Origin of the sequence: Variovorax sp. DXTD-1 (assembly GCF_003984625.1) — a bacterium.
GTDB lineage: Bacteria > Pseudomonadota > Gammaproteobacteria > Burkholderiales > Burkholderiaceae_C > Variovorax.
This window is the reverse complement of the sequence record NZ_RWKH01000030.1, coordinates 1-56,957: the sequence shown is the minus strand read 5'-3', so window position 1 is coordinate 56,957 and position 56,957 is coordinate 1. Positions and strand designations below refer to the sequence as shown.

Genomic DNA, 56,957 nt, shown 5'->3' with positions numbered 1-56,957 from the left:
ACAATCGACGGATGTTGTTTAACGAACCTGCGGCTGATGCCAACCCCTCGGAACTGCCATTGCTGCAGAACCTGAACCCGGAGCAGCGCGCCGCGGTCACCTTGCCTGCGGGCAATGCTCTCATTCTTGCCGGCGCCGGCTCGGGCAAGACGCGGGTGCTGACCACCCGCATCGCCTGGCTGCTGCAGACGGGCCAGGTTTCCGCCGGCGGCATCCTGGCCGTGACCTTCACCAACAAGGCCGCCAAGGAAATGATGACGCGGCTGACGGCCATACTGCCCGTCAACGTGCGCGGCATGTGGATCGGCACCTTCCACGGCCTGTGCAATCGCTTGCTGCGCGCGCATTGGAAACTGGCCAACCTGCCTTCCACCTTCCAGATTCTCGACACGCAAGACCAGCTTTCGGCCATCAAGCGGCTGATGAAGCAGTTCAACGTCGACGACGAGCGCTTTCCGGCCAAGCAGACGCAATGGTTCATCGCGGGTGCCAAGGAAGACGGCCTGCGCCCGCGCGATGTCGAGATCCGCAGCGACGACGACCGCAAGAAGGTCGAGCTGTACCAGCTCTACGAAGAACAGTGCCAGCGCGAAGGCGTGGTCGACTTCGGCGAGCTCATGCTGCGCAGCTACGAGTTGCTGCGCGACAACGACCCGGTGCGCGAGCACTACCAGCGGCGCTTCCGCCACATCCTGATCGACGAGTTCCAGGACACCAACCGCCTGCAGTACGCGTGGATCAAGATGCTCTCGGGCACCACCGCGGCGGGCCAGTTCACGCCGGGCCAGAGCAGCGTGATTGCCGTGGGCGACGACGACCAGAGCATTTACGCCTTTCGCGGCGCGCGCGTGGGCAACATGGCCGACTTCGTGCGCGAGTTCGATGTGCAGCACCAGATCAAGCTGGAGCAGAACTACCGCAGCTACAGCAATATTCTCGATTCGGCCAACGAGCTCATCAGCCACAACAAGAAGCGGCTCGGCAAGAACCTGCGCACCGACCAGGGCCCGGGCGAACCCGTGCGCGTGTACGAGTCGCCCACCGACTTGGCCGAGGCGCAGTGGATGGTCGAGGAAATGCGCCAGCTCGTGCGCGACGGCTTCGACCGTAAGGAAATGGCCGTGCTCTACCGCAGCAATGCGCAGAGCCGGGTGATCGAAACGGCGCTTTTCAATGCCTCGGTGCCGTACCGCGTGTACGGCGGGCTGCGCTTCTTCGAGCGGGCCGAAATCAAGCACGCGCTGGCCTATCTGCGCCTGCTCGAAAACAAGGACGACGACACCAGCTTCCTGCGCGTGGTCAACTTTCCGCCGCGCGGCATCGGCGCGCGCACGCTCGAGCAGCTGCAGGACGCGGCGCGCACGGCCGGCCGCTCGCTGCACGATGCGGTTCATGCCGTGGGCGGCAAGGCGGGCTCGAACCTCACGGCCTTCGTCGCCAAGATCGACGTGCTGCGCGAGCAGACGCAGGGCGTCAGCTTGCGCGAGATCATCGAGCAGGTGCTCGACCACAGCGGCCTTATCGAACACTACAAGGCCGACCGCGAAGGCGCCGACCGCATCGAGAATCTGGAAGAACTGGTGAACGCGGCCGAAAGCTTTGTCACGCAGGAAGGCTTCGGCCGCGACGCGGTGGCGCTGCCCATCGACGAACTGCGCCAGTCGCCTGCGAGCCAGGGCATCGATGCGAGCCGGCCGCTCATCGACGAGCCGCTCGCGCCCGACGCCGAAACGGGCGAAACGCTGAGCCCGCTGGCCGCGTTCCTCACGCATGCCGCGCTCGAGTCGGGCGACAACCAGGCGCAGGCCGGACAGGACGCGGTTCAGCTGATGACCGTTCACGCGGCCAAGGGCCTGGAGTTCGACTGCGTGTTCATCACCGGCATGGAAGAGGGCCTGTTCCCGCACGAGAACTCGATGAGCGATTTCGAAAGCCTCGAGGAAGAGCGCCGCCTGATGTACGTGGCAATTACCCGCGCACGCAAGCGCCTGTACTTGAGCCATTCGCAAACCCGCATGCTGCACGGCCAGACGCGCTACAACGTGAAGAGCCGTTTCTTCGAAGAGCTGCCCGAAGGTGCGCTCAAATGGCTCACGCCGAAGAACCAGGCGTTCACGCCGTCGGCCTTCGGCTACGGCGGGGGCTATGCGAGCACGCGTGGCGGCGGTGGCAGTTACAGCAGCGGTAGCGGCTACGGCGGCGGCAGCAAGGACACCTTTGCAAGCCCGCCGGTGCCGCCGCAGAAAACCGCACCCTCGCACGGCCTGCGCTCGGGCATGCAGGTGTTCCACAACAAGTTCGGCGAAGGCACGGTGCTGTCGCTCGAAGGCACGGGCGACGACGCGCGCGCGCAGGTCAAGTTCACGCGGCATGGCGTGAAGTGGCTCGCGCTGTCGGTGGCCAAGCTCACGCCGGTGTAACGCTGCCGCAGTGCTATTAAACAAATAGCTGAGATTGCAATAGCCACGGGCGTTTCGGGCGGTTTCTAGAGAAGCAATCGCCGTACACTCCATGCTCGCCAAAACAAGGGGAGCTGAGGATGTGGTTCATTGGCATGATTGCCGGCCTTTTCATAGGGGCCCTGACCGAGTCTGTTCCGGCCGCGCTGATACTGGCGGTTGTCGGCGCGTTCGCGCTGCCGAAAATCATCGGGAAGAAGAGCGCCGCCGAACCTGAGCGCACCGAGGCTGAACGCGCGCAGCCTTCCGGCACCGCATCGGCGTCTGGCGCCGGCGCGGGCGCGTCGACTGCCCCCGCAGGCGGCATGCTGAAGCTGCAGCAGCGCGTGGCCGAACTCGAACAGCGCGTGAGCATGCTTGAACGTCGGCTGACGCAGGACGCTGGCGACGCGGCGCGCGCCGATGAGCAACCCGTCTCGACAGCAAGCGTCCCCGCAACATTGGCGGTGCAGCCAGTCCCCCAAGCCCCCCAAGTCGCACCGGCCGCCCCCATCACGCCGGTGCCCGTCGCACGGCCCGCACAGGCGGCCGCTGCCGCAGCCGCCGCAGCGCGTGCCTCGATGCCGGGCACATCGCCCGGAACTGCGGAGCCGGCTCCAGCGCCCGTGGCCCCCGCAGCCGCCAAATTGCCCGCAGCCGTGCCGCCGCCGGTCCGGCGCTTGCCTCCACCTCCGCCGCCTCCGGCAATTCCGCTGCGCGACCGCCTGCCCGCACCCATCGCCAACCTGATCTTCGGCGGCAACATGCTGGTGAAGCTCGGCGTGCTGATCCTGTTCCTGGGGCTCGCCTTTTTGCTGCGCTACACGGCCGAACGCGTCACGGTGCCTGTCGAACTGCGCTATGCGGCCGTGGCATTGGTGGGCGCCGGCCTGCTGGCGCTGGGCTGGTTCCTACGCCGCAAGCGCACCAGCTATGCGTTGATTCTGCAGGGTGCCGGCATCGGCGTCTTCTATCTGACGACGCTCGCGGCCATGAAGGTTCACGAGCTGCTGCCGCCGACGGCCGGCTTCGCTTTCCTGTTCGGCGTGGCCGCATTGAGCGCGGTGCTGGCGGTGCTGCAGAACGCGCCGCTGCTGGCCATCGTCGCCGTGCTCGAGGGCTTTGCGGCGCCGGTGCTTGCATCCACCGGGCAGAACCGGCCCGTGGGGCTCTTCACGTACCTGCTGGTGCTCGATGTCGGCATCGTGCTGATCGCCTGGTTCAAGGCGTGGCGCGTGCTGAACCTGATCGGCTTCGTCGGCACCTTCACGCTGGCCGCCGGCTGGGCTCAGAAGTACTACACCGACGACCAGTACGGCATCGTGCAGCCCTTCCTGATCGTGTTCTTCCTGCTTTTCGTTGCCATCGGCCTGCTGTTTGCGCGCCGCACGCTGTTCGATGCACCCGTGCAGCCTGCGCAGCCGCTGGCCGCACGCGCGCTGGACACGCTGCGCCGCGCGGGCCGAGTCGACAGCTCGCTCGTCTTCGGCGCGCCCATGGTCGCGTTCGGCATGCAGGTTCTGCTGATGCGGCCATGGGAATACGGCGCCGCCTTCTCGGCCATGGCGCTCGCGGCGTTCTATCTGGTGCTGGGCCGCCTGGTGTTCGCCACACAACCGAAGGGGTTGGCGCTGCTCGCGGAGGCCTACGCCATCGTGGGCGTGATCTTCGGCACGCTCGCCATTCCGCTAGGCCTCGAAGGCCGGTGGACGGGCGCGGCCTGGGCTGTCGAGGCGGCCGGCATGTACTGGCTGGGTGCGCGGCAAGGGCGCGTGTATGCGCGTGCCTTCTCGTTCCTGGTGTTCGCCGGTGCGGTGTGGAAGCTGCTCGAGGCCACGCAGCTCGATGCGGCGGCGGGGCATCCGCTGCTGCAGGGCTCGGTGATCGGGCCGATGCTGGTGGCGGTGAGCGCGTTCGCGATGTGGACCATCCACCGTCGCGCCAGGCTCGACGAGGGCAACGGCTGGGAGGCGCTGGTCGGCACCGCGTTGCCGTGGTTCGGCATGGGTGCGCTCACGCTGCTGCTGTGGCAATGGTTCACGCCGCCGTGGGCGGCGGCGGCAACGGCCGTGCTGGCTTCCGCCGCCTTTGCCGTGGCGGTGCGCTTCAAGCTCAGGCCGCTGGCATTCGTGACCTTCGGCATGCAGGCGCTGGCAGTGGCCGGCTTCATCGCCACCTTGCATCGCGCGGCCGATGATGCGCGCGGCAGCGCCGAGCAGGTGCTTGCAAGCGGCTGGCAGGGCGCGGTGGCTGCGAGCCTCATTGCACTGAGCCTGCTCGGCAGCGCCGCGTGGTCGATGCTGCAGGCGCACCGCGCCGCATTGGCGCGCGGCATTCAGCCGGTGTGGTCGCCGGGCAATGCCATCGGGGTGATCGCCGGCGTGAGCCTGCTGCATCTCGCGATGCTGTTCCAGGTGAGCCTTGCGCAGGCCGCGCTGCTGTGGCCGCTGACCGCGACTGTCGTGCTCTGGGTGGCGCTGCGCATTGCGCACAAGCCGCTCGCGGCGCTGGCGGGCGTATTGCAGGTCGTTTCGGCGCTGCTGCACGTCTTCGGTCAGATCTGGATCTTCTACGGCAATACCCCGCCGGCGGCTTTCGCGCACCTGGGGTTCTGGACGTCGGTGGTGCTGGGGCTCGCCGCCTTGCTGGCGGGCAGCTGGATGAGCGACGAGGCACGGCGGCGCGCCACCGACGGCATCACAACGGCCAAGCGCACGCGCTGGATCAACGACTGGTGCGCGAATCCGGCCGTGCTGTGGGCGCCGGTGATCTGGGGGCTGGGCTGGTGGCTCTTCGGGTGGCTTGCCGAAACCGCCGCGGTGCTGCACCGCAACGCAATGGCCGGCCATGTAGCCGCGGCTGCTCTCGCCATCGTGCTCGTTACCTCGGCTCTGTCGGCCGTGGTGGCGCACCGGCGCGGCTGGCCGCAGCTGGGCCGGGCCACGCTGGCCACTTTGCCGGGCTTGGTGCTGATCGCGGCCTACGGTGTTGCCTTGGCTGCGCCGCTGGTCTACGTGCCTTCGAGCGCGCTGGGCTGGGCTGCCTGGCCGTTGGCGCTGCTGTGGCACCTGCGGCTGCTGCATGCGCAAAAGCGCTGGCTTGCTCAGGCTGCGTTGGCGCCTTTGCACGTGGCCGGTTTCTGGTTCTTCTTGCTGCTTGCGGCGCGCGAGTGCCAATGGCAGCTCGGGCGCATCGGCGCGGAGTGGTCGAGCTGGCAATTGCTGGGCTGGGCCATCGTGCCCGCCGCCATGCTGTGGCTGCTGCGCTCGCGCGTGCTGCTGCAACGCTGGCCGGTCGCCGAGTACCGCGCCGCGTACCTCGAATTCGCGGCGATGCCGGTGGCCGCCTACCTGCTCGCATGGGTGTGGGTCACCAACGGCACGAGCCCGGGCGATGCGGCGCCGTTGCCCTACGTGCCGTTGCTGAACCCGTTGGAACTGGCGCAGTGGCTGGTGCTGTTTGCGCTGGTGCTCTGGTGGCGCGCCTTGCCGCAGGGTTCGTTCGCGCGCGTGCAGCCGATGGTCGCAAAGGGCGTGCTTGGCCTTACAGGCCTTGCGCTGCTGACCGGCGCGGTGCTGCGCAGTTGCCACCACTACGCGGGCGTCGAATGGCGCTTCGATGCGCTTTACGCATCGTGGCTCACGCAGGCGGCACTCTCGATCACGTGGGCCATTTGCGGCGTGATCGCGATGGTGCTCGGCCACTCTCGCGGCGTGCGCACGCTCTGGGTCGGCGGCGCCGCGCTGCTGGGCGTTGTGGTGCTGAAGCTGTTCTTCGTCGAACTGGCGGACAGGGGCGGCTTGTTCCGTATCGTGTCGTTCATCGCGGTCGGAGCATTGCTGTTGCTTGTGGGTTATTTCGCACCCGTGCCGCCGAAGAAGAACGAATTGGAGAAAGATGTGTTGGCCGAAGGAGGTGCAGCATGAAGCAGGGTGCGAAGCCATCGCGCCATGAGGTCCGTGGGGTGTGCGTTCGTTTGGCCGTGGCTTTGGCAACGGCCTGGTTCGGCGCGGCCTGGGCGCAGCCGGCCACCACCGGGCCCATTGCCTTGCAAGGCAACGGGCCGTACCACCAGCTCACGCTGCCGCTCGGCATCTACGCCCATGCCGCACACGGCGATCTGCGCGACCTGCGGGTGCGCAATACCGCCGGCACAGCGGTGCCCTACGCATGGCTGCGCAACGAGGCCGCGGCACCGCGCTTCACGTCGAAGGATGTGCCGATCTTTGCGCTGCCCGCGAGTGCCGCAGGCGCTGCCGACACGTCCGAAGACGCATCGTTGAACTTCAGGGTGCGGCCCGACGGCTCGCTGGCGCTGGCCCGCAAACCAGCGCGCAAGCAAGCCGAAGCGGCGCAGTGGCTCATCGATGCCAGCCAGCTCAAGGGCAGCCTGCTGCAGGCGCGCTTCGAAGTGGCGCCGGACGCGCGCGGCCTGTTCGCCTTCAGGCTCGAAGCCAGCGACGACCTGCGGCATTGGCGGCCGGTAGGCGGCGAAGAGCAACTGGTGCGGCTGGCCCATGGCGGCCAGACCATCGAACGTCTGGCGGTCGAGTTGGGCAACGTGCAAGCGCGTTTTCTGCGCCTGCGCTGGAGCGATCCGCAGAACGGAGCACCGCTGGTCAGCGTGGCGATCGACAGCGTGCAGGAGGTCGAACCCGTCGCGCCGCTCGAATGGTCGGGCGCGCTGAGGCCGGAGCGCTGCGGCGCCGACCATTGCGACTATGCGTTGCCGCGCGGGCTGCCGGTGGAAAGCCTGCGCATCGACCTGGCCGACGTCAACACGCTGGCACAGGTCGGAATTTCGGGCTTGCTCGCGGCCGTTCCCACGGTTGCCGCCGAGCCGGCGCGGGTGCCGCGCAATCCGCTGTACGCCTTGCGGCATCAGCAGCGCCGGCCGGCGCCGTCTTCTTCGGGCACTCCGGGCGAGGTGCCGCTGCTCGACGCCGTGGTGTATCGCCTCGCGCAAGCGGGCGGCGAAGCGCGCTCGCCGCTGCTGGCGCTCGACGGCACGAGCTATTCGCACCTGCGGCTTCGCACCTCGGGCCCGGTGAGCCTGCTGGGCGCGACGCCGCCGACGATTTCAGTGGGCGCCGCGCCGCGCACGCTGGTGTTCCTGGCGCAAGGTGCCGCGCCGTTTTCGCTGGTGTGGAGCGCGGTACCGGAAAAGAACGCAGTGCAGGGCGGTGCGCCGGGTGCGGCCCTGACGCTGGCCACGCTGATGCCGGGCTACACCGCGAACAAGCCTGTCGCGGCGGACCAGGCCAGCGTCACGTTGCCGACGCCGCCGGTTGCAGCGGTCGATGCCGCGGTGGCCGCTGCAGTGCAATTGCCGGTGCCCACGCAGCCTGACCCGTCGCGCAAGTGGTGGCTGTGGGGAGCGCTGGGTGTCGGCCTGCTGTTGCTGGCTGGCATGGCGTGGTCGCTTTTCGCGAGCCTGCGCAAGGACCGGGCAGCGGCCGATTGACGAAGAAAGCTTCGGGCGAAACCCGGAACTCCACCCGGGAGGTCGTCAGTTCGGATCGAAGCTGTCGCGGAAGGTGAACCAGGTCGAGCTCATCGACATGGCCGCAAGCACCAGCGCCGAGCCCACGATCAGCACATTGCCGATGGCCGCGGCGGCGCCGCCTCCGCCCACCGACCCGACACCGATCAGCACGGTGGCGACCAGGCCCATGGCGATGCCGGCGAGCAGGAACACGCCGAGCCATGCCAGGCCGAACAGCGCATAGGCGCCGAAGTTGCGAAACACCGCAACCACGCTGAAGAAAATGCTCTTCACCGGCTCCACGCCGTGCCAGTGCACGAGCGCGGGCGCATGCCACATGGCCAGCGAAAGCGGCAGGTTCAGGCACATCAGGAACATGCGCGCCACCTGGAAGTCGCTGCTCGCCATGGTCTCGGGCGTCAGCGCTTCGTCGAGCAGGTAGGCCTTCGCCAGCTGGCCGCCGTCGATGAACGTCGTCAGCAGCACGGCGAGCACGAAGTACACCGCGGAGATCACCCCCAGCTTGACCAGCGAGCGCCACTCGGTGCGCATGGCGGCAACCACCGCCACGAACATGGCGGAGCCGGTGGGGCGCTGCGCGTGGCCGGCGGTGCCGAGACCCTCGGCGTTGTCGGTGTAGGCCACCGACGTCGCCACCATCAGCCCCAGCGTCATGAAGGGCAGCAGCACCGGCGCCAGCACGCTGCCGAGCAGCGGCAGCAGCGACGCCGTCGAGATCAGCGCCATCATCAGAAAGAACAGCGAGATGAAGGCGAGCGGCTGCCGCCAGAAGGTCTTGAGTCCGAGGCGGACCCATGTAGCGCCGGTTCGCGCCGGCACGAGGTTGAGTTTCATTTTTTAAGGGTCAGGCGGCCAGCGGCTCGAGCGACTGCGCCATGGCGTGCGGGTGGGTGGCGCGCTCGCGCAGCACGCGCTCGAAGTGCGTCGGGTCGTGCGGCTTCAGCATGCTGGCTTCGCGCGGAAGATGGAAGTCCCAGAGCCGCGAAATCCAGAAACGCAGCGCCGCGGCGCGCAGCATGGCGGGCAGCAGGGCGCGCTCGGACGCATTCAGCGGTCGCACGGTTTCGTAGGCAGACAGCAGCGAGTCCGCGCGTTCGGCGTCGTGTTCGCCGGTCGGCAGGTCGATGGCCCAGTCGTTCAGGCACACGGCCAAGTCGAACAGCCAGGTGTCGGTGCCTGCGAAATAGAAGTCGAACACGCCGGTCAGGCGCGGAGCCGCGCCGGCGTCTTCGCCGGTCGCGAACATCACGTTGTCGCGAAACATGTCGGCATGCACGGGGCCGCGCGGCAGCGCCGCGTAGGCGGACGACTCGGCAATGTGGTTCTGGTAGGCGAGTTCGGCGCGCAGCAGCGCCGCCTGCGATTCGTCGACGTAGGGAACGACCACCGGTACGGTTTCGTTCCACCACGCAAGGCCGCGCAAGTTCGGCTGAATGCGCGGAAAGTCGCGCGCCGCCAGGTGCATGTGCGCCAACATTGCACCCAGTTCGGCGCAATGCGCGGCGTCCGGTGCCAGTTCGCTCCGGCCCGAGAGCCGCTGCACCAGTGCGGCCGGCTTGCCCGCCACCTTGAGCAGCAGTTCGCAAGGGGCGTTCGCGGGAATCGTCAGCGCATGGCCCGAGGGCGGCGCGATGGCCGGGTCTGCCACGGGCTCCGGCACCGGCAGGCCGCGGCCCGCCAAGTGCTTCATGAGACAAAGGTAGTAGGGGAGCTGCTCGGCGCTGAGGCGCTCGAACAGCGTCAGCACGGCCTCACCGGTTTCGGTGGTCGCGAAGTAGTTGGTGTTCTCGATGCCGCCCTCGATGCCGCGCAACTCGCGCAGGGGGCCCAGACCCAGACGCTGCACGAGCGCGTCTGCCTCGCCGAATTCGACTTCGGTAAAAACTGCCATGGCGGTGCTCAGCGTTGCGCTGCCGATTGAAGGCGCAGCACGGTCAGAATTTCATCACGTTCCAGACGCGCGGGCCGTTCCCGTTCGAGTCGGCCGAGCTCGGGCGTGCGCTGCCTGCGTCGTTGGGCAGCACTTCATAGCCGGGCACGTTGGCCTTCGGCTTCACGTTGATGCTTTGCGTGCGGCCGCCGTAGCGGACTTCGTCGACCGAAGCGCCGCTGTCTTCGGTGTGGATGTGCTCGACCTTCTGGTTGCGTCGGCCGTCGGGTTGCTCCTGATTTTGTAGCGGCTCGGCCGGCGCAGGCGGCCGGGCGGGTGCGGACTGCGCCTGAACGGCGGCAAAAGGAGCGGCAAAGGCCAGCGCCAGCAGAATGCGGCGGGCGACCAGGAGTGTGGGGCTAGGCATGCAAGGATTGTAGGCTTGGCGCCGCTTTCGAGGTGTCGGTCGCCAGCGTACGCCGCCGTGGTTCAGGGCGCCGCGCCGGGCACGGCAAAATGGCCTGATGACCGACAAGAAAACGCTGCTGCTCGTCGATGGCTCGAGCTATCTTTACCGCGCCTTCCACGCCATGCCCGACCTGCGGGCTGTGCCCGGCGATTCGAAGAGCCCCGCGACCGGCGCCATCCGCGGAATGATCAACATGATGACGGCGCTGCGCCGCGAGGTTCGTGCAGACTACGCGGCCTGCATCTTCGACGCGCCCGGCAAGACATTTCGCGACGACCTGTACCCCGAGTACAAGGCCAACCGCTCGCCGATGCCCGACGACCTGCGCAGCCAGATCGACCCCATCCACGAGGTGGTGAAGCTCATGGGCTGGCCCGTGCTCTGCGTGCCCGACATCGAGGCCGACGACGTGATCGGCACGCTCGCAAAAACCGCGGCGGGGCAGGGCATCGAGGTCATCGTGTCCAGCGGGGACAAGGACCTGAGCCAGCTGGTGGACGAGCACATCACCATCATCGATACGATGAACGGCAAGAAGCGCGACGTGGCCGGCGTCACAGCCGAGTTCGGCGTGCCGCCCAACCTGATGATCGACTACCAGACGCTCGTCGGCGATGCGGTCGACAACGTGCCCGGCGTCGAGAAGGTCGGCCCCAAGACTGCTGCCAAATGGCTGCTCGAATACGGTTCGCTCGACACGCTGGTCGAGCGCGCCGCCGACGTGAAAGGCCAGGCCGGCGAGAACCTGCGCAAGGCGCTCGACAAGCTGCCGCTGAGCCGCCAGCTCGTGACCATCCGCACCGATTGCGACCTGGCCGCGCATGTCGTCGGCCTGCCTTCGCTCGAAGGCCTTCCGGTGGGCGCGCCGCAAACCGCCGAGCTCAAGCCTTTCTACGAGAAGTTCGGCTTCAAGAGCCTGGTCAAGTCGCTCGAAGCGCTGGAAGTGCCGCCCGAGCTGATCGAGGAAAACATCAAGAAGCAGGCGGCCCGCGGCGGTGCTGCGAGCGCCGACCAGGGCGGGCTGTTCGACGAATCGGCCGAGCTCGGCGCGCTAGCGGCCGCATCGCCAGCGAGCAACCTGAAGTACGAGACGATCACGACCTGGGCCCAGTTCGACACCTGGCTCGCAAAGCTGGAAGCCGCGGACCTGGCCGCCATCGACACCGAGACCACGTCGCTCGATGAAATGGTCGCGCAGATCGTGGGCGTGAGCTTCAGCGTCGAGCCCGGCGAGGCGGCCTACATTCCGCTTGCGCACAACTACCCCGATGCGCCCGCGCAATTGCCGTTCGACGAAGTGCTCGCCAGGCTCAAGCCCTGGCTCGAAAACCCCGCGAAGAAAAAGCTCGGCCAGCACATCAAGTACGACCGCCACGTGCTTGCCAACCACGGCATCGAGGTGCAGGGCTATGCCCACGACACCATGCTGCAAAGCTATGTGCTCGAAGCGCACCGGCCGCACGGGCTTGCGAGCCTGGCCGAGCGCCACCTGGGCCGCAGCGGCATTTCGTACGAAGACCTGTGCGGCAAGGGCGCGCACCAGATTCCGTTCAGCCAGGTCGACGTTGCCAAGGCCGCCGAATATTCGTGCGAAGACAGCGACCAGACGCTCGACGTTCACCTGGCGCTGTGGCCCCAGATCGAGTGCGACGAAAAGCTGCGCTTCATCTATCAGCTCGAGATGGATTCGAGCGAGGCGCTCTACCGCGTCGAGCGCAACGGCGTGCTGATCGATGCGCCGACGCTCGCCGCGCAAAGCCATGAGCTCGGCACGCGCATCATGGCGCTCGAACAAGAAGCCTACGAGATCGCGGGCCAGCCCTTCAACCTGGGTTCGCCCAAGCAGATCGGCGAGATCTTCTTCACCAAGCTGGGCTTGCCGGTCGTCAAGAAAACGCCGAGCGGCGCGCCGAGCACGGATGAAGAAGTGCTCGAGAAGCTGGCTGAGGACTATCCGCTGCCCGCAAAGATCCTCGAGCACCGCGGCCTGTCCAAGCTCAAGGGTACGTACACCGACAAGCTCGGCCAGCTGGCCAACCCGCGCACCGGCCGCGTCCACACGCACTATGCGCAGGCGGTGGCGGTGACGGGGCGGCTCAGCAGCAACGACCCCAACCTGCAGAACATTCCGATCCGCACGCCCGAAGGCCGACGCGTGCGCGAAGCCTTCATTGCGCCGGCCGGCAGCGTGATTGCAAGCGCCGACTACTCGCAGATCGAGCTGCGCATCATGGCCCACATCAGCGGCGACGAGTCGCTGCTGCGCGCATTCCGCGAAGGCATCGACGTGCACCGCGCCACCGCGGCGGAGGTGTTCGGCTCCACGCCCGACCAGGTGTCGAGCGAACAGCGCCGCTATGCCAAGGTGATCAACTTCGGGCTCATCTACGGCATGAGCAGCTTCGGGCTCGCACGCAACCTGGGCATCGAGACCAAGGCCGCGGCCTCCTACATCGAACGCTACTTCGCGCGCTACCCGGGCGTGAAGGCGTACATGGACGAGACCAAGGCGCTCGCAAAAGAAAAGGGCTATGTCGAGACCGTGTTCGGCCGGCGCCTTTACCTGCCCGAGATCAATTCGCCCAACGGCCCGCGCCGCGGCGGTGCCGAGCGCGCGGCCATCAACGCGCCGATGCAGGGCACGGCGGCCGACCTGATCAAGCTCAGCATGATCAAGGTACAGAACGTGCTTGACGAGGAGAAGCGGGCCACTCGGATGATCATGCAGGTGCACGACGAACTGGTGTTCGAAGTGCCCGAGGCCGAGGTCGAATGGGTGCGCACCGAAATCCCGCGCCTGATGGCCAGCGTGGCCGAGCTGAAGGTGCCGCTGCTAGCCGAGATCGGCATCGGCCCGAACTGGGACAAGGCCCACTGAGCGCCGGCCGCGCCTGAAGAAGGCGTGGCTCGCCAATGCCAGCAGCCCCACGCCGATGCCGGCGTAGAGCATTGCGTCGCCGAACCCGTGGCGCAGGGCGGCCTGCGCGAGAGCGGGGCCTGCCGCCCCCGGCACGATGTCCAGCTTGCCCGCTGCCACGCTCTGCGCCAGTTGCAGCAACTCGCTGGCCCCCGCGCGCAGGCCGGCTTCGCCCAGGTGCCGCGCAATGCCGCTCACCAGCACGAAGCCCATCAGCGCAATGTTCAGGGCGAGCGTGATCAGCCGCGCGCTGAAGTCGATGCCCGAGGCCATGCCCGCGCGCGCGGCCGACACCGCGCCGGTGCTCGTGTTGGTAACGGGCGAGTTCGTGAGGCCCAGGCCGATGCCCGCAACCAGGCACGCGGCAATCACCCACGCGTCGCTGCCGCGCGCATTACCCGCGGCCATGAGCAGGAAGGCCAGCGCCATCAATCCAAGGCCGCCGGGAATCACGCGCTCGGCGCCGTGGCGCAGCGCCAGCCGCTCGGCCAGCGGCGGCACCAGCAGCGTGGGCAGCGTGTAGGCCAGCAGCGCCCAGCCGGCGCGCATCAGGTTATGGCCGAGCGCCGACTGGAAGTAGATCGGCAGGTAGATCATGAAGGGCCAGAAGCTGAAGTTCATGCCCACCGAACCCATCATCGCGCCGTTGAAGCGGTGGATGCGAAAAACCGAAAAGTCGAACATGGGATGCGCACTGCGCCGCTCGGCCGCGACGAACAGCGCGAGGCAAGCCAGCGCACCCGCCAGCAGCGCCAGCCCCACGCGGTTGCCGAAGCCCTGCACCGTGCCGAGCGTGATGAAGCAGACCAGCGCAAACACCGCAAGCGTGAGCGTGAGCATGCCCGCCACGTCGAGGCGGTGTGCGTCGGGGTCGCGCGACTCCTGCACGCTGGCGCGCACCAGGCCCAGCGTGAGCAGCGCCAGCGGGGCATGCACCAGAAAGACCCAGCGCCAATCGGCCAACGCCACGATGGCGGCGCCCACCAGCGGACCGAAGCCCAGCCCGATGCCCGCCACCACGCCCCAGACCGCGAAGGCGCGCGAGCGTGCCGCGGGCTCCCGGAACTGCTGCGACAGGATGGCGAACTGGCAGATCATCATGGTGCCGGCGCCCACGCCCTGCACGAAACGCGCGGCAATCAGGAGCGGCGCATTCGTCGCCCAGCCGCATGCCAGCGATGCCAGCCCGAACAGCCACAGACTGGCCACCAGCACGCGGCGTCGGCCGTACCGGTCGGCCAGTGTGCCGGCGGCCATCAGCACCGAGGTGCAGGCCAGCGTGTAGGCATTCATGATCCACTGCGCGTCCTGGAAGTCGGCGTGCAGCACGCGCTCGAGCTCCGGCAGGATCACCGGCACGCTGGAGATTTCGAGGCCGAACATGAGGGCGACGAGGCAGACGGCGGTGAGCGCGGCGGCATCGCGGCGCGGGTTGGTAGTTGAAGCAGTAGAAGACGGTGTCATGCCGCCATCTTGTCGGGAAACAGATTCTTCATTGAGGACATCGATTCAGCAGATTCGGGAACCAAAAGGCACAATCCCGAGCCATGACCGATCGTTTCGATGGCATCCAGACTTTTCTCGAGGTGGTCGAAAGCGGCAGTCTCACGCTCGCGGCCGAGCGGCTGAACCTCACGCGCTCGGCCGTGGGCAAGGCGCTCGCGCGGCTGGAGGCGCGGCTCGGCGTGCGCCTGCTCCAGCGCACCACCCGCAGCCAGAGCCTGACCGAGGAAGGGCAGGCCTACTACGAGCACTGCCTGCGCGCGCAGGCCGAACTGGAGGCCGCGGAATCGGGCCTCGAAAGCGGCCGGCGTGAGCCGCGCGGCCGCCTGCGGGCCAGCCTGCCGCTGGCCTTCGGACATCACCATGCGGCGCCGGCGCTGCTGGGCCTCATCGAGCGCTATCCGCAACTGCAGGTGGACATTGCCATCAGCGACCGCGTGGTCGACCTCGTGCAGGAGGGCTACGACCTGGCGGTGCGGATCGGCGAACTGCCCGACACCGACCGGCTGGTGGCCCGTCGGCTCGGCGAGCAGACCATGAGGCTGGCGGCCGCGCCGGCCTACCTGGCGCGCTTCGGGCGGCCGGCTGACGTGGCCGCGCTGGCGCAGCACCGGGGCATCGACTATTGCGGTCCCGGCCAGTCGCAGCGCTGGGAACTGCGCGATCCGCAAGGCCGCGAGCACACGGTGCATCTGCCCTGGCATGCGCGGCTGAACGACCTGCAGGCGGTGGCCGACGCGGCCATTGCAGGTGCAGGACTCGCCTGGTTGCCGAACTGGCTGCTGGCACGCTACGTGCAATCCGGACAACTCGAGCCCGTGCTGACCGACCACCGCGCCGCGGCCATGCCCATCCATGCGCTGTGGCCACGCTCGCGGCACATGCCCGCGAAGACGCGCTGCGCAGTCGACGCGCTGGTGGCCGCGATGCCGGCCTGCATGGAAGAATGCCGAACCCGCCCGGTGTCCACCGCGCGGACCAGAAAAACACAAGGAAGCCGTTCATGACCCTGTTCCCCGTTCGTTCCTGGTGCCGCGCAGGCGGCGCACTCCTGATTGCCGCAGCCTGCCAGGCCGCGCTGGCCGCACCCGATGCGCGCATCGCCTCGCTGGCCGCCGAGCAGAAGCAGCCGCTGCTCCATTCGCTTTCGCAGCTCGTGGGCATCGAGTCCGGCAGCCGCGATCTCGAGGGCCTGGAGAAGATCTCGGATCTCATCGCCGGCAAGCTCAAGGCGCTGGGCGGCGAGGTCGAGCTCATCGACACCAGCGCCGAGGCCTACCGCATGGAAGACACGCCCGAGAAGATGGGCCGCGTGGTGCGGGCCACCTTCAAGGGCACGGGCAAGAAGAAGATCATGCTCATTGCGCACATGGACACGGTCTACACCGTGGGCATGCTCGGCAAGCAGCCGTTCCGCGTCGAAGGCGACAAGGCCTACGGCCTCGGCATTGCAGACGACAAGCAGGGCGTGGCGGTCATCATCCACACGGTGGCGATGCTGCAGGCGCTCAAGTTCAAGGAATACGGCACGCTCACCGTGCTGATCAACGGCGACGAGGAAATCAGTTCGCCCGGTTCACGCGCGCTCATCACGCGGCTCGGCGGCGAGCATGACGCGGTGCTGTCGTTCGAAGGCGCCTCGGTCAAGGAAGACAAGCTCTCGCTTGCCACCGCGGGCATCGCCTCGGTCACGCTCAACGTCACGGGCAAGGCATCGCATGCGGGCTCTGCGCCCGAGCTGGGCGTGAACGCGCTCTACGAACTCTCGCACCAGGTGCTGCAGATGCGCGACCTGTCAGACCCGGCAACGGGCCTGAAGATGAACTGGACCATCTCGAAGTCGGGCAGCAACCGCAACGTGATTCCGGCGAGTGCCACCGCCAGCGCCGACGTGCGCGTGCTGAAGGTGAGCGACTACGACCGCATCGAGCAGCAGGTGCAGGAACGCGTGAAGAAGCAGCTGATTCCCGAGGCCAAGGTCGAGCTGAAGTTCGAGCGCCGCCGTCCGCCGCTCGAAGCCACCGACGCCTCGCGCTCGCTGGCCGCGCACGCGCAGCGCATCTACAAGGACGAGATCGGCAAGCCGCTGGGCGCTGACGACAAGGCCGCCGGCGGCGGTACCGACGCGGCGTTTTCCGCCCTCAAGACCAAGGCGCCGGTGGTCGAGCGCTTCGGCCTGCAGGGCTTTGGCGCGCACTCGGCCGATGCCGAATACGTGCTGGTCGATTCCATCGAGCCGCGGCTCTATCTTGCGACCCGCATGGTGATGGACCTTTCGCGCAACAAGGTGGGCAACTGACCGATGCGGCTGCGCCACATCGAGGTCTTCAACGCCATCATGCTCACGGGCAGCGTGAGCGCGGCGGCGCGGCTCATCAACATCACGCAGCCGGCGGTGAGCCGCACGCTGCAGCATGCCGAGCTGCAACTGGGCTTTCCGCTGTTCCAGCGCGCCAAGGGCAGGCTGACGCCGACCACCGAGGCGCTCACGCTGTATCCGCACATCGAGCGGCTGTTCGCGCAGCTCGACGAAGTGCAGCGCCTGGCGGCCAACCTGCGCGCGGGCAGCGACACCGGCGAGCTGCGCATCCTCAGCGTGCTGGCATTGAGCTACGAGGTGCTGCCGCGCGCGCTCAAGGCGTTTCGCGAAAAGCACCCGGGCTATTCGATCACCGTCGAATCGCTGCATTCGCCGCAGATCATGTCGGCGCTGCTGCTGCAGGAGGCCGACGTGGGCTTTGTCTTCAGCCCCGCGGTGCATTCCTCGCTCACGCAGGAAACGCTTGCCGACACGCGCATGGTGTGCATCGCGCCGAAGGGCATGCTTCCGCGCGCGCTGGTGCGCAATGGGTCGGTGGCGCTGCATGACCTGGTCGACCGGCCCGTCATCGGGCTCGACAGCCGAGACCCGGTGGGCACCAGCCTGAGCCAGGCCTGCCGCCAGGCCGGCGTCGGCTTCCAGCAGGCGGTGGTCACGGTGCAGACGTATCACGCCGCGCTGTCGATGGCCCACCACGGGCTGGGCGTGGCGCTGGTCGATGGCTGCACGGCGCGCTCGGCCGACGGCACCAAGGTCGACGTGCTGGCACTGGAGCCGCACATTCCGGTGCCGGTGCGCGCGCTGCGCTTTGCGGGACGGCCCGATTCAGTGGCGGTCCGCGGAATTACGCGCTGCATGCGCGAGGCGATAGAGCAGGCGGCCTGAGGGCGGCCTGCCGCCCGTGAAGCTCAGGCCAATGACTCCGCGGGCTCCAGCGCATCGGCAATCCGCCGAGCGGAGCCGAAAGCCAGTGTGAAGCCCAACGCGCCGTGCCCGGTGTTGAACAGCATGTTCGGTGGAGCGCTCGCAAGTCGGCCGATGATCGGCAGGCCCTTCGGCGTGGCGGGCCGCATGCCGGTCCACGGGTGCAGTTCTTCGAGCGGGCTCGCATGCGGGAACACGGCGCGTGTCGCGGCCGCCAGCGTTTCGATGCGCGTCGCCGGAATGCTCGCGTCGTGCCCCACGAGTTCCGCCATGCCCGCTACGCGCAGCCGTGAGCCGATGCGCGCGAACACCACCTTGCGTGCGCTGTCGGTCACGTTCACGCTGGGCGCTGCGCCGGGCGAAGGATCGACATCGACCGTGATGCTGTAGCCCTTGAGCGGGTACACCGGCAGGTAGGCGCCGAGTGCACGCCCGAGCTTGTGCGAGGCCGAGCCCAGTGCCATCACGAAGGCGTCGGCCTCCACGTCGCCATCGCTCGTTTTCACGGCGGCCACCCGGCCCTCGCTGCGCGCGAAGCCGTGCACGTCGGCGCCGAGCAGAAAGCGCACGCCGCGCCCGCTGAGCACCCGCATCAGTTCGCCGCAAACCTTCAGGCAATCGGCCGCGCACTCGCTCGGCGTGTAGACAGCGCCGGCCATCTGGCCGCGATAGCCGGCGAGCGCGGGCTCGATGGCGGCGCATTCGTCGGGCGAAACAATGCGCTGCTCGCTGCCCATGGCGCGCTGCAATTCGAGCTGCGCGCGCGCGCCTTCGAGCGATACGGGGCTGGCATAGAGCACCAGCTTGCCGGTGGCGGAAAAATCGCAGTCGGGCGCAACGTCGGCCTGCATGGCCTCGAACCCGCTGCGGCTCAGCGCGGCCAAGGCCAACAGTTGCGCCGTGGTGTCGCGCGAGGTCTGCGCATTGCAGGCCGCAAGAAAGGCCAGGCCCCAGCGCCACTGCAGCGGATCGAGCTGCGGGCGCAGCTTGAGCGGGGAGGAGGGCGAGAGCAGCAGCTTGGGCAGCTGCTTCCAGATCGACGGATCGGCCAGCGGCTGCACGTACGAGTAGCTGAGCTGCGCGCCGTTGCCGCCGCTCGCGCCCGCACCCGGGGCCGCTCGGTCGATCACCGTGACTTGATGGCCCAGGCGTTCGAGTTGCCAGGCGGTGGCCAGGCCCACGATGCCGGCGCCGAGCACACACACATGCATGGGGCAACTTTCCAAAGGAGGGAGCAAAGAGAGGGGAGTGCTGAATGTAGGCGCGCGCACGCCTGCCCGGAAATGCCAAAAGCGCGGTGGCCCATAGCCAAAGCGCATGCCTTGGTGCTCGCTCTTCCTAACCCATAACCTTTGGGTATGGCCTAGGGTTCATTTGGAATTGTCGCCATGTGTCACTCCTTCTTACACTGGCCGCTCTGTTCAACCAACTGAAGAAGGCTCGCATGAAACTCTCCGCATTGATGGCCGCTGCTGCCGTGGTGCTGCTTACCGCCACCGGCGTCCAGGCCGCCGACACGCTGGCCAAGATCGCCGAGTCCGGCAAGATCACGCTCGCCTACCGCGAGTCGTCGGTGCCCTTCAGCTACCTGGACGGCCCCAACAAGCCGATCGGTTTCTCGGTCGAACTTTCCAACGCCGTGGTCGAGGCGGTGAAGAAAAAGCTCAACAAGCCCAACCTGCAGGTGCAGCTGATGCCGGTGACCTCGCAGAACCGCATTCCCCTGATCACCAACGGCACGGTCGACCTGGAGTGCGGCTCCACCACCAACAACACCGCGCGCGGCAAGGACGTGGCCTTTGCCGTCAACCATTTCTATACGGGCACGCGCCTGTTGACCAAGAAGTCTTCCAAGATCAAGGACTACGCCGACCTGGCCAAGAAGACGGTGGCCAGCACCACCGGCACCACCAACGCGCTGGTCATGCGCAAGTACAACACCGAGAAGAACCTCGACATGGACATCGTGCTCGGCAAGGACCACGCCGACGCCTTCCTGCTGGTGGAAAGCGACCGCGCCGTGGCGTTTGCCATGGACGACATCCTGCTGTTCGGCCTGATTGCCAACGCCAAGAACCCGGCCGACTACGAAGTGGTGGGCGAGGCGCTGCAGGTCGAGCCTTATGCCTGCATGCTGCCGAAGGACGACCCGGCCTTCAAGAAGCTGGTGGACGACACCTTCATCGGCATGATGAAGAGCGGCGAGTTCGAGAAGCTCTACACCAAGTGGTTCATGTCGCCGATCCCGCCGAAGAACGTGCCGCTGAATTTGCCCATGAGCCAGCAGCTCAAGGACAACCTCAAGACCCCTTCGGACAAGCCGGCGACCTGACGCGAGCGGACGTACGCAATGGCTTCGACGAACGTAGTGGGCATTCTGGGCGGCATGGGCCCTGCGGCGGGGGCGGACTTCGTCCGGCTCTTCGTGCAGGCCTGCGCCCAGCAGATGCGCGCTCGCGGGGAGCCGGTGCGGGACCAGTCCTTTCCAGAGCACTGGCTGGCGCAGGTGCCGGTGCCTGACCGAACCGACGCGCTGGGCTCGGCGGAGACCGGCGCGCACCAGCCGCTCGAGCCGATGCTGCAGGCACTGGGGCGGCTGGCCGCGCTGGGCAGCCAGGCCGTGGCCATTGCCTGCAACACCGCGCATGCCTGGCATGCCCGACTGCAGGAACGCTTTCCGCAAGTGGAGCTGCTGCACATGGCGCGCGAGGTGGCGCAGCATCTTGCCGCGCAAGGCGCGGGCAATGTGGCGCTGATGGCCACCGAGGGCACCTACCGCGTGCGCCTCTACGAACATGCGCTGGCCGAGGCGGGACTCGACTGCCTTGTGCCGCTGCAGGAAGAACGCCGCATCATCACGCGCGGCATCTTCGAGGGCGTGAAGGCCGGAAACATGCGGCTGGCCGAAGAGTGTTTTTCGCAGGTGGCGCTGCGGCTGGCGGAACGCCACGGGCCGGTCACCATCATCATGGGCTGCACCGAGGTGCCGCTCGGCCTGCAGGGCTCGGCCGCGGTCGCCGGGCTGAACCTGGTCGATCCGGCTCAGGTGCTGGCCGCCGCATTGGCGCGCCGCGCCTATCGCAACTGAAGACTTTAGGCCGCACTGCAGCCCTGTTGACATCCGGGCCCCTGGGATACGGACCGCGCTGAATTCGCCTACATTGCGGCGTGCGTTTTCACGCATGCCCCTTGTCCGACGATTCAACTGGAGCCCTTCCCATGTCCCTTCGCGACGACAGCCGTTCCGATTTCGATTCGCTTCGCCCCGGCGAGAGCACAGAGCAGGGCGCCACGCGCCGCACCGCACTCAAGGCCGCCATCGGCGTGGGCTATGCGGCCGCCGTCCTGCCCGTTGCCGCGCAGACTGCCATCAGCACCTCGGCCGAGGGCCTGAAGGCCGGGCCGATCAAATACACCGTCAACGGCTTCGAGGTGCCTGCCTATGCGGCCGCGCCGGCCGGCAAGACGGGCCTGCCGGTGATCCTGGTGATCCAGGAGATCTTCGGCGTGCACGAATACATTGCCGACACCTGCCGCCGCTTTGCCAAGCTGGGCTACCTGGCCATTGCCCCCGAGCTTTATGCACGCCAGGGCGATCCGCGCGGCTACACCGACATTCCCAAGCTGCAGGCCGACATCGTGACCAAGGTGCCCGATGCGCAGGTCATGGCCGACCTGGACGGCGCGCTTGCGTATTCCGGGGCCAACGGCGGCAATGTTGCCAAGGCCGGCATCACCGGCTTCTGCTGGGGCGGCCGCATCGTGTGGCTCTATGCCGCCACCGGCAAGGTGAAGGCCGGCGTGGCCTGGTATGGCCGCCTGGTCGGCCAGCCGAGCGAATTGACGCCCAGGCACCCCGTCGATGTGGCGGCCAGCCTGCAGGCGCCGGTGCTCGGCTTGTACGGCGGAAAAGACCAGGGCATCCCGCTTGACACGGTTGATAAGATGAAAGCAGCGTTGGCAAATGGAACCCCGGCTGCCAAGGCTTCGAGCTTCGTCGTGTATCCCGAAGCAGGCCACGCGTTCCATGCCGACTACCGCCCGAGCTATGTAAAGAGCGCGGCCGATGACGGATGGCAGCGAGCCACGGCCTGGTTCAAAGCCAATGGCGTCGTCTGACGACGGCCTGTAGCCACTCACCGCCGAAGGCCGTCCCTGTGACGGCCTTTCTCTTTTTATGAACGTTGTCGGGCATCGGTGCCCATCGAAATTGCGCAAGCAGCTATGAATTTGATAGTGATCATCGCGGCGACCCTGGTTGCCGGCATCGGAAGCGTGTGGCTCGCGGCCTTGCTCTTGCGCGTGGGCGTGCGCAGCGGCTCGGGCGGGGTGAATTCGCAGCACCTGCTGAGCCTGGCCGCAGGGGCGCTGCTCGCCACCGCGTTCATGCACCTGTTGCCGGAGGCCTTCGAAAGCCGCATCCAGCCCGCGCTGCTGTTCGGCGTGCTGCTGTTCGGCCTGGTGTTCTTCTTTCTGCTGGACAAGGCCGAACTCTGGCACCACGGGCACGAGCATCACCATGGCAGCCCCGCGCCGGGGCCGATCGGCGCAGGGCACCAAACGAATCACGCCGCGCACGATCATGCGCACGGCCGCGCCCACGATCATGACCACGCCGGCCATGGCCATTCGCACAGCCACGCGCCTCGCGCGGGCGGCGGCTGGGCCGTGCTCACCGGCGACAGCGTGCACTGCTTCGGCGACGGCATCCTGATCGCGTCGGCCTTCATCGCGGACATCCGCCTTGGCCTGGTGGCGGCCATCGCGGTGCTCGCGCACGAGGTGCCGCACCACATCGGCGACCTCGTCGTGCTGCGCCAGAGCTCGGCCAACCAGCGCGCGGCGTTGATCAAGGTGTCGCTCGCCGGCACCATGACCATGCTCGGCGGCATCGTTGGATGGTGGCTGGTCGACCAGCTGCACGGCTGGTTGCCTTACTTCCTGGTGCTGGCCAGCAGCAGCTTCGTCTACGTGGCGCTGGCCGACCTGATTCCACAATTGCAGAAGCGTTTGCCGGCGCGGCAGACCGCGGCGCAGATCGTGTGGCTGGTGGTGGGCATTGCGCTCGTCACGCTCGTGAGCCGGCTTGCGCACGGCGAGCACGACCATGGCCACTCGGAACATGGTCACGCCGAGCATGGCCACTCGGAGCACGGCCATGCGCACGAAGGCGAAGGAGCCCCGGCGCACAAGGACTGACCCACAGCACGGGTTGGATGGATACGTTCCGAAACCGACGCTGTTCCGGGGAATTGACGCACGGCACCTGAAAGAGGTGCAACATTGGGGGTCTGACGAATGTCTCGCTCATCCCATCGCCGAGGAACCGATCATGAACAACGTCGACGCCAAGAAGCGCCCCGCTCCGCCATCGCCCGAAGATGACGACGACGATTCGCCTGTCGACGACTTCGAAGAATCGGAATCGGAAGCCGCCGACGACCTGTCGGATGCAACCGGCATCGACCTGACCGATGCCAGCGAACTCGACGCCGACAACGTGCCCGCGGACGAAGAGTTTGCCCGCGTGATGAACGCGCCCGACTAAGCCGCTTTCGACGACCCCTCGCCACTTGCAGCCGCCGCACGCAAGCGCTGCGGGCCCAGCATTCCGGCCGTCAGCCCGAAGCCCGCAATGCGCTGCGGCACCGGCAGGCCGCGCGCGAGTGCCGCACATGCCTCGCCCATGGCTGCCGAAGTCTGGATGCCATAGCCACCCTGCGCCGCAAGCCAGAAGAAGCCGGGCGCCTCTGGCTCGAACCCGCCCACCAGGTCGCCATCGGCCACGAAGGAACGCAGACCCGCCCAGGTGCGGGTGGGGCGGCGAATGGTGAGCGTGGTGGCTTCCTCGATGCGGTGGATGGCGAAGGCGACATCCAGCTCTTCGGGCTGCACGTCTTGCGGCTCGACCGGATCGGCGTTGGCCGGCGAACCGAGCAGCATGCCGGCGTCGGGCTTGATGTACCAGCCTTCGTCGGCGCTGAACACCATGGGCCAGTGCGCCACATTGCTGCCTTCAGGCGGCGCGAAGATGAAGGCCGAGCGCCGCCGCGGCTCGATGCCGATGGGCCACACGCCCGCCAGTTGCGCAATGGTGTCGACCCACGCGCCCGCCGCGTTGATGACCACTGGCGCTTCGTAGACCACGTCGCCTGCCGTCACGCGCCAGCCGTCGCCCACGCGCTCGAGCGCGGTCACGCCGGCGTCGCACACCAGCTTGCCGCCGGCCTGCCGCATGCCGCGCAGGTAGCCCTGGTGGATGGCGTGCACGTCCATGTCGGACGCATCGGGCTCATAGACGCCGCCCGCCACTTGTTCGGGCCGCAGCGCCGGCACCATCTCGATGGCCTCTTCGCTGCTGAGCCGCTGTGCACCGGTGTTCATGGCGCGCAGCACCTCCCAGTGGGCTTCGAGCTCGGCCACGTGGTCGGCGTCGGCCACCATCAACGCGCCGCGCGGCGTGAGGAGCGGGTGCTCGGCAAAGCCTTCTGGCGGGCGTTCGAGAAACGCGCGGCTTGCCATGGTGAGCGCGCGTACCTGGGCCGTGCCGTAGCTTTCCATGAAGAGCGCGGCCGAGCGGCCGGTGGAGTGATAGCCCGGCTGGGCCTCGCGTTCGAGCAGGATCACGCGGGCATGCGGCGCGAGCCAGTAGGCCACCGAGGCACCGGCAATGCCGCCGCCAATCACGAGGTAGTCGGCCGCAACGGGCGCTGGTGTGTTGGAAGTCATTGGCGGAGTGTAGGTAGAAATTTGCGTATACGCAAATTTCTTCAAGGCCCACCGAGAGGGGGTGGGACGCACCGTGGTGGTGAAATTTGCGTGTCCGCAATTTGCGCATACGCAATTTCCGTGCATCGGCCGCGGGCACCGTGGCACGGATTCGGGCACTGGACTGGCAGAATCGCGCTGCACTACAAGAGAAAGCCAAGCGTGAATCCACACACGGGCAACAAGCCGCGACCCAAGCTGGGGACAAAGCCGAAGGACGAACAGCCGGCGCTGGACCGCACCACCTTCGGCAACCGCCTGCGCACAGCACGCAAGCGTTTCGGCTGGACGCTGGCTCAGCTGGCCGAGCGCTCGGGCGTGTCGATCACCACCATCTCGCGCGCGGAACGCGGGCAACTCGCGCTCGGGTACGAGAACTTCACCGCGCTCGGCCGCGCGCTCGAGATGGACATGAACGCAATGTTCGCGGGGGCCGGCGTCAAGCCCGCGCAACTCGATGGGCCGGTCGTCACCCGCGCGGGCAAGGGCGTGGTGTACCGCGGCCTTTCAATCGCCTACGAGTTCCTGGGCACCACGGCCGCGGGCAAGCAGATGAGCCCGATCGTCGGCACCGTGCACGCACGGCGCATTCACGGGCCCGAGGACTTCGTGAAGCATCCGGGAGAAGAGTTCGCCTATGTGCTTTCGGGCGAGATCGAGGTGCATTTCGACAACGGCAAGGTGGTGCGCCTTGCCCGCGGCGATTCGCTGTATTTCGACAGCCGCATCGGCCACGCCTACGTGAGCGTCAGCCGGCAGCTTGCAAAGATCGTGGGCATGACCACGGCGGAAAGCGGGCACATGAAGTCGGCGCGAGAGGCGCCTGATGCGCCCGCTCCAAAGCCGGCACGCAAGGCCCGCTGAGGCGTCGCGCCGCCGGCCAGTCTATTTGGCGCCGCCCGAGTATTTGGTGACGCTCGTCGCGTTCACGTGATAGCCGCTCACGCCCATCATGGAGTCGTTGCGCATCGTCTGCAGCTTGCCCGTGACCCACACGGTGTCCATGGCGCGGAACTTGGCGCCCTTTGACGTGACCACGTGCAGGATCTGGTTGGCCGGCGGCGGCGGGGTATGAATGCAGGCGCCGAAGTAGGGCACGAGCAGGAACTCGGTCACTTCGCCCTTGGCTTCTTCGAGCGGCACGATGAAGCCCGGGATCTTGATTTCGGCGCCGTTCATCGCGGGGTTGGTCGGCGCGTTGTTCGACACTTCCTGCATCTTCATGAGCAGCTCGTTGGCGCGCGGGTCGCCGTCGTTGAGCGAGCTCAGGTCCATGCCCTTGAACTCCTTGGCCGGATCCCAGTCTTTCGGCACCAGTTCTTCCCAGGTGATCTGGCGCGGCTGGCCGGGCGTGCCCTTGGCAGCAGCAGGTGCGGCCGGCGCTGCCTTGCCGCCGAGCGGGTTCGAGGCGGTGGTGTCCTTGGGCGCAGGGTCGGCGGCCCATGTGGCGGCTGCTAAGCCCGCGCCGGCAAGCAGCATCGAAAGCCGGGTGAAAGCTCGGAACGTGGAGGTCTTCTTTGCGATGCGCATGGTTTCAAATCCTGGGTGAGAGACCGTCGGCAAGAGAGAGCCGGTAGGCACGAATGCCGGGCAGCAGGCTGGCCAGCCAACCTGCCACCAACAGGCTCGCCATCAGCAGCCATTCGTTCAGTGTAGGTTCTGAAAGGCTCAGTGTCAGCCCGAACTGCGACTGCAGCCATGGCGCGAGCAGGGCAATGCCGAGCACCGCCATGACCACACCCAGCGCCACACCCAGAACGGTGACCATGGCGCCCTCGAGCGCGAGCAGCGCCAGCACCTGGCGCAGGCCGGCGCCCACGGCGCGGAGCACGGCAAGTTCGCGCCGCCGCTCGTTCAGGCTCGCCATCACCACCGAGACAAGGCCCGCAAGGCTCACCAGCGCGACCAGCGCCGACATCAGCAGCAACGCGTTTTCGCCGATCCCGATCACGCTCCACAGTTCGTCGAGCGCCACGCCGGGCAGGATGGCCATCAGCGGTTCGCCGGTGTAGGTGGAAATCCAGCGCTGCACGCCGAAGACGGCGGAGCGGTTCTTCAGGCCCACGAGTGCGGCCGTTACGTTCTTGGGCGTGAGGTCGAACTTGCGCACCTGCTCGGCCGGAATCTTGACGCCGGGCATCGGGGCGCCGCCCACCCATTCGAGATGAATGGCTTCCATCGCTTCGAGGCCGATGTGCACCGTGCGATCGACCGGCGTGCCGGTGCGCGCGAGCACGCCGACCACCGTGAAGGGCTTGTCGGCATGCTCGGCCGTGTTGAGTTCGCCGCTGCCGTGGGCGAGGGTGATCTTCCGGCCGACGTGGTAGCCGAGCTTGTCGGCCACTTCGGCGCCCACCACGGCATCGAACAGTTCGCTGAAGGGCTTGCCCTCGCGCAGTTTCAGCGACTGGCGGTCGCCATAGCGAAAGCGGGTGAAGTATTCGGGCGAGGTGGCCAGCACCGCGAAGCCGCGGTGCGAGTCACCGAGCGAAAGCGGCACCACCCAGTCGACGCCCTGGTGTGAAGCCAGGGCCTGCACGCTCTTCCACGAGATGTTGTTCGTGGCCGCGCCGATGCGGAACACCGAATACAGCAGCAGCTGCGTGGCGCCCGTGCGCGCACCCACGATCAGGTCGGTGCCCGAGACGGACGACGCGAAGTTCTCGCGCAGCTCGGTGCGGATGCGCTCCACGCCCAGCAGCAGAAAGGTCGACAGCGCAATCGAGAACACGGTGAGCGCGAGCGTGAAGCGCCGGTTCCAGGCGCTGCGCCAGGCAATGGAAAAAAGGGCGCTCATCGGCGTGCCTTCATGCGTCCGCCGCCATTGCTGCCGTCGCGGCGCGATTGATGTCGGGCAGCAGCACATGGCGTGCAAAGCGCTGCGCAATGCGCTGGTCGTGGCTCACGAACACGAGTGCGCTCTGGTTCGTTGCGCAGGCCGTCAGCAGCACGTCGAGAAAGGCCTCGCGCCGGTCTTCGTCGAGCGCGGAAGTGGGCTCGTCGGCGATCACCACCTCGGGCTGGCCGATGAGCGCGCGCGCCGCCGCCACGCGCTGCTGCTGGCCGACGGAAAGCTGCATGGCCTGGCGCTTCCACAGGTTGTGGTCGAGGCCCATCTGGTCGAGCAGGTGCTCGGCCTCCTCACGGGAGCTGCCGCCGCGGGCGGCCTGCGCTTCGCGCCGCTGCGAGAAGCGGCAGGGCAACAGCACGTTGTCGAGCACGCTCAGGTACGGCAGCAGGTTGAACTGCTGAAAGATATAGCCCACGTGCGCAACGCGGCAGCGGTCGCGCGCGGCGCCGGAGAGCTTCGACCAGTCATGCCCCAGCAGCGTGACGCGGCCTTCGTCGGCCACCAGCACGCCGGCCAGCAGGGACAGCAGCGTGCTCTTGCCGCAGCCGCTCGGGCCGTGCAGAAAGACCAGTTCGCCGGCCGTGATGCGAAAGGCCTCGATGTCGATGCAGGGCGTTTTCATGCCGGGCCACGCAAAACGCAGCGCTTCGGCGGCAAGCACGACACGCAGCGGTGCCGCGTCGGCCTGGGGGGCGGTGCTCACAGTGTCACTTGCCCAAGTTCAGGCGCACGGGCTGGCTCGCCTGCGCGCCGGCCGGGCGCTTGAGCTGGCGCTTGAACTGGCCTTGCGCCGAAGCAATCTGCGAATCGATTTGGCGCGTGCCCTTGAACGCGGCGAACAGACTCACGTCGATGAACTTTGCCGCGGCCGCATTGGTGCAATTGAAGGAGAAGGTGGCGTCGAGGTCCGCATGGCCCGGCGGTTCGTTCGGGTCGGGGTTGCCGAGGCCCAGGGCGCTGGAGCGCAGGTCGACGGGGCCGAGCTTGCAATTGGCGGCGGGGTCGACAACAAAGAGCTTGTCCGCTGCACGAAGCTGGGCAATGGCGTCTTCGGCAATTTTTTTCTCGGCGGCGGTCTTGGGCGCGCGCTCGAAGCCGACGATGTTGTCGAGCGGGGACTCCATGTCGATCACCACCGTGGGGCCGTCGATGGCCACGTCGAGCTTGATCTGGCCGTGCACATGCGCGTGCTGTTGCTGGGCCTGTGCCGAGAGAAGGGGTGCTGCGAACAGTGCCGCGGCGAATGCGAAGCCGGATGAAATGCGTCGAAGTCGGATGTGTTTCATGGTTCTGCGCCTTGCCGGGTCGGCAGCCCCGGCGTGTTGCTCCATTCGCTCCAGCTGCCGGCATAGAGCGCGGTCGTCCCAAGCCCTGCGATCTGCATCGCAAGCAGGTTGGGCACAGCGCTCACGCCGCTGCCGCATTGGTGGACAACCGTCGCCGGATCGCGCCCCATGAGCATCGCTTCGAACTCGGCACGCAGTTGCGATGCCGGCTTGAACTTGCCGTCGGGGCCGAGGTTTTCGGCGAAGGGCCGGTTCAGAGCCCCGGGGATGTGACCCGCAATCGGGTCCAGAGGTTCCACCTCTCCGCGATACCGCGCGGCGGCGCGTGCGTCGATCAGCTGCTGGTCAGGCTGGCCGAGCCGGCGCGCTATCGTTTCGGTCGTCACGAGCTGCGCGAGCGGCTCGCCCGGCACAAAGTTCGACTGGAAGCGCGCCGGTTCTTCGCGGCTGGTGACTTCGCCGCCCGCGGCTTGCCATGCTTGCAGGCCGCCGTCGAGCACGGCCACCGCATCGTGGCCCATCCACTTGAGCATCCACCAGAGCCGGCCGCAGAAGTTGGCGCCGTTGCGGTCGTACACCACGGCCTGCATCTCGTTCGAAAAACCGATGCCCGACAGCCAGGCCGCGAACTTCTCGCGGCTCGGCAGCGGGTGGCGTCCGCCCGAGGCCGGTACGCCGTCTTCCTGCGCCACCACCACGTCGCCGTGCGCACCGGGCACGCCGTGTTTCGCGCTGAGGTCGGTGTCGAGGTTCGCAAACACGGCGCCCGGAATGTGGGCGGCGGCATATTGCTGCGCGCCGGCCTCGGGCTTCATGAGGTCGAAGCTGCAGTCGAAAACCATGAGCGGCGTACCGCCGGCTTGCAGCTGCTGGAGTTGTTCGACGCTGATGAGGGTGGTGTACATGACGGGCTCCTTCGTTGTCGATGGGGTTCGATGCGATTCAGTGTTCTTCGGCCGGCGCCTTGGGCACCGCCCGCTGGCGCAGCACCGTGGCCGCGATGCCGCTCACGATGATGAGCGCCATGCCGGCCCAACCGGCGGCGTCGATGCGGTCGTCGAACAGCACCACGCTGTAGAACGCCGCGAACACAATGCCGGAGTACTGCAGGTTGGCCACCACCAGCGTGCCGGCCTGCGTCTTGGCCGTGGCGTAGGCGCGCGTCATGCAAAGTTGCCCGAGCGCGGCCAAGAGGCCGATCGGCAGCAGCCACAGCGCATGCTGCCACGTCCAAGAATTGCCACCCGAAAACCCGGTCGCGGCCGTGGCAAAGGCGCCGGCCACGGCCGAGCCGACCGCGAAATAGAACACCGTGCGCAACTCGGGTTCGCCGATGCGCGACAGCGCCACCACCTGCATGTAGGCAAACGCGGCCGTGAGGCCGGACAGCAGGCCCAGCAGTCCCGCAAAGCCCTGGCTCGCATCCACGCTCGGCTTGAGCATGAGCACCACGCCCACGAAGCCCGCGAGCACGGTCAGCGCGAGCGTGCCCTGCAGCGGCGGCCGCTCGACGCGGCCGTCGCGTCCGGGCACCGGCACCCAGGCCAGCAGCGCACCGCCGACCAGGAAGGCCGCGATCCACACGCTGCTCATGTAGTTGAGCGTGACGGCCGTGGCCAGCGGCATGTGGGCAATGGCATAGAACCACGCGCCGAGCGACACCACGCCGATGATGCTGCGCCAGGCATGCATGCCGGGGTAGCGGGTGGCCATGGAGACGCCGCGGTTGCGCGCCAGCAGCCACAAGAAGACGATGCCGATCAGGCCGCGGCCGAGCACCATTTCCCCACTGTTGAACCAGGCCGACGCCACCTTGACCACCACGCTCATGGTGGCGAACAAGAAGGCGCCAAGCACCATCCAGAGTGCTTGCACTGTTCGCTCAGGCGTTCTGCTGCATCGCGCTGCGGTACCACTCGTGAAACTGCTGCATGCCGTCTTCCATCGGGCTCTGGTAGGGGCCGCTCTCGTCGTCGCCGCGCAGCATCAGCGCGCGGCGGCCGGCGTCCATGCGCTCGGCAATCTCGTCGTCTTCCACGCAGGTTTCCATGTAGGCGGCCTGCTGGGCCTCGACGAATTCGCGCTCGAATGCGACGATTTCCTCGGGGTAGAAGAATTCCACCATGTTGAGCGTCTTGGTGGGGCTCACCGGGTGCAGTGTCGACACCGTGAGCACGTGCGGATACCACTCGATCATGACGTGCGGGTAGTAGGTGAGCCAGATGGCACCGTACTTCGGCGGCTTGCCCTCGCGGTACTTGAGCAGCTGCTCTTGCCACTTTTGATAGATGGGGCTGCCCGCGCGGCCGAGCCGGTTGGCCACGCCCACCGTTTGCACCGAGAAGTTGCGGTTGAACTCCCAGCGCAGGTCGTCGCAGGTCACGAAGCTGCCGAGGCCGGGGTGGAACGGACCGACGTGGTAGTCCTCCAGATAGACCTCGATGAAGGTCTTCCAGTTGTAGTTGCACTCGTGCAGCTCGACGCGGTCGAGCGCGTAGCCCGTGAAGTCCAGGTCGGTGCGCGGGCCGAGTTCGGCCATGTCGGCCGCCACGTCGCGCCCCACGCCGTTTGCGCCGCGCTCGAACAAGAGGCCGTTCCACTCCGTGAGCGGATAGTTGTGCAGGTTGAGGCAGGGGTCCTGGTCGAAATGCGGCGCGCCGATCAGCGTGCCCGTGGTGCGCGGGTCGCTCGCGGCGTAGGTCCAGCGGTGCAGCGGGCAAACGATGTTGCCGCCGGTCTGGTTGTCGAGTTGGCCGCGGCCCTGCAGGATGAGCGCCTGCCGGTGGCGGCACACGTTGGAAATGAGCTCCACCCCCTTGGGCGTGTGCACCAGCGCGCGGCCCTGGTGCTCTTGCGGCAGGGTGTGGAAGTCGCCCAATTCGGGCACCGCCAGGCGATGGCCCACATAGCGCGGACCTTGCGCGAACAGCGTTTGCATTTCGCGCGCGTAAAGCGACTCGTCGAAGTACGCGGAAACTGGAAGTTGGCTCGTGGCCTGCTGCAGTTGAAGACTTAAATCAGACATGGAGGACCTGACCAAGCTCCCCACAGGGAGAAAAAGAGAAAAAACGGAAGGCGCCGTCAGGGAAGGCAACGGCCCGAGAGTTGTGCCGGCGCGGCCGGCAGGGGAACACGCGATTGTACCCAAGGGGGCACCGCAGTGCCCGCGCCCTTTCGTATGCCATTGCGGCAGATTCGGAACCGCGGCGTCCGCTCATCGGTGGCCCCTTGGCCGGGCGCTCCGGGAAGACCGGCGGCCATTTGGTTCCCCGCCCTAAAATGCCCGATTTCATACTTGTTCTCCCGCATGCCCAAGGTCCCTTCTTCCGCCGCCTCCAGCCCGGCGCCCACGCCCGACACCGGGCCGCTGCCGGCCAGCTACGAAGCCGGGCTCCAGGAGTTGGAACAATTGGTTGCAGAGCTCGAGTCGGGCCAACTGCCGCTCGACCAGTTGCTTGGCAGCTACCAGCGCGGTGCCGCGCTGCTCGCCTTCTGCCGCGAGAAGCTCCAGGCGGTCGAAGACCAGATCAAGGTGCTGGACGCGGGCAGCCTCAAGCCCTGGACCGCCGAATGAGCGCCGCTGTGGCCGATTGGGACGCCGCCCGGCTGGCAGGCTGGAGCGAGCCGCATCTGGCGCGTGTAGAAGCCGCGCTGTCGCGCTGGGTCGGCGTCGATGCGCCGGTGCTGCTCGGCGATGCCATGCGCTATGCCGTGCTCGATGGAGGCAAGCGGCTGCGGCCTTTGCTGGTGCTGGCCGCGAGCGAAGCGGTGGGCGGCAATGCGGCTGCGGCGTTGCGCGCAGCCTGCGCCACCGAACTCATTCACGCCTACTCGCTGGTGCACGACGACCTGCCGAGCATGGACAACGACGTGCTGCGGCGTGGCAAGCCCACCGTGCACGTGAAATTCGGTGAGGCCGATGCACTCCTGGCCGGCGACGCCTTGCAGGCCCTGGCCTTCGAACTGCTGACGCCCGAAGGCGACGAGATTCCCGCAGCCACACAGGCCACGCTGTGCCGCCTGTTGGCACGTGCCGCGGGCAGCCAGGGCATGGCTGGCGGGCAGGCCATCGACCTTGCCAGCGTGGGCCTGGCGCTGAACGAAGCGCAGCTGCGCGAAATGCACCGCCTGAAGACCGGCGCGCTGCTGCAGGGCAGTGTCGAGATGGGTGCCGCCTGCGCTGCCAACGTGGCGCCCACCGCGCTGGCCGCGCTGCGCGACTACGGTGCGGCCATTGGCCTGGCGTTCCAGGTGGTGGACGACATCCTCGACGTGACCGCCGATTCGGAAACCCTCGGCAAGACGGCCGGCAAGGACGCCGCCGCGGACAAGCCCACTTATGTCTCGCTGTGGGGCCTCGACGGTGCGCGTGCGCAGGCAAAACAGCTGCTCGCCGAATCGCTCGCTGCGCTCGAGCGCAGCGGCCTGGCCGAGACCGCGGCACTGCGCGCGCTGGCCCACATGGTCGTCGACCGCGACCGATGAACTGCTGAACAGATGGACAAGAAGAACCACGACGCTCCCATGGCCCCGCTGCTTCCCACGCTCCACGATCCTTCGCCCATCCGCCAGTTCGACCGGGCCCAGCTCAAGCAGCTGTCCGACGAAGTGCGCGCCTGCGTGCTCGACAACGTTTCGCGCACCGGCGGGCACCTGAGTTCCAACCTGGGAACGGTGGAGCTCACGGTCGCGCTGCACCATGTGTTCAACACGCCGCACGACCGGCTGGTGTGGGACGTGGGCCACCAGACCTATCCGCACAAGATCCTCACGGGCCGGCGCGAGCGCATGCCCACGCTGCGGCAGATCGGCGGCATCTCGGGCTTTCCGCAGCGAAGCGAGAGCGAGTACGACACCTTCGGCACCGCGCATTCGTCCACCAGCATCTCGGCCGCGCTGGGCATGGCCATGGCCGCCAAGCAGAAGGGCGAAGACCGCCATGCCGTGGCCATCATCGGCGACGGCGCGCTCACCGCCGGCATGGCCTTCGAGGCGCTCAACAACGCCGGCGTGTGCGACTGCAAGCTGCTGGTCATCCTGAACGACAACGACATGTCGATCAGCCCGCCCGTGGGCGCGCTCAACCGCTACCTTGCGCAATTGATGAGCGGCAACTTCTACGCCGCCGCCAAGAACGTCGGCAAGAGCGTGCTGCGCGCCGCGCCGCCGTTGTTCGAGCTGGCCAAGCGTTTCGAGCAGCATGCCAAGGGCATGGTGGTTCCGGCCACGCTGTTCGAGCAGTTCGGCTTCAACTACGTGGGCCCCATCGACGGCCACGACATCGATTCGCTGGTGCCCACGCTCGAGAACCTCAAGCACCTCGACGGCCCGCAGTTCCTGCACGTGGTCACGAAGAAGGGGCAGGGCTACAAGCTGGCCGAGGCCGACCCGGTGGCCTACCACGGCCCTGGCAAGTTCGACCCGCAGGTGGGGCTGGTCAAGTCCGCCGCGGTGGCCAAGCAGACCTTCACGCAGGTCTTCGGGCAATGGCTGTGCGACATGGCGGCGCACGACGGCCGGCTGGTCGGCATCACGCCCGCCATGCGCGAAGGCTCGGGGCTGGTCGAGTTCGAGCAGCGCTTCCCTGACCGGTACTACGACGTCGGCATTGCCGAGCAGCATGCCGTGACCTTCGCGGCCGGCCTCGCTTGCGAAGGCCTGAAGCCGGTGGTCGCCATTTATTCGACCTTTTTGCAGCGCGCCTACGACCAGTTGATTCACGATGTCGCAATCCAGAATCTGCCGGTGATTTTCGCGCTCGACCGAGCGGGCCTGGTGGGCGCCGACGGCGCCACGCATGCGGGCGCGTACGACATTCCGTTCTTGCGCTGCATTCCCAACATGAGCATTGCGTGCCCGGCCGACGAGCGCGAATGCCGCCAGCTGCTGTCGAGCGCTTACGAGCAGAACCACCCGGTGGCTGTGCGCTATCCGCGCGGGTCGGGCGCCGGCGTTACGCCGCACCTGGCGCTCGATGCGCTGCCGTTCGGCAAGGGCGAAGTGCGCCGCCAAGGCAAGCGCATTGCCATCCTCGCATTCGGCACCTTGCTGTACCCGGCGCTCACGGCAGCCGAGTCGCTCGACGCCACGGTGGTCAACATGCGCTGGGCCAAGCCGCTCGACGTCGAGCTGCTGCTGAAGGTGGCAGGCACGCACGACGCGATCGTCACGCTCGAAGAGGGCGCCGTCATGGGCGGCGCGGGCAGCGCGGTGCTCGAGGCGCTGCAGGCGGCCAACGTGCAAAAGCCGGTGCTGCAGCTGGGCTTGCCCGACCGCTTCATCGAGCACGGCGATCCGGGCAAGCTGCTCGCCTCCATCGGCCTCGACGCGGCGGGCATCGAAGCCTCCATCGCTCGGCGCTTCGGCTCCGTCGCAGGGTAAACCCCGGCGGGTTGCCTGTAAGCAGGTTTTTACAATCGCCACGACTTACGAAAGTCGTCGACGCGGCCACAAGCCGCGTTTCGTTTTTTCCAATGCACTCGGAGTGAATTCAATGGATCGTCGTTCCCTCATTAAAAACGCCGGCATTGCCGGCGTTCTGGCCGCCGGCATTGCGCCCGCAGTTCATGCGCAGGCCGCCGTCCGCTGGCGCCTGGCCTCCAGCTTTCCCAAGTCGCTGGACACCATCTACGGCGGCGCGGAAGTGTTTGCCAAGGCGGTCAAGGCCATGTCGGGCGGCAAGTTCGAGATCTCGGTTCACGCCGGCGGCGAGCTGATGCCTCCCTTCGGCGTGGTGGACGGCGTGCAAAACGGTTCGGTCGAGATGTGCCACACCGTGCCTTACTACTTCTACGGCAAGAACCCCGCCTTCGCGCTGGGCTCGGCCATTCCGTTCGGCCTGAACTCGCGCCAGATGAACGCGTGGATGATGCACGGCAACGGCCGCAAGCTCATGAACGAGTTCTACGCCAAGTACAACATGCTGAGCCTTGCCGGCGGCAACACGGGCTGCCAGATGGGCGGCTGGTATCGCAAGGAAATCAAGTCGCCGGCCGACTTCAAGGGCATGAAGATGCGCCTGGGCGGCGGCCTCATCGGCGACGTGATGACCAAGCTCGGCGCGGTGCCGCAAAGCATTCCCGGCGGCGAGATCTACCAGTCGCTCGAAAAGGGCACGCTGGATGCCGCCGAATGGGTCGGTCCTTACGACGACCAGAAGCTCGGCTTCAACAAGGTTGCGCCGTTCTACTACTACCCCGGCTGGTGGGAAGGCGGTCCTGAAGTGGACTTCTTCATCAACCAGAAGGCGTTCGACGGCCTCTCGGCAGAGAACAAGGCCATCGTGGAAGCCGCCGCGGCCGTCGCTTCGTCCGACATGCTCGCCAAGTACGACGCGCTGAACCCCACGGCGCTGAAGCAACTGGTGGCGTCCAAGACCAAGGTGCTGCCGTTCTCGCAGGCCGTGCTCGACGCGTCCTTCAAGGCTTCGATGGAAGTGTTCGCAGAGAACGACGCCAAGAGCCCCGAGTGGAAGAAGATCTACGCCGACCTGCGCACGTTCCAGCGCGACCAGGTGCTGTGGTTCCGCTTTGCCGAATCGGCTTTCGACAACTTCATGTCCAAGCAGAAGCTCTGATCCGCGGCTTCGGCCCGGCAAAGAAAAAGCCCGCATCGCGCGGGCTTTTTTTCGTCTGGGGCCTGCGCGGTGCGCAGGCCCTGGGGCACGGCTGAAGGGGTTACTTCTTTTCCCGCTCCATCGATTCCAGCATGGCCTTCATCGGGTCGTCCTCGGCCGCGGGAGCCGCCGCACCGCCCGCGGGCGCGGAGGCTCCGGATTCCGGTGCAGGCGCGGTGCCTGCGTCGGGCGCCGGCACTTCGGGCGCGGGAATCTCAGGCGCAGAGCCCGGCATGTTGGCTTCCATCTCGCGCATGACCTTGTCGAGGTCGTAGACCTCTTTTTCGTCCAGCCCGCTCGACACGATGCCCGGGAACGCAATGATCAGGCCCACCATCGTCAGCTGGATCAGCAGGAACGGCACGGCGCCCCAGTAGATCTGCATCGTGGTGACGGGCTCGATCATCTGGCCCGTGACGCGGTCCTTGTAGGCCTTGGTCGGCGCCACGCTGCGCAGGTAGAAGAGCGCAAAGCCGAACGGCGGATGCATGAACGAGGTCTGCATGTTCACCGCCAGCAGCACGCCGAACCAGATCAGGTCGATGCCCAGCTTGTCGGCCACCGGGGCCAGGAGCGGCACCACGATGAACGACAACTCGAAGAAGTCGAGGAAGAACGCCAGGAAGAACACCATGACGTTCACCACGATCAGGAAGCCCAGCTGGCCGCCCGGCACCTTGGCCAGCAGGTGCTCGACCCAGCGCGGTCCGTCCACGCCCTGGAACACCAGGCCGAAGATCGTTGCGCCGATCAGGATGAACACCACGAAGCACGACAGCTTGGTGGTGGTGTTGAGCGCCTGCTTGAGCAGCGACATGCTCATGCGCCCGCGCACCATGGCCATGATGAGTGCGCCAAGAGCACCCATGGCGCCGCCTTCGGTGGGCGTTGCAACGCCCAGGAAGATGGTGCCGAGCACCAGGAAGATCAGCAGCAGCGGCGGAATGAGCACGAAGGTCACGCGCTCGGCCATGCGCGAGAGCAGGCCCAGGCGCGTGACGCGGTTGATGACCGCGATGACCAGCGCCAGCAGCACGCCGGCGCACATGGAGACGACGATGGTCTCGTCGGTGGCCACGCGCGTGACTTCTTCGCCCTTCCACCAGGTGTGGATGTCGGCAATGTGCCGTGCGAACCACACCGACGCAACCACGCAGACCGCGGTGAGCACCAGCAGCGAGGGACCGCCGCTCTTGCCGTTGTCTTCGCGCAGCGTGCGTGCTTCCGGCGGCAGCGCCGGCACCCATGCCGGCTTGAACAGCGCGAGCAGGATGACGTAGAGCGCGTACATGCCCATCAGCAGGAAGCCGGGCAGGAAGGCGCCCTTGTACATGTCGCCGACGCTGCGGCCGAGCTGGTCGGCCAGGATGATCAGCACCAGCGAAGGCGGAATGATCTGCGCCAGCGTGCCCGAGGCCGCGATCACGCCCGTTGCCAGGCGCCGGTCGTAGCCGTAGCGCATCATGATCGGAAGCGAGATCAGGCCCATCGAGATCACCGATGCAGCCACCACGCCGGTGGTTGCCGCGAGCAGCGCGCCTACGAACACCACGGCCAATGCCAGGCCGCCACGAATCGGGCCGAACAGCTGGCCGATGGTCTCGAGCAGGTCTTCGGCCATGCCGCTTCGCTCGAGGATCAGCCCCATGAGCGTGAAGAAGGGGATGGCCAGCAGCGTGTCGTTCTGCATGATGCCGAAGAGCCGCAGCGGCATCGCCTGCAGCAGCGCCTCGGGCAGCAGGCCGAGTTCGATGCCGACGAAGCCGAAGAACAGGCCGCAGGCGCCAAGGCTGAAGGCAACGGGGAAACCGACCAGCAGAAAGCAGATCAGGCCCGCGAACATCAGCGGGGCGTAGTTCTGGGTAATGAATTCCATGATGTTCCGGTTCAGCTGGACTTGGTTTGCGCTTCGGCCAACCGGCGGATCGACTCGGCAAGCTCTTCTTCAGCGGTTTTTTCGCCTCGCTTGGCCGTCGGGTCTTCGATGCGGCCTTGCAGGAAGGCAATGCGCTTGATCAGCTCGGACCATCCCTGCAGCATCAGCAAACCAAAGCCGAGCGGAATCATTGCGTAGACCGGCCAGCGGATCAGGCCGCCCGCGTTGTTCGACATTTCGCCCGAGCGGTAGCCCTGCATGAAGAACGGAATGCCGTACCAGAGCACGGCCAGGCAGAACGGCGTGAGAAAGAAGACAAATCCGATGATGTCGATCCAGATCTGCCCGCGCTTGGACAGCTTTCCGGCGAGTACGTCGACCTTCACGTGCTCCTGGTTCAGCAGCGTGTAGCCCGCGGCAATCAGGAACGATGCCGCGAACAGGTACCACTGCACCTCGAGATACGCGTTGGAGCTGATGTTGAAGGCCTTGCGGACCACCGCGTTGATGGCGCTGATGACCGTGGACGCCAGGATGAGCCAGATGACGTACTTGCCGATCTGGCCGTTCAGCCAATCGACCGCGCGCGAAAATCTGAGCAGGAAATTCATGCTCTTCTCCAGAAGAATGGATGCTTGGATGCAGAAGCGGCCGGGACTCGGCCGGCAGGCGGCGGTCGGAGCTTTTGCGGACGCGCGATTTTATCGGCGCGGGAAGCCGTTTTCAGGCGGGGCCGGGCGGTGTATTCCCGTAGACGCGCCCGCCGTGCGCCACGCTGGTGCCGCGGCTCGCCATAATGAAACATGCCATCGTCGCCGCCCCTGCTGCCCACGGGCCTGCCGCACTCCATCGATTCGCCCGACATGCGGCGAGCCGGCCGCGAGCTGCTGTCGCTGGCCCTCATGGATGCGCGCAACCACACGCTTCACCTGCTGTCGCTCTACGAAGAGGCGCTGGGCTCGCCCGATCTTGCGGTGCCGCGCACCGACGACGCGAGCGTGGTGCCGCCGGTCTGGCTGGCCGGGCATATCGGCTGGTTTGCCGAATGGTGGATCGGCCGCAACACGCAGCGTGCCTTCGGCGCCGATTGCCCGGTGCGCCCGACGCGGCTGGCCGCCATCGACCCGCATGCCGACAGCTGGTGGGATCCCGCCCAGGCGACGCCGGAGCGAATCTGGTCGCCCGGCCTGCCGGACCTCGGCCAGACCAAGGCCTACCTGCTCGAGACGCTGGAAAGCACGCTCGAGCTGCTCGAGCATGCGGCCGAGACTGACCCTGGCCTGTACTTCTATCGCCTCGCGCTTTTCCATGAGGACCTGCGCGGCGAGCAGCTCATCGTGATGGCGCAGACGCTGGGGCTCTCCCTCGGCATCGAGCCGCTGCCGGTTTCGGCCACGCGCGAGCCGCTGGTGCTGCCTTCCACGCAGTGGGAGCTCGGCCTGCCCTCCAACGGCGGATTCGCCTTTGCGCAGGAGCAGGGTGTGCACCGCGTCGAGGTGCCTGAATTCGAGATCGACGCCCAGCCCGTCACCTGGAACCAGTACATCGAGTTCGTCGACGAAGGCGGCTACGACCGCGAAGAGCTCTGGCACCCCGAAGGCTGGCGCTGGCTTTCGGCGCAGATCGATGGACGCCGCGGGCCGCGGCACGTCGAGCAGATCGGCGCTGCCCGCAACGGCACCGGCGGCTCGGTGCTGCAGCACCGTTTCGGTGCAACCGTGCGTGCGGCCGGCCACCACGGCGCGGTGCACCTGAGCTGGTGGGAGGCCGATGCCTGGGCGCGCTGGGCCGGCCGGCGCATCGCAACCGAGGTCGAATGGGAGATTGCGGCGCACACCGCCGCACGGCGCGGCTTTCGTTGGGCCGACGACGTGCACGAATGGACCGCAGGCACGCTGCGGCCGTGGCCCGGCTTCAGGGCCGACCCGTGGAGCGGCGGCGGGGAGTTCGACCCGGCCCCGGCGTTCGGCCAGGCCCGCGTGCTGCGCGGTGCGTCGTTCGCGACCCGCGCACGGTTGCGCTCGCCGCGACGCCGCGGGTTTGCGCTGCCGGGTCGCGACGACGGTTTCTTTGGCTTCCGGACCTGCAGTCTGTGACTCGCTCCGAGCCCTCGCGCATCTGCGCCGCTTCAATGGCCGCCGTCACCTGACGACAGCGGCGGCGCCACTTCCTCGAGCGGCTTGCGCTCCGCATCGGCCGCATAGCGCAGCGCCAGCAGTCCCGCCACGATGACCAGCGCGGCGCCGATGAGGTAGCCCACCATCACGGCGCCCCGGCTCCCGGTTTCGATCAGCGCACCGAACAGCACCGGCGCCACGAAGCCGCCCGCGCCCATGCCGATGGCGTAGAAGATGGCGATGGCCATCGCGCGCATCTCGAGCGGGAACACTTCGCTGACCGTGAGATAGGCCGAGCTCGCCGCCGCCGAGGCCAGGAAGAACACCGCCGACCAGCACAGCGCCTGGCTGCGTGCGTCGAGCCAGCCCATCATGAAGGCCCAGCCGGTGAGTGCGAGCCCGACGCCGGCCAGCACATAGGTCAGCGCAATCATCTTGCGCCGGCCCACGCTGTCGAACAGCGGGCCCAGCAGCAGCGGCCCCAGCACGTTGCCGAGCGCGAACGGAAAGATATACAGTGCCACGTCGTCTTCGGCCACGCCGTAGAAGCGCGTGAGCACCAGCGCATAGGTGAAGAAGATCGCGTTGTAGAAGAAGGCCTGCGACACCATGAGCGCCACCGCGACCACGCTGCGTTCGCGGTAGCGGCGCAGCAGCACGTGCGCCACTTCGCGCATTGTTGGACTCCGGCGATTGCCAACGTAGGCGACGCGGCCCTGCGCTTCAGGCAGCGGCCCATGCTGCGCCCGCACTTCGGCCTCGATGGCCTCGACGATGCGCAGCGCCTCGTCGGCGCGGCCGTGCGCCATCAGCCAGCGCGGGCTTTCGGGCACGTTGCGCCGCACCAGCAAGATGGCTACGGCCAGCACCGCGCCCAGCGCAAAGCCGGCCCGCCAGCCCCATACCGGCCCGATCACGCGCGCATCGAGCAGCACCAGGCTGAGCGCGGCCCCCAGCCCTGCGCCGATCCAGAAGCTGCCGTTGATGGCCAGGTTGACGCGGCCGCGCACGCGCGCCGGAATGAGCTCGTCGATGGCCGAGTTGATGGCCGCGTATTCGCCGCCGATGCCCAGGCCCGTGATGAAGCGGCAGACCGCAAAGAAGGCAAAGTTGGGCGAGAACGCGGTGGCCAGCGTGCCCAGCGTGTAGACCATCAGCGTGACCAGGAACAGTTTCTTGCGCCCGAGCCGGTCGGTCAGACGGCCGAAGAGCAGGGCGCCGATGACCGCGCCTGCGATGTAGATGGAGCCCGACCAGCCGATTTCGCCGGCGCTGAGCCCCAGGGTGTCGGGCCGCTCGAGCACGGCACCGATCGAGCCGACCAGCGTCACCTCGAGGCCGTCGAGCACCCACGCCACGCCGAGCGCGATCACCACGCGCCAATGCCAGCGCGACCAGGGGAGGCGGTCGAGCCGGGCGGGAATATCGCTATGCACCGCAGCCGTCATGAGCGCAACCTTAACCCACGCGCCCGGCGGCCCTTCAATGCGCGTGATTCTTCTCGCGCTGGAAGGTCCACCAGGGCAGCAGCGTGCGCAGCGACTGCACCTCGCCGCTCCCCGCGGTTTCGTACCCGGGCAGCGTACCGAGCAGATGCTGCCAGCTTGCACTGCGCAGCACCGCCACCAGCGCCTGCATGGCGGGCTGTTCGAGCGCCGACTTGAGGCAGGCGAGGTGATAGCGCTCGTGCACCAGCGGCACGAAGCCGAGGCCTTCGGCGTGGGCGGCGGATTCGAGCCCGAGCCCCGCATCGGCCTGGCCGGACGCCACGGCGTGCGCCACCGCGGCATGCGAAGTTTCGCAGCGGTCGTAACCCGCGAGCGCCGCGGCATCGAGCCCGGCCTGTGCGAGCAGTTCGTCCAGCAGCACGCGCGTGCCGGTGCCGATCGTGCGGTTGACGTAGCGCGCGCGCAGCCGCGCCACATCGGCCAGCGAGCGCAGGCGCAGCGGATTGCCCGGTGCAACGAGCAACCCCTGCGTGCGCCGGGCGAAACCGATGAGCTTGTGCTGCCCGGGCTTGAGCAGCGGCTGATACGTGCGCTGGGCCAGCGACCCGCGCGGCGGATGCTCCAGCGTATGAAAGCCCGCCATCACGCAGCGGCCCTGGTTGAGCGCGCGTATCGCGTCGACGCTGCCTGTGAAATGAATGTCCAGATGCAGCTGCGCCGTGCCCGCCGCATGAGTGCGCAGCAGCGCGAGCGCATCGTCGTGGCTCGCCTGCAGGCTCAGCACATGGGTGCGGTCATCGAAGGCGAGGGCGAAGGCGCGCTCGAGTTCGGCATGCAGCGCCTCGATCTGCGGCGCGAGCCGGGCTTGCGCCTGGCGCTCGGCCCACAGCAGCTTGTCGCCGAATTCGGAGAGCTGCGCACGCTGGCCCTGCTCGCCCTGCACCAGCGGATGCCCGAGCGTCTGTTCCCAGTGCTTGAGTTCGCCCCACACGTGGCGATAAGACAGGTCGAGCGCGCGCGCCGCGGCCGAGATGGAGCCGTGCTCGCGCACCGCCTGCAGCAGCTGCATCAGCGGATTGCGGATCTGCCGCGGGCCGCTCCGGCGGGGGCGGATCGCGTAGGAAAGGTCGATCTGTTGCACGAAGACGGGCGGGGAAATGGAGGCGGGCTCATTATGCAGAGCCGTCCAATGCCTGCCTGCCTGACGTGCCTCAGGCTGTTTCGGCCAGCGCGTCGCCCAGCGCGTTGACGAGGCGGTCGATCTCGGCCTTCTCGGCGATGAAAGGCGGTGCAAGCTGGATCGTGTCGCCGCCGTAGCGCACGTAGAAGCCCTTCTTCCAGCAGTTCATCGCGATCTCGTACGGGCGGCGCGCCGGCTCGCCCGGCAGCGCGGCAATCGTCAGGCCCGCGGCCAGGCCGTAGTTGCGGATGTCGGTGACGTGCTTGCTGCCCTTGAGGCTGTGCACCGCGTTCTCGAAATGCGGAGCGAGCGTTTTCACGCGGCCGATCATGTCTTCCTTCTGGAGCACGTCGAGTGCCGCGATGCCGGCGGCGCAGGCCACCGGGTGTGCGCCGTAGGTGTAGCCGTGCGGAAACTCGAGCATGTAGTCGGGGCCGCCGGCCGCCATGAAGGTGTCGTAGATCTCCTTGCTGGCAATCACCGCGCCCAGCGGCTGTGCGCCGTTGGTCACCTGCTTGGCGATGTTCATGATGTCCGGCGTCACGCCGAAGGCTTCCGCGCCCGTGAGCGCGCCGCAGCGGCCGAAACCGGTGATCACTTCATCAAAAATCAGCAGGATGTTGTTCGCGGTGCAGATGTCGCGCAGGCGCTTCAGGTAGCCCTTGGGCGGAATCACCACGCCGGCCGAGCCCGCGAAGGGTTCGACGATCACGGCCGCGATGTTCGATGCGTCGTGCAGCGCAATCAGGTCGAGCAGGCGGTCGGCCAGTTCGGCGCCGTTCTCCGACATGCCGCGCGTGAACGCGTTGGCCGCAATCTGCGTGTGCGGCAGGTGGTCGGCTTCCACGCCTTGGCCGAAGAGCTTGCGGTTGGCCGCGATGCCGCCCACCGAAATGCCACCGAAGTTGACGCCGTGGTAGCCCTTTTCGCGGCCGATCAGGCGCGTCTTGCTGGCCAGGCCCCTGGTGCGCCAGTAGGCGCGCGCCATCTTCAGCGAGGTGTCTGCGGCTTCGGAGCCCGAGCCGGTGAAGAACACGTAGTCCAGGCCCGCGGGCGTGAGCTCCTTGATCTTGTTGGCCAGCTCGAAAGAGAGCGGGTGGCCGAACTGGAAGGCGGGCGAGTAGTCGAGCTTGGCGATCTGGCGGCTCACCGCCTCGGTGATTTCGGGGCGGCTGTGGCCGAGGCCCGAACACCAGAGGCCCGAGAGGCCATCGAAGATCTTGCGGCCGTCGCCATCGGTGAAGTAGGCGCCCTTGGCCTCCACGATCATGCGCGGATCGGCCTTGAAGTTGCGGTTGCCGGTGTAGGGCATCCAATGGGCGTCGAGCCAGGCGGCGTCGGTACGCAGGGCGGGCGTCGGTTCGATGGCGGGCGTTGCAAGGGTCATGGCGCTTCCCGCACGCGCGGGCTCCGGAAGGGTGATGAGGTGTGCCGATTGTTGGCAAGGCCTTCAGTGTGGAGAATGGCGCAATATCAATGTTCACTTGACGTTTCATGCAAGTAAAGGCCAAACCCCAAAACAGTGCCCAAGGCACGCGCAACCGCGCCGTTCTGGGGCAGCTCAGCGACATGGACTTGCGCCTGCTCAAGGTGTTCAAGAGCGTGGTCGACTGTGGCGGCATGGCGGCGGCGGAGCTGGAGCTGAACATCGGCACCTCCACCGTGAGCCGGCATGTGAAAGACCTGGAGACGCGGCTTGGGCTGGTGCTGTGCCGGCGCGGGCGGGCCGGCTTTGCGCTCACGGCAGAGGGGCAGCGGGTGTACGACGAGACGCTGCGGCTGCTGGCGTCGGTCGATGCGTTTCGCGGCAGCATCGACGACATTCACAACCGCATGGGCGGGCAGCTGGAGGTGGCGCTGTTCGACAAGACGGCCACCAACCCGAAGGCGCGCATCGGCGAGGCCATTGCCCGCTTCACCGAGATTGCGCCAGAGGTGAACCTGGCGGTGCATGTAGGTTCGATCAACGCCATTGAGCAGGGCGTGCTGGAGGGCAATTTCCAGATCGGCATCATCCCGGCGCACCGCGCGTCGAAAAGCCTGGTGTACGCCGACCTGTTCGACGAGACGATGCTGCTTTATTGCGGCAAGGGACATCCGCTTTTCGAGAGCAACAACGCAAAGCTCACATGGGCCAAGCTGCGGGAGCACCACTTCGCAGGACTGGGCTACCACTCGCCCAATATGGAACTGAGCCACCGCGCCAAGCTCTCGCGCAAGGCGACAGGCTTCGACCAGGAGGCGATTGCGACGCTCATTCTTTCGGGGCAATTTCTCGGTTTCTTGCCAGACCACTATGCGCAGGTGTTCGAGGAGCGGGGGCTCATGAAGCCGGTGCTGCCAGCACGGTTCAACTACGCGTGCGGGTTCGTGAGTTTGCTGCGGCGGTCGCCCAAGCCGTCGCGGGCTGTGTTGGCGTTTCAAGCGTGTCTGGAGAAGGCGCACGCCTGAATTCTGGGCGGCGCACCCGCCGACGGGGTACCTTTCTCCGCGAATGTCCCCCGGCCTGCGGCCTCCTCCTTTATTTCGCTGCGCAAGGCACCCCGCCAGCGGGCGCGTTGCACAGAGCGGTGGTTGAACAGCGGCACACCCAGAGCGTGCCCAAGTGCACAGGGCATCGGGTGCTCCGCGCAGCGAAATAAAGGAGGAGGGGCGCAGCCCCGGGGGACATTCGCGGAGGGGAGTACCCGGTGGCCTTTGCACACGCCCTGAATCAACGCTGCCCACTAGGCAGCAGCAAATGCTTGGCCCCGATATGCGCCTCCATCTCATGCATGTGCGCCTCGGCATCGACCATGTGCTCGGCCATCAGCCGGCGCACCTCATCCGCGTCTTCCCGGCGGTAGGCCGACAGCAACTGCGTGTGGTAGTCGACATTGGCCTCGCCAAAGTGGTGATGGTCCAGTGCCTTCTTGTAGACCACCAGGTCGCGCAGCAAGTCATTCAGGAAGCGGCACATGAATGAGAGCACCGGATTGGGGCAGGCCTCCGCCAGCATTGTGTGAAACGCGAGCTCGGCCTCGCGCTGCGTGCGCAGTTCATCTTCGTTGGTGGGCTCCAGCGTGCAAAGGCGCACATTCGCTTCCAGCCGTTCGAAATGTTCGGGCGTCAGTTTGCCGATCACGCTCACCGCCAACTCGGGCTCCAGCACCTTGCGCAACTGGTAGATGTGGTGGCCGTCCAGGTGATGAAAGTGCAGAAAGTTGCGTAGCGGCTCCGACGCATGGTCGACCGACACCTGCTGCAGATATGCCCCGCCGCCCGGCCCCGTGCGGATGGAGATCAGCCCGCGCACTTCCAGCGCCTTCAACGCTTCGCGCACCGTGCTCTTCGAATAGCCGAAGAGCTCGATCAGCTCCTTCTCATTCGGCAGCCGGTCGCCCGGCTGCTTGCGCTCGGCAACGATCCAGCGCTTGACGTCCTCGACGATGACGTCGGAGAGCTTTTGCCGCTTCGGGCGGTTCTGCCCGAATGCCATGGCGTCCTGCGTCGATTTCATGCGTAGCGAGTCATTTTCGAGAGTGATGAGGATCTGGAGCAGGTATAGGGCCCGGACCTTCTCCGAATTTTGGCACGGCCATTGCTAGCGGGTTTTTACCAGCATATTAATCCTATTTATCCGCTTAAATTTGCAGCCGACCTGAGGCCGCACCTTCTCTTACCTCCCCAAACCACGTCCGGAGAATTTCATGCAACGCAGACACCTTCTTCAGCTGGCAGCCCTGTCGGCCGCTCCCGCCTCGCTCCTGGCCGGCCGCGCCGCCTTCGCCCAGTCGGCCGAGGCCATCCGCTTCGGCTGCCCGGTTCCCATGTCGGGCGCCTTTGCGGCCAACGGCAAGTTCGCCGACCTCGGCATGAAGCTGGCCATCGAGCAATACGGCAGCGTGCTCAAGCGCCCGCTGGCCTACACCGTGCTCGACACCGAAGGCAAGCCGGCCACCGCGGTGCGCAAGGTGCAGGAAGCCTCGCAGCAGCAAGGCGCCAAGTTCTTCGCAGGCGGCATCCTGTCGTCTGAAGCGCTGGCCATGGGCAAGGAGGCCGAGAAGGCCGGCGGCGTGTTCATCACCACCGCCGGCGCCGACGAGATCACCGGCAAGGACTGCAACCCCGCCACCTTCCGCTGGTCGGTGCCCACCTTCGGCGCCATCGAGCAGACGGTGCGCCCGCTGATCGCCTCTAGCCCCAAGGCCAAGCGCTGGTACACGATCACGCCGCAGTACGTGTTCGGCGAAGGCCTGCTCGGTGCGGCCAAGAACATCTTCCAGGAGAAGGGCATCGAGCACGTGGGCAACAGCTACCACTCGCTCAACGAGAAAGAGTTCAGCGGCTACCTCACCAACGCGATGGCCGCCAAGCCCGACGTGCTGCTGCTGTTGAACTTCGGCGCGCAATCGTCGGCCGCGCTGCGCCAGGCGGTGAGCTTCGGCATGCACAAGAACATGACGATCCTCATTGCATGGGCGTCGGGCCTGGAGCAGTTCGACGAACTCGGCGCCGACCTGTGCGACGGCGTCTACTTCGGCGCGCAGTACTGGCACACGGCCGACACCACCCTCAACAAGGACCTGGTGAAGCTCACGGCCGACAAGCTCAAGATCGTGCCCAACTACAGCCTCGCGGGCTCGTATGTCTGCACCAAGATCCTCATCGACGGCATCGTGAAAGCCGGCACCGTGGACCAGAAGGCCGTGATTGCCGCGCTGGAAGGCATGAAGTACGAAGGGCTCACCGGCACCGAAGAAATCCGCAAGGCCGACCACCAGGTCATCAAGGACTACTACCTGCTCAAGGGCAAGGCCAAGTCGAAGATGAAGAACCCGGCCGACTATGTGGACGTGGTGAGCTCGGGCAAGTCCTTCCTGCCCGTCGACAAGACCGGCTGCAAGCTGGCCTGAGGCGGCAAAAGGACACCGACGCGCCCATGACCGTCTACCTGCTCCAGACCATCAACGGAATCGGCATCGGCATGCTGTATTTCCTGCTGGCCGTTGGCTTGTCCATCGTGTTCGGCCTGCTGCGCTTCGTGAATTTTGCGCACGGGGCTTTCTATCTGCTGGGCGCGTACCTGTGCTTCCAGGCCATGCAGTGGGGGCTCGACTTCTGGGCCGCGCTGGTGCTGGTGCCGTTGTTCGTCGGCGCGCTCGGCTGGCTGGCCGAGAAACTGCTGCTGCGCCGTGTGTACGCCAAGCCACATGAATTCCACATTCTCGTGACCGTGGGCCTTGCGCTGGCGGTACAGGAAATAGTCATCGTTTTCTGGGGACCGCTCGGCAACAGCGTGCCGACGCCCGACCTGCTGCAGGGCGTGGTGATGTGGGGCAGCTTCATCTATCCCAAGTACCGGTTGTTCGTGATCGGCTTCACCGCCGTGCTGGCGGTGCTGCTGTGGTGGGTGCTCGAAGGCACGCGCCTGGGCAGCGCGGTGCGCGCGGGCAGCGAATCGACCGAGATGGTGTCGCTGCTCGGCATCAACGTGTTCCGCGTGTTCAGCCTGGTGTTCGCCTTGGGGGCGGCCACCGCGGCGCTGGCGGGCGTGCTGGCCGCGCCGATCCGCGGTGCGGAGCCCTTCATGGGCGTGGAGGCGCTCAGTGTCGCCTTCGTGGTGGTGGTGATTGGCGGGCTCGGCAGCTTCGGCGGAGCACTCGTCGGCGGCTTGCTGATCGGCATCGTGCAAAGCCTGATGAGCACCATCTGGCCGCCGGGGGCGAGCCTGATGATCTACGTTGCAATGGGAGCAGTGCTGCTGCTGCGCCCGCATGGCCTGCTCGGCCGCAGAGGATGAACATCGCCATGCCGAGAAAAATCACTTTCCTCCTGGCGCTGATCGTCGCGCTGGGCCTTCCGCTGGTGCTGCGCTCGGGTTCGCTCGCGAGCGAGGTGCTCATTTATGCGCTTGCCGCGCTGGGCTGCAACCTGCTGCTGGGCTACACGGGCCTGCTCTCGTTCGGGCAAGGCATCTTCTTCGGGCTGGGCAGCTACACCATCGCCATTCTTCTCACGCGGCTGCAACTTCCGATGCCGCTCGCGCTGCTGGCCGCCATCGCCATGGGGGCGCTCGGCGCGGCGGTGGTCGGCTGGGTGGCCATCCGCCAGCGCGGCACCTACTTCGTGATGCTCACGCTGGCCTTTGCGCAGATGTTCTACTTCGTGGCGTACACCGCTTCGGGGCTCACGGGCGGCGACAACGGGCTGCTCGACGTGCCGCGCCCCGCCTTCATGGACACGCCCTGGAAGTACTACGCCTTCGTGGCGGTGGTGTTCCTCATCGCCTTCGGCCTGCTGCTGCGCGTGACCGACTCGGTGTTCGGCCGCACGCTGCTCGCCATTCGCGACAACGAGGACCGCGCTGCCGCGGTGGGCTACGACCTGAAGCGCTTCAAGCTGCTGGCCTTCGTGATCTCGGGGGCCGTCACAGGCCTGGCGGGCGGGCTGCACGCGATGATGACCGGCATCGCGCCGCTGTCGAACGCCGAGTACCACACGAGCGAAATGATCCTGGTTATTACCGTGATCGGCGGAACCGGCAACCTGTTCGCTTCGGTGCTGGGCTCCGCCTTCTACGTGCTGCTGGCCGACTGGCTGTCCACGCTGTGGCCGCGATGGTTGTTGTTGCTGGGGCTCTTGCTGATCGGCGTGAGCATCGGCATGCAGCGCGGCCTCTGGGGCCTGGGTGAGAGTGCATGGCGCCGCGTGTTCCGCAAGGGGCCAATCGCAAAGGACGCATCGCACGCGCCAGCAACGCAGGGAGAAAAGGCATGAGCGAACCGGTACTCATCGAAGCCATCGGCGTCACCAAGCACTACGGCAAGTTCGCCGCGCTCGGCGGGGTCGACCTGAAGATCAAGCGCAACACCGTGCACTCGGTGATCGGCCCGAACGGCGCCGGCAAGACCACGCTGTTCCACATGCTCACGGGCACCGGCACAACAACCGGCGGGCGCATCCTTTTCGACGGCCACGACGTGACGCGCGAGCCCGATTACAAGCGCGTGCAGCGCGGCATGGCGCGTTCTTTTCAGGTGACCAGCTTGTTTGCGAGCTTGCCTGTGCGCGAGAACCTGCGCGTCGCGGCGCAAGGCATAGCGCCGCGCCAGGCCATGAACTGCTGGCGCGCGCCGGTCGGCGAGCGCGCCTGTGCCGAAACGGTGGCCGAGGTGCTGGAGCGCGTGGGCCTGGAGCGGCTGGCCGACGTGCCCGCCAGCGAGCTCTCGCATGGCCAGCAGCGCCGCCTCGAAGTGGGCATGGCGCTCGCCGCGAAGCCTAAAGCCATCTTCCTCGACGAGCCGACCTCGGGCATGGGCATCGACGACCTGGACGACATGAAGCGACTGATCCGCGGCCTGCGCGACGCGCATACCGTGGTGCTCATCGAGCACAACATGAACATCGTGATGGACATTTCCGACACCGTGACAGTGATGCAGCTGGGCCGCGTACTGGCCGAAGGGCTGCCGGGCGACATCCGGGCCGATGCGCGCGTGCGCACGGCTTACCTGGGCAACATGATCACCGGGGGCAAGGCATGAGGAGCACTGTTTCTTTCTCCCTCTCCCCTCGGGGAGAGGGCAGGGGTGAGGGCCGTGGCCTTCGCACATGCACCGCTTTTGCCATCGCCGCTGGCCCTCACCCCAGCCCTCTCCCCGAGGGGAGAGGGGGCAACAGCCGGGCCATGGCCGGCTCTCAGAGAACGGAGGCGCCCCGATGAGCGCGAACATCCTCGAAGTTGACGGCCTGCACGCGCACTACGGCAAGAGCCACGTGCTGCAAGGCGTGTCGATGACAGTGGGCGAGGCCGAACTGGTCACGCTGCTGGGCCGCAACGGCGCGGGCAAGTCGACCACGCTCAAGAGCATTGCCGGCGCGGTCACGCCCACCAGCGGCCGCGTGCGCTTTCAAGGTGCGGACATCGCGGGGATGCCGCCGCACCGCATTGCGACGCGCGGCGTGTGCCTGGTGCCCGAGCACCGCGGCGTCTTCAAGCTGCTGACCGTCGAAGAAAACCTGCTGCTCGGCCAGCGGCGCGACTCGCCCTGGCAGCTGGACGACATCTACCGCATCTTTCCGCGCCTGAAAGAGAGGCGCCGCAACGGCGGCGGCCAGCTTTCGGGCGGCGAACAGCAGATGCTGGCCATCGGCCGCGCGCTGATGAACCACCCGCGGCTTCTGATTCTCGATGAGCCCGTGGAAGGCCTTGCGCCAGTCATCGTGGAGGAAATCGTCGCGCAGCTCAAGCTCATCAAGGCGGCCGGCGTGGCCATCCTGCTGGTCGAGCAGAACCTGGAAGTGTGCGTACAACTGGCCGATCGCCACTACATCCTGGAACAGGGTGTGATCGTGCACGAGGCCGGCAATGCCACCTTCATGGCCGACCACGATGTGAAAGACCGCTATCTGGGCGTGGGCCTTGCTTGAGGCTTCGCGCATTCCTTCTTTCTTTTGCAAAGCCATGAACTCACAAACCCAACTCCGCATCAACGGCGAGCGCCTCTGGGGCTCGCTGATGGAACTGGCGAAGCTCGGCGCGACCGAGAAGGGCGGCGTCTGCCGCATTGCACTGACCGACCTCGATCGCCAGGGCCGCGATCTCTTTACCCGCTGGGCGCGTGAAGCCGGCTGCGAGGTGCGCGTGGACCAGATCGGCAACATCTTTGCGCGCCGCGCCGGCCGCGACAACACACTGCCCCCGGTGGTCACGGGCAGCCATATCGACACCCAGCCCACGGGCGGAAAATTCGACGGCAACTATGGCGTGCTGGCCGGGCTGGAGGTGATCCGCAGCCTGAACGACGCCAACATCGTCACCGAGGCGCCGCTGGAAATCGCCGTATGGACCAACGAGGAAGGCTCGCGCTTCGTGCCCGTGATGATGGGCTCGGGCGTGTTCGTGGATGCCTTCACGCTCGAGCACGCGCTGGCGCAGCGCGACACTGAGGGCATCAGCGTGGCCGAAGCGCTCGCTTCGATCGGCTATGCAGGCACCGCGCCGGCTTCGGCCGCGGCTTCGCCGGTGGGCGCGTATTTCGAGGCGCACATCGAACAAGGGCCGGTGCTCGAGGCGAACGAACGCGTCATCGGCGTGGTCGAGGGCGCACTGGGCCAACGCTGGTACGACGTGGTGGTGCAGGGCATGGAAGCCCACGCCGGTCCCACGCCCATGGAGCTGCGCAAGGACGCACTGCTCGCGGCTTCCGAGCTGGTGATCGAGGTCAACCGCATCGCACTGGCCCATGCCCCGCACGCGCGCGGCACGGTGGGCTGGATCGACAACTATCCGAACTCGCGCAACGTGATTCCGGGCCGCGTGAAGCTCAGCGTCGACCTGCGCGCGGCGGACGACGTGGTGCTTTCGGCCATGGACGCCGAACTGAAGGAGGCCGTGCAGCGCATCGCCGCCAAGGGCAAGGTCGAGGCCACGGTGGAGCAGGTCGTCTACTTTCCGCCGCAGCCCTTCACGCCTACGCTGGTGTCGGCCATTCGGGAGGCGGCGCAGGCGCAGGGCATGACCTGGATGAACGTGATCAGCGGTGCGGGGCACGACGCTGTGTACCTGGCGCGCGTGTGCCCCACGGCAATGATCTTCGTGCCGTGCCTCGACGGCATCAGCCACAACGAGATCGAGGATGCGCAGCCCGACCATCTCGAGGCCGGCTGCAATGTGCTGCTGCAGGCCATGCTGCAAAGCGCCGGAGTGGCGTCGCAATGAAGGTGCTGATTGCAAGGCTCAACCACGAGACCAATACTTTCTCGCCGGTGCCCACGCCACTGGCTACCTTCGGGCCCGACGGCCCCACGTTCGGCGAGCAGGCCTACAGGGACAACAAGGGCATGCGCACTGCCATGTCGGCCTTCATCGACCTGGCCGAGCAGGCGGGTGCGACGATGGTCACGCCGGTGTCGGCCTCGGCCAATCCGAGCGGGCCGGTCGATGCGCAGGCCTACACCACACTCACGCAGTGCATCGTCGATGCGGCGCCGGGCTGCGACGCCATCCTGCTCGACCTGCACGGCGCCATGGTGGCGCAGAACAGCGCCGATGGGGAGGGCGACCTGCTGGTGCGCCTGCGCGCCGCGGCACCCGGTGTTCCCATCGGCGTGGCGCTCGACCTGCACGCCAACGTCACGCCCGCGATGGTCGGCAACGCGGACGTGATCGTCGGCTTCAAGACCTATCCGCACATCGACATGTACGAGACCGGCGAGCATGCCGGCCGCCTCCTGTTTGACCTGCTCGCGGGGCGCAGCAAGCCCGCGATGCGGTGGCATCCGTTGCCCCTGATGGCGCACACATTGCGCAGTGCGTCGTTCACCGGCGCGATGCAGCGGGCCATCGAGGCGGCGCGCGAAGCCGAAAAATCGGAATCGCTCGCGGTGTCGATTTTTGCCGGCTTTTCGCTGTCGGACATCGAGGCGCCCTGCATGAGCGTGGTGGCGGTCGACGCGCAATCGCCCGAGCGTGCGCAGGCCACGGCCGACCGCATTGCCAGGCAGATGTGGGAAAAGCGCGAGGCGTTTGTCTACCGCAGCGAGCCGCTGGCCGAATCGGTGGCGCGTGCCAAGGCCATCGCCCAAGGCGCGACGCGGCCTGTGCTGCTGCTCGACCATGGCGACAACTGCATGTCGGGCGGCAGCTGCGACACCATGGACGTGCTGCAGGAAGCGCTGGCGCAGGGGCTCGACGGCATCGGCGTGGGCCCGCTGTGCGACCCGCAAGCGGTGGCCGAGCTGATTGCGGCGGGCGAGGGCGCCGAGGTGACGGTGGCGCTGGGCAACAAGGTGTCGCTGGAAGGCATCGGCCTGTCGAAGAAGCCCGTCATGCTGACCGGCATGGTGCGCACTGTCAGCAACGGCGAGTACGTGATCATCGGCCCCACCTACACCGGCCAGCGCAGCAGCATGGGCCGCACGGTGCTGTTCGACATCGGCACGGCGCGCATCGTGGTGACCGAGCGCACGCAGGAGCCCTGGGACATCGGCGTTTTCGAGTGCGCGGGGCTCGACCCGCGCAAGGAACGCTTTCTGCTGCTCAAGTCGCGCATGTACTGCCGGCCGGTGTTCGAGCCGATCTCGGCCGCGCTGGTCGAGTGCGACAGCCCGGGCGTGACCAGTTCGGACTACAGCCTGTTCCCGTTTTCCAAAGTGCGCCGGCCGGTGTTTCCGCTCGACGCGATCTGAGCGAATGGGGTACCCGGCTACCTATGCAAAAAATTGCATAGGTAATTGGAGGTACACCCCGATACTGCGGCGCTTCCACCCATGAAGCCCATCGCGTGAACACCTTTGCACAGAGCGCCGTCGCGGCTTGGCAGCTGCTCGTCTCGGGCGATCCGGTGCTGCTGGCCATCGTCGGGCGCTCTCTCGCGGTCAGCGCCAGTGCGTGCGCGCTGGCCTGCGGGTTCGGCCTGTTGCTCGGGGCATGGCTCGGCGTGGCGCGCTTTCGCGGCCGGGCCGCGCTGCTCACGGTGCTGAACACGCTGCTGGCATTGCCATCGGTGGTGGTCGGACTGGTGATCTACCTGCTGCTGTCGCGCTCCGGCCCGCTCGGATTCCTGGGTTGGCTGTTTTCATTCAAGGCCATGGTGCTGGCGCAGACGGTGCTGGTGCTGCCGGTGGTCACGGCGCTCACGCGCCAGACCATCGAGGACGCCGAGCGCGCGCACGGCGAGCAGCTGCGCTCGCTGGGCGCCAGGCCGCTGGTGCGGGCGCTGCTCCTGGTGTGGGACGAACGGTATGCCTTGCTCACCGTGCTCATCGCCGCCTTCGGGCGCGCCGTCTCTGAAGTGGGCGCGGTGATGGTGGTGGGCGGCAACATCGACGGCTTCACGCGCGTGATGACCACCGCCATTGCGCTCGAAACCAGCAAGGGCGACCTGCCGCTGGCGCTGGCCCTCGGCATCGTATTGCTGGGTGTGGTGCTGGTGCTCAACCTGGCCATCGCCGCAGTCCGCGGCTGGCGCGAACGGGTCGACGGCGGGGGAGGCGAAGGCGGCGGCATGGCGGCCTGGTGGCGGCCGGAGGCGCGTCCGTGAACGAACACGTGCAGCTCGCGAGTGTCGACACCACCGTCTTTGCGCTGTACGGGGTCGACGTCCGGCTGGGGCGCGTGGCGGCCTTGCAAGGCGCCACCTTGACCATCGCGGCGGGCGAGCGCGTGGCGCTCATCGGCGCCAACGGCAGCGGCAAGACCACGCTGCTGCGGCTGCTGCACGGCCTGGTGCCGCATGCGGCCGGGAGCTTCACCAGCGCCGCGCCGCGCCGCCACCAAGCCATGCTGTTCCAGCGCCCGCATATGCTGCGCGCGTCGGTGGTGGTCAACGTGGCGATGGCGCTGTGGCTGCGCGGCACGCGCTGGCGTGATGCGCGCCGAGCTGCTCTTCCTGCGCTGGCGCGCGTGGGGCTGGAAGACCTGGCCGACCGCAACGCACGCGCCTTGTCGGGCGGCCAACAGCAGCGGGTGGCACTGGCGCGCGCGTGGGCGCTGCATCCGGCGGTGCTGCTGCTCGACGAGCCCACCGCCAGCCTTGACCCCACTGCCAAGCGCGAGGTCGAAACGCTCATTGCCGAAGCCGCCGCCGGCCGCACGCTGGTGTTCGCAAGCCACAACCTCGGGCAGGTGAAGCGGCTGGCTAGCCGCGTCGTCTACCTGGAGCATGGCCGCGTGCTGGCCGATCTGTCCGTCCACGATTTCTTCCATGGGCCGCTCCCCGAAGAGGCCCGCCTGTTCGTCAAAGGAGAGTTGGCATGAATCTGTTGTTCTTCAAGCACCGCGGCAATGCGGGCATACGCGCCTCGCTGGCGGTTGCGGTTTTCTTTCTGGCCACGGGGGCCGCGCACGCCGAGACCATCACCATGGCCTCGACCACGTCGACCGAACAATCGGGCTTGTTCTCGCACCTGCTGCCGGCTTTCAAGAAGGCCAGCGACATCGACATCAAGGTGGTGGCGGTGGGTACCGGCCAGGCCATCGACATGGCCAAGCGCGGCGATGCCGACGTGCTGTTCGTGCACGACACCGCGGCCGAGGAGAAGTTCGTGGCCGAGGGCTTCAGCGCCAGGCGCTACCCCGTGATGTACAACGACTTCGTGCTGGTGGGCCCGAAGGCCGATCCGGTGGCTGCGAAGGGCGGCGATATCGTCGCCGCGCTGAAGAAAATCGCGGCCGCCAATGCGCCTTTCGTTTCGCGCGGCGACAAGAGCGGCACCGACGCGGCCGAACGCCGGCTCTGGACGCAGACCGGCGTGGCTGAAGCCGGGCAGCCGGTGCCCAACGAGCGCAAGGGCACGGGCTACAAGGAATGCGGCTGCGGCATGGGGCCGGCGCTGAACATCGCGGCCTCGTCGGGCGGCTATGTGCTCGCGGACCGCGGCACCTGGCTCAGCTTCAAGAACCGCGCCGATCTTGCGGTGCTGGTCGAGGGCGACAAGCGGCTCTTCAACCAGTACGGCGTGATGGTCGTGAGCCCCACCAAATTTCCCTCGCTCAACAGCAAGGGCGCACAGAAGTTCGTCGACTGGGTGATCTCGCCCGCAGGTCAGCAAACCATCGCGGCCTACAAGATCGGCGGCGAGCAGCTGTTCTTTCCGAACGCGCTGGCCAATTAGAGGTTCGGTCGCGACATTTGATGAGTCGGATAAATCCTGAAGCGATCCGCCTCGGATGTCCACTGTTTGCAGATGAATTCGTGGGGGCCTTTCCGAAGCGATCCGCCCGCCACCCCGGCCTTTAGCGGCTTAGGGGCAGGCGGCTTTTTTTGTTTGTTGAAGATCAGGGGCAACGAGCAAGACCTGACCTTGACCCCCGCTAACTGCTGTATTCGAGAACTGGCTTCCCGAGTGCAGCAAGGTACAAATCGCAGTTGACTCGTAGCTCTT

General features: G+C 67.0%; 48 protein-coding genes. 29 read left to right on the top strand and 19 right to left on the bottom strand.

Annotated features, from left to right (window positions below):
- Nucleotides 1–11: 11 nt before the first annotated feature.
- The 3 genes from EJI00_RS22995 (at nt 12) to EJI00_RS22985 (ending at nt 7,902) form a co-directional block, all read left to right on the top strand.
- Nucleotides 12–2,420 carry a UvrD-helicase domain-containing protein gene (locus EJI00_RS22995; RefSeq protein WP_126749795.1) on the top strand — a complete coding sequence of 803 codons (2,409 nt, stop codon included), beginning with the start codon at nt 12–14 and terminating at the stop codon, nt 2,418–2,420.
- A 119-nt stretch (nt 2,421–2,539) separates the two neighbouring features.
- Nucleotides 2,540–6,364 (top strand): DUF2339 domain-containing protein, encoded by a 3,825-nt coding sequence (locus tag EJI00_RS22990; RefSeq protein WP_126749794.1) that lies wholly within the window; start codon nt 2,540–2,542, stop codon nt 6,362–6,364.
- A complete protein-coding gene (locus EJI00_RS22985; protein ID WP_126749793.1) occupies nt 6,361–7,902 on the top strand; it encodes a DUF3999 domain-containing protein in 1,542 nt (513 codons plus the stop codon). The genes EJI00_RS22990 and EJI00_RS22985 overlap by 4 nt, the downstream gene beginning before the upstream one ends.
- A gap of 45 nt (nt 7,903–7,947) precedes the next feature.
- On the opposite strand, the gene EJI00_RS22980 is transcribed toward EJI00_RS22985, so the two are convergent.
- From EJI00_RS22980 to EJI00_RS22970, 3 genes are read right to left on the bottom strand one after another with little or no spacing between them, the layout of a single operon-like run.
- Nucleotides 7,948–8,778 (bottom strand): BPSS1780 family membrane protein, encoded by an 831-nt coding sequence (locus tag EJI00_RS22980; RefSeq protein ID WP_126749792.1) that lies wholly within the window; start codon nt 8,776–8,778, stop codon nt 7,948–7,950.
- 10 nt (nt 8,779–8,788) lie between these two features.
- The gene (locus EJI00_RS22975) at nt 8,789–9,835 is read right to left on the bottom strand and encodes a homoserine kinase (RefSeq protein WP_126749791.1); all 1,047 of its coding nucleotides are present in this window, start codon (nt 9,833–9,835) and stop codon (nt 8,789–8,791) included.
- A gap of 43 nt (nt 9,836–9,878) precedes the next feature.
- A complete protein-coding gene (locus EJI00_RS22970) occupies nt 9,879–10,241 on the bottom strand; it encodes a hypothetical protein (RefSeq protein WP_126749790.1) in 363 nt (120 codons plus the stop codon).
- A 97-nt stretch (nt 10,242–10,338) separates the two neighbouring features.
- On the opposite strand from EJI00_RS22970, the gene polA reads away from it, so the two are divergent.
- On the top strand, nt 10,339–13,161 hold the full coding sequence (gene polA / locus EJI00_RS22965; RefSeq protein ID WP_126749789.1) for a DNA polymerase I: 2,823 nt from the start codon (nt 10,339–10,341) through the stop codon (nt 13,159–13,161).
- Here the strand turns inward: polA and EJI00_RS22960 are convergent.
- Complete coding sequence (locus tag EJI00_RS22960; RefSeq protein ID WP_126749788.1) at nt 13,117–14,664, bottom strand: MFS transporter; 1,548 nt, start codon at nt 14,662–14,664, stop codon at nt 13,117–13,119. The genes polA and EJI00_RS22960 overlap by 45 nt on opposite strands.
- A gap of 83 nt (nt 14,665–14,747) precedes the next feature.
- Here EJI00_RS22960 and EJI00_RS22955 point away from each other — a divergent pair, with 83 nt between their 5' ends.
- From EJI00_RS22955 to EJI00_RS22945, 3 genes are read left to right on the top strand one after another with little or no spacing between them, the layout of a single operon-like run.
- Nucleotides 14,748–15,710 (top strand): LysR family transcriptional regulator, encoded by a 963-nt coding sequence (locus tag EJI00_RS22955; RefSeq protein ID WP_126749787.1) that lies wholly within the window; start codon nt 14,748–14,750, stop codon nt 15,708–15,710.
- The gene (locus tag EJI00_RS22950) at nt 15,707–17,002 is read left to right on the top strand and encodes a M20/M25/M40 family metallo-hydrolase (protein ID WP_126749786.1); all 1,296 of its coding nucleotides are present in this window, start codon (nt 15,707–15,709) and stop codon (nt 17,000–17,002) included. Before EJI00_RS22955 ends, EJI00_RS22950 begins: the two co-directional genes overlap by 4 nt.
- Nucleotides 17,003–17,005: 3 nt before the next feature.
- On the top strand, nt 17,006–17,908 hold the full coding sequence (locus EJI00_RS22945; protein ID WP_126749785.1) for a LysR family transcriptional regulator: 903 nt from the start codon (nt 17,006–17,008) through the stop codon (nt 17,906–17,908).
- A gap of 23 nt (nt 17,909–17,931) precedes the next feature.
- Here EJI00_RS22945 and EJI00_RS22940 read toward each other — a convergent pair whose 3' ends face one another.
- Nucleotides 17,932–19,158, bottom strand: coding sequence for a D-amino acid dehydrogenase (locus EJI00_RS22940; protein WP_126749784.1), 1,227 nt, complete (start codon nt 19,156–19,158; stop codon nt 17,932–17,934).
- Between the two features lie 233 nt (nt 19,159–19,391).
- On the opposite strand from EJI00_RS22940, the gene EJI00_RS22935 reads away from it, so the two are divergent.
- From EJI00_RS22935 to EJI00_RS22915, 5 genes are all read left to right on the top strand, one after another.
- Nucleotides 19,392–20,279 (top strand): transporter substrate-binding domain-containing protein, encoded by an 888-nt coding sequence (locus tag EJI00_RS22935; protein ID WP_126749783.1) that lies wholly within the window; start codon nt 19,392–19,394, stop codon nt 20,277–20,279.
- Between the two features lie 18 nt (nt 20,280–20,297).
- Nucleotides 20,298–21,035, top strand: a complete 738-nt coding sequence (locus tag EJI00_RS22930; RefSeq protein ID WP_126749782.1) for an aspartate/glutamate racemase family protein — start codon at nt 20,298–20,300, stop codon at nt 21,033–21,035.
- Nucleotides 21,036–21,166: 131 nt separating this feature from the next.
- Complete coding sequence (locus EJI00_RS22925) at nt 21,167–22,066, top strand: dienelactone hydrolase family protein (RefSeq protein WP_126749781.1); 900 nt, start codon at nt 21,167–21,169, stop codon at nt 22,064–22,066.
- Nucleotides 22,067–22,171: 105 nt separating this feature from the next.
- Nucleotides 22,172–23,146, top strand: a complete 975-nt coding sequence (locus EJI00_RS22920; RefSeq protein ID WP_126749780.1) for a ZIP family metal transporter — start codon at nt 22,172–22,174, stop codon at nt 23,144–23,146.
- A gap of 133 nt (nt 23,147–23,279) precedes the next feature.
- Nucleotides 23,280–23,495: a hypothetical protein gene (locus tag EJI00_RS22915; RefSeq protein WP_126749779.1), complete on the top strand. Its 216-nt coding sequence runs from the start codon at nt 23,280–23,282 to the stop codon at nt 23,493–23,495.
- Here EJI00_RS22915 and EJI00_RS22910 read toward each other — a convergent pair.
- Nucleotides 23,492–24,676, bottom strand: coding sequence for an NAD(P)/FAD-dependent oxidoreductase (locus tag EJI00_RS22910; RefSeq protein ID WP_126749778.1), 1,185 nt, complete (start codon nt 24,674–24,676; stop codon nt 23,492–23,494). The two genes, EJI00_RS22915 and EJI00_RS22910, sit on opposite strands and share 4 nt — an antisense overlap.
- Before the next feature lie 201 nt (nt 24,677–24,877).
- On the opposite strand from EJI00_RS22910, the gene EJI00_RS22905 reads away from it, so the two are divergent.
- On the top strand, nt 24,878–25,579 hold the full coding sequence (locus EJI00_RS22905) for a helix-turn-helix domain-containing protein (protein WP_126749777.1): 702 nt from the start codon (nt 24,878–24,880) through the stop codon (nt 25,577–25,579).
- A gap of 21 nt (nt 25,580–25,600) precedes the next feature.
- Here the strand turns inward: EJI00_RS22905 and EJI00_RS22900 are convergent, their stop codons facing one another.
- Genes EJI00_RS22900 through EJI00_RS22870 form a run of 7 tightly spaced genes read right to left on the bottom strand, consistent with a single transcriptional unit; the run spans nt 25,601 to nt 31,877 of the window.
- On the bottom strand, nt 25,601–26,245 hold the full coding sequence (locus EJI00_RS22900) for a DUF3299 domain-containing protein (protein WP_126749776.1): 645 nt from the start codon (nt 26,243–26,245) through the stop codon (nt 25,601–25,603).
- 4 nt (nt 26,246–26,249) lie between these two features.
- Nucleotides 26,250–27,512 carry an ABC transporter permease gene (locus EJI00_RS22895; protein WP_126749775.1) on the bottom strand — a complete coding sequence of 421 codons (1,263 nt, stop codon included), beginning with the start codon at nt 27,510–27,512 and terminating at the stop codon, nt 26,250–26,252.
- Nucleotides 27,513–27,522: 10 nt separating this feature from the next.
- Nucleotides 27,523–28,269, bottom strand: a complete 747-nt coding sequence (locus tag EJI00_RS22890) for an ABC transporter ATP-binding protein (protein WP_126749774.1) — start codon at nt 28,267–28,269, stop codon at nt 27,523–27,525.
- A gap of 4 nt (nt 28,270–28,273) precedes the next feature.
- Entirely contained in the window at nt 28,274–28,852 is a 579-nt protein-coding gene (locus tag EJI00_RS22885) for a DUF2796 domain-containing protein (protein WP_126749773.1), read from the bottom strand.
- Entirely contained in the window at nt 28,849–29,757 is a 909-nt protein-coding gene (locus tag EJI00_RS22880; RefSeq protein ID WP_126749772.1) for a sulfurtransferase, read from the bottom strand. The genes EJI00_RS22885 and EJI00_RS22880 overlap by 4 nt, the downstream gene beginning before the upstream one ends.
- A 37-nt stretch (nt 29,758–29,794) precedes the next feature.
- Nucleotides 29,795–30,712 (bottom strand): DMT family transporter, encoded by a 918-nt coding sequence (locus tag EJI00_RS22875; RefSeq protein WP_126749800.1) that lies wholly within the window; start codon nt 30,710–30,712, stop codon nt 29,795–29,797.
- 22 nt (nt 30,713–30,734) lie between these two features.
- A complete protein-coding gene (locus EJI00_RS22870) occupies nt 30,735–31,877 on the bottom strand; it encodes an aromatic ring-hydroxylating oxygenase subunit alpha (protein WP_126749771.1) in 1,143 nt (380 codons plus the stop codon).
- 282 nt (nt 31,878–32,159) lie between these two features.
- Here EJI00_RS22870 and xseB point away from each other — a divergent pair, with 282 nt between their 5' ends.
- From xseB to EJI00_RS22850, 4 genes are all read left to right on the top strand, one after another.
- Entirely contained in the window at nt 32,160–32,426 is a 267-nt protein-coding gene (gene xseB, locus EJI00_RS22865; RefSeq protein WP_126749770.1) for an exodeoxyribonuclease VII small subunit, read from the top strand.
- Nucleotides 32,423–33,337 carry a polyprenyl synthetase family protein gene (locus EJI00_RS22860; RefSeq protein WP_126749769.1) on the top strand — a complete coding sequence of 305 codons (915 nt, stop codon included), beginning with the start codon at nt 32,423–32,425 and terminating at the stop codon, nt 33,335–33,337. The genes xseB and EJI00_RS22860 overlap by 4 nt, the downstream gene beginning before the upstream one ends.
- A 39-nt stretch (nt 33,338–33,376) precedes the next feature.
- On the top strand, nt 33,377–35,233 hold the full coding sequence (gene dxs, locus EJI00_RS22855) for a 1-deoxy-D-xylulose-5-phosphate synthase (protein ID WP_126749768.1): 1,857 nt from the start codon (nt 33,377–33,379) through the stop codon (nt 35,231–35,233).
- A gap of 112 nt (nt 35,234–35,345) precedes the next feature.
- Nucleotides 35,346–36,428 carry a TRAP transporter substrate-binding protein gene (locus tag EJI00_RS22850; RefSeq protein ID WP_126749767.1) on the top strand — a complete coding sequence of 361 codons (1,083 nt, stop codon included), beginning with the start codon at nt 35,346–35,348 and terminating at the stop codon, nt 36,426–36,428.
- A 100-nt stretch (nt 36,429–36,528) separates the two neighbouring features.
- On the opposite strand, the gene EJI00_RS22845 is transcribed toward EJI00_RS22850, so the two are convergent.
- Both EJI00_RS22845 and EJI00_RS22840 read right to left on the bottom strand, forming a co-directional pair.
- A complete protein-coding gene (locus EJI00_RS22845; RefSeq protein ID WP_126749766.1) occupies nt 36,529–38,343 on the bottom strand; it encodes a TRAP transporter large permease subunit in 1,815 nt (604 codons plus the stop codon).
- Between the two features lie 11 nt (nt 38,344–38,354).
- Entirely contained in the window at nt 38,355–38,954 is a 600-nt protein-coding gene (locus tag EJI00_RS22840) for a TRAP transporter small permease subunit (RefSeq protein WP_126749765.1), read from the bottom strand.
- Between the two features lie 192 nt (nt 38,955–39,146).
- On the opposite strand from EJI00_RS22840, the gene EJI00_RS22835 reads away from it, so the two are divergent.
- Nucleotides 39,147–40,439, top strand: coding sequence for an SUMF1/EgtB/PvdO family nonheme iron enzyme (locus EJI00_RS22835; protein WP_126749764.1), 1,293 nt, complete (start codon nt 39,147–39,149; stop codon nt 40,437–40,439).
- Nucleotides 40,440–40,471: 32 nt separating this feature from the next.
- On the opposite strand, the gene EJI00_RS22830 is transcribed toward EJI00_RS22835, so the two are convergent.
- From EJI00_RS22830 to EJI00_RS22820, 3 genes are all read right to left on the bottom strand, one after another.
- The gene (locus EJI00_RS22830) at nt 40,472–41,908 is read right to left on the bottom strand and encodes an MFS transporter (protein ID WP_126749763.1); all 1,437 of its coding nucleotides are present in this window, start codon (nt 41,906–41,908) and stop codon (nt 40,472–40,474) included.
- A gap of 34 nt (nt 41,909–41,942) precedes the next feature.
- A complete protein-coding gene (locus EJI00_RS22825) occupies nt 41,943–43,049 on the bottom strand; it encodes a substrate-binding domain-containing protein (RefSeq protein WP_126749762.1) in 1,107 nt (368 codons plus the stop codon).
- Between the two features lie 70 nt (nt 43,050–43,119).
- A complete protein-coding gene (locus EJI00_RS22820) occupies nt 43,120–44,475 on the bottom strand; it encodes an aspartate aminotransferase family protein (RefSeq protein ID WP_126749761.1) in 1,356 nt (451 codons plus the stop codon).
- A gap of 107 nt (nt 44,476–44,582) precedes the next feature.
- On the opposite strand from EJI00_RS22820, the gene EJI00_RS22815 reads away from it, so the two are divergent.
- Nucleotides 44,583–45,539, top strand: coding sequence for a LysR family transcriptional regulator (locus EJI00_RS22815; RefSeq protein WP_126749760.1), 957 nt, complete (start codon nt 44,583–44,585; stop codon nt 45,537–45,539).
- Nucleotides 45,540–45,801: 262 nt separating this feature from the next.
- Here the strand turns inward: EJI00_RS22815 and EJI00_RS22810 are convergent, their stop codons facing one another.
- Nucleotides 45,802–46,587, bottom strand: coding sequence for a FadR/GntR family transcriptional regulator (locus EJI00_RS22810; RefSeq protein WP_185868190.1), 786 nt, complete (start codon nt 46,585–46,587; stop codon nt 45,802–45,804).
- Between the two features lie 190 nt (nt 46,588–46,777).
- Between EJI00_RS22810 and EJI00_RS22805 the strand changes: the two genes are divergently transcribed.
- From EJI00_RS22805 to EJI00_RS22760, 10 genes are all read left to right on the top strand, one after another.
- Nucleotides 46,778–47,983 carry an ABC transporter substrate-binding protein gene (locus EJI00_RS22805; RefSeq protein ID WP_126749759.1) on the top strand — a complete coding sequence of 402 codons (1,206 nt, stop codon included), beginning with the start codon at nt 46,778–46,780 and terminating at the stop codon, nt 47,981–47,983.
- 26 nt (nt 47,984–48,009) lie between these two features.
- Nucleotides 48,010–48,870, top strand: coding sequence for a branched-chain amino acid ABC transporter permease (locus EJI00_RS22800; protein ID WP_126749758.1), 861 nt, complete (start codon nt 48,010–48,012; stop codon nt 48,868–48,870).
- Nucleotides 48,871–48,878: 8 nt separating this feature from the next.
- Nucleotides 48,879–49,847 (top strand): branched-chain amino acid ABC transporter permease, encoded by a 969-nt coding sequence (locus EJI00_RS22795; protein WP_126749757.1) that lies wholly within the window; start codon nt 48,879–48,881, stop codon nt 49,845–49,847.
- Complete coding sequence (locus EJI00_RS22790; RefSeq protein WP_126749756.1) at nt 49,844–50,614, top strand: ABC transporter ATP-binding protein; 771 nt, start codon at nt 49,844–49,846, stop codon at nt 50,612–50,614. Before EJI00_RS22795 ends, EJI00_RS22790 begins: the two co-directional genes overlap by 4 nt.
- A gap of 175 nt (nt 50,615–50,789) precedes the next feature.
- The gene (locus tag EJI00_RS22785; protein ID WP_126749755.1) at nt 50,790–51,500 is read left to right on the top strand and encodes an ABC transporter ATP-binding protein; all 711 of its coding nucleotides are present in this window, start codon (nt 50,790–50,792) and stop codon (nt 51,498–51,500) included.
- A 34-nt stretch (nt 51,501–51,534) separates the two neighbouring features.
- Nucleotides 51,535–52,791: a Zn-dependent hydrolase gene (locus EJI00_RS22780; protein WP_126749754.1), complete on the top strand. Its 1,257-nt coding sequence runs from the start codon at nt 51,535–51,537 to the stop codon at nt 52,789–52,791.
- Complete coding sequence (locus tag EJI00_RS22775; RefSeq protein ID WP_126749753.1) at nt 52,788–54,260, top strand: M81 family metallopeptidase; 1,473 nt, start codon at nt 52,788–52,790, stop codon at nt 54,258–54,260. The genes EJI00_RS22780 and EJI00_RS22775 overlap by 4 nt, the downstream gene beginning before the upstream one ends.
- A gap of 95 nt (nt 54,261–54,355) precedes the next feature.
- On the top strand, nt 54,356–55,114 hold the full coding sequence (locus EJI00_RS22770; RefSeq protein ID WP_126749752.1) for an ABC transporter permease: 759 nt from the start codon (nt 54,356–54,358) through the stop codon (nt 55,112–55,114).
- Complete coding sequence (locus EJI00_RS22765) at nt 55,111–55,830, top strand: ATP-binding cassette domain-containing protein (RefSeq protein ID WP_126749751.1); 720 nt, start codon at nt 55,111–55,113, stop codon at nt 55,828–55,830. The genes EJI00_RS22770 and EJI00_RS22765 overlap by 4 nt, the downstream gene beginning before the upstream one ends.
- Nucleotides 55,827–56,687 (top strand): substrate-binding domain-containing protein, encoded by an 861-nt coding sequence (locus EJI00_RS22760; protein WP_126749750.1) that lies wholly within the window; start codon nt 55,827–55,829, stop codon nt 56,685–56,687. The genes EJI00_RS22765 and EJI00_RS22760 overlap by 4 nt, the downstream gene beginning before the upstream one ends.
- Nucleotides 56,688–56,957: the final 270 nt, after the last annotated feature.

Bases quoted from the DNA above. Each gene is read 5' to 3' on its own strand.
- EJI00_RS22995 (WP_126749795.1), top strand. From the start codon at position 12: ATGTTGTTTAACGAACCTGCGGCTGATGCCAACCCCTCGGAACTGCCA.
- EJI00_RS22990 (WP_126749794.1), top strand. From the start codon at position 2,540: ATGTGGTTCATTGGCATGATTGCCGGCCTTTTCATAGGGGCCCTGACC.
- EJI00_RS22985 (WP_126749793.1), top strand. From the start codon at position 6,361: ATGAAGCAGGGTGCGAAGCCATCGCGCCATGAGGTCCGTGGGGTGTGC.
- EJI00_RS22980 (WP_126749792.1), bottom strand. From the start codon at position 8,778: ATGAAACTCAACCTCGTGCCGGCGCGAACCGGCGCTACATGGGTCCGC.
- EJI00_RS22975 (WP_126749791.1), bottom strand. From the start codon at position 9,835: ATGGCAGTTTTTACCGAAGTCGAATTCGGCGAGGCAGACGCGCTCGTG.
- EJI00_RS22970 (WP_126749790.1), bottom strand. From the start codon at position 10,241: ATGCCTAGCCCCACACTCCTGGTCGCCCGCCGCATTCTGCTGGCGCTG.
- polA (WP_126749789.1), top strand. From the start codon at position 10,339: ATGACCGACAAGAAAACGCTGCTGCTCGTCGATGGCTCGAGCTATCTT.
- EJI00_RS22960 (WP_126749788.1), bottom strand. From the start codon at position 14,664: ATGACACCGTCTTCTACTGCTTCAACTACCAACCCGCGCCGCGATGCC.
- EJI00_RS22955 (WP_126749787.1), top strand. From the start codon at position 14,748: ATGACCGATCGTTTCGATGGCATCCAGACTTTTCTCGAGGTGGTCGAA.
- EJI00_RS22950 (WP_126749786.1), top strand. From the start codon at position 15,707: ATGACCCTGTTCCCCGTTCGTTCCTGGTGCCGCGCAGGCGGCGCACTC.
- EJI00_RS22945 (WP_126749785.1), top strand. From the start codon at position 17,006: ATGCGGCTGCGCCACATCGAGGTCTTCAACGCCATCATGCTCACGGGC.
- EJI00_RS22940 (WP_126749784.1), bottom strand. From the start codon at position 19,158: ATGCATGTGTGTGTGCTCGGCGCCGGCATCGTGGGCCTGGCCACCGCC.
- EJI00_RS22935 (WP_126749783.1), top strand. From the start codon at position 19,392: ATGAAACTCTCCGCATTGATGGCCGCTGCTGCCGTGGTGCTGCTTACC.
- EJI00_RS22930 (WP_126749782.1), top strand. From the start codon at position 20,298: ATGGCTTCGACGAACGTAGTGGGCATTCTGGGCGGCATGGGCCCTGCG.
- EJI00_RS22925 (WP_126749781.1), top strand. From the start codon at position 21,167: ATGTCCCTTCGCGACGACAGCCGTTCCGATTTCGATTCGCTTCGCCCC.
- EJI00_RS22920 (WP_126749780.1), top strand. From the start codon at position 22,172: ATGAATTTGATAGTGATCATCGCGGCGACCCTGGTTGCCGGCATCGGA.
- EJI00_RS22915 (WP_126749779.1), top strand. From the start codon at position 23,280: ATGAACAACGTCGACGCCAAGAAGCGCCCCGCTCCGCCATCGCCCGAA.
- EJI00_RS22910 (WP_126749778.1), bottom strand. From the start codon at position 24,676: ATGACTTCCAACACACCAGCGCCCGTTGCGGCCGACTACCTCGTGATT.
- EJI00_RS22900 (WP_126749776.1), bottom strand. From the start codon at position 26,245: ATGCGCATCGCAAAGAAGACCTCCACGTTCCGAGCTTTCACCCGGCTT.
- EJI00_RS22895 (WP_126749775.1), bottom strand. From the start codon at position 27,512: ATGAGCGCCCTTTTTTCCATTGCCTGGCGCAGCGCCTGGAACCGGCGC.
- EJI00_RS22885 (WP_126749773.1), bottom strand. From the start codon at position 28,852: ATGAAACACATCCGACTTCGACGCATTTCATCCGGCTTCGCATTCGCC.
- EJI00_RS22880 (WP_126749772.1), bottom strand. From the start codon at position 29,757: ATGTACACCACCCTCATCAGCGTCGAACAACTCCAGCAGCTGCAAGCC.
- EJI00_RS22875 (WP_126749800.1), bottom strand. From the start codon at position 30,712: ATGGTGCTTGGCGCCTTCTTGTTCGCCACCATGAGCGTGGTGGTCAAG.
- EJI00_RS22870 (WP_126749771.1), bottom strand. From the start codon at position 31,877: ATGTCTGATTTAAGTCTTCAACTGCAGCAGGCCACGAGCCAACTTCCA.
- xseB (WP_126749770.1), top strand. From the start codon at position 32,160: ATGCCCAAGGTCCCTTCTTCCGCCGCCTCCAGCCCGGCGCCCACGCCC.
- EJI00_RS22860 (WP_126749769.1), top strand. From the start codon at position 32,423: ATGAGCGCCGCTGTGGCCGATTGGGACGCCGCCCGGCTGGCAGGCTGG.
- dxs (WP_126749768.1), top strand. From the start codon at position 33,377: ATGGCCCCGCTGCTTCCCACGCTCCACGATCCTTCGCCCATCCGCCAG.
- EJI00_RS22850 (WP_126749767.1), top strand. From the start codon at position 35,346: ATGGATCGTCGTTCCCTCATTAAAAACGCCGGCATTGCCGGCGTTCTG.
- EJI00_RS22845 (WP_126749766.1), bottom strand. From the start codon at position 38,343: ATGGAATTCATTACCCAGAACTACGCCCCGCTGATGTTCGCGGGCCTG.
- EJI00_RS22840 (WP_126749765.1), bottom strand. From the start codon at position 38,954: ATGAATTTCCTGCTCAGATTTTCGCGCGCGGTCGATTGGCTGAACGGC.
- EJI00_RS22835 (WP_126749764.1), top strand. From the start codon at position 39,147: ATGCCATCGTCGCCGCCCCTGCTGCCCACGGGCCTGCCGCACTCCATC.
- EJI00_RS22830 (WP_126749763.1), bottom strand. From the start codon at position 41,908: ATGACGGCTGCGGTGCATAGCGATATTCCCGCCCGGCTCGACCGCCTC.
- EJI00_RS22820 (WP_126749761.1), bottom strand. From the start codon at position 44,475: ATGACCCTTGCAACGCCCGCCATCGAACCGACGCCCGCCCTGCGTACC.
- EJI00_RS22815 (WP_126749760.1), top strand. From the start codon at position 44,583: ATGCAAGTAAAGGCCAAACCCCAAAACAGTGCCCAAGGCACGCGCAAC.
- EJI00_RS22810 (WP_185868190.1), bottom strand. From the start codon at position 46,587: ATGAAATCGACGCAGGACGCCATGGCATTCGGGCAGAACCGCCCGAAG.
- EJI00_RS22805 (WP_126749759.1), top strand. From the start codon at position 46,778: ATGCAACGCAGACACCTTCTTCAGCTGGCAGCCCTGTCGGCCGCTCCC.
- EJI00_RS22800 (WP_126749758.1), top strand. From the start codon at position 48,010: ATGACCGTCTACCTGCTCCAGACCATCAACGGAATCGGCATCGGCATG.
- EJI00_RS22795 (WP_126749757.1), top strand. From the start codon at position 48,879: ATGCCGAGAAAAATCACTTTCCTCCTGGCGCTGATCGTCGCGCTGGGC.
- EJI00_RS22790 (WP_126749756.1), top strand. From the start codon at position 49,844: ATGAGCGAACCGGTACTCATCGAAGCCATCGGCGTCACCAAGCACTAC.
- EJI00_RS22785 (WP_126749755.1), top strand. From the start codon at position 50,790: ATGAGCGCGAACATCCTCGAAGTTGACGGCCTGCACGCGCACTACGGC.
- EJI00_RS22780 (WP_126749754.1), top strand. From the start codon at position 51,535: ATGAACTCACAAACCCAACTCCGCATCAACGGCGAGCGCCTCTGGGGC.
- EJI00_RS22775 (WP_126749753.1), top strand. From the start codon at position 52,788: ATGAAGGTGCTGATTGCAAGGCTCAACCACGAGACCAATACTTTCTCG.
- EJI00_RS22760 (WP_126749750.1), top strand. From the start codon at position 55,827: ATGAATCTGTTGTTCTTCAAGCACCGCGGCAATGCGGGCATACGCGCC.